Here is a 54367-nt window from a genome sequence, read left to right on the forward strand (position 1 = left end):
GATTGATCCCGAAAGCATGGGTAATTGCTTTATCAATACTCACATACGCTGAATATCCAAAAAGGTTTTTACCGTTACCATTTTTAATAGAGGTCAAATCTGCTGACTGAAGAAGCGGAACTCCAGCTCCTACTGAAACAGACCAATCGTTGAATCTTTTGGACTGATTGGTGAATGGGGAAACATTTGCAGACCCTGAAGAAAATGTATTAGGATATTTTCCGCCTGAATCTGCCGTTGAGTCTTGTGCATAACTGGCCATAGGAATGGCTAAAGCAAATGCAACAATTGCTAAACTTAATTTCATCGTGTATTATTATTTGATTTCTTCTGGAAAAAGAATTTTTTAATTATTTAATCGGGCATCCGTTATTTTCAACAGGTCCTGGCACAGTTACACACTTATCATAAAGGTCAATAACTCCGTCTAGGTCCATATCCAAAGCAACTCCGGCACCATCTACTCTTGCTCCTGCAGGAGTGTCAAGCTGTCTGTCCCAATCGTCACATACTCCATCATTATCGGCATCTCCTTTTTCACAAACAACAAGATCAGTAGAGGCATTTTCAAGAACGCTCGTTCTGTAATAAGCTTCCTGAAGTGGATCATGCCATGCCAGGTGAGATAATTGCTTTCCTAATTTGAAAGAGACTCCTAAACTTACTGTCCAGGCATTATCAGATCTTCTAGGGTTTAGCATGTTATATTTTGAACCTGGAGTAGAAGGATCATAGTCATTAGGACCTGCCCATCCTCCACCATCGAACTCATCATCACCACTGATGATGTACATGGTTCTTGCTTCAACGTCAATAAGTTTCGAAACATTATATTTGATTCCCAGTCCTCCCTGATAGAAGATAGAGTTGATATCAATATCCTGTTTGATAAATAAAGGAGTTCTTCTTGGAGTAGTGCTCCATCTGAATTCATCATTGTCATGTAAAGACGTTCTGAATCCCTGAACCCCAATTCCCATATATCCATGGAATGCCCATCTGTAAGGGGAGTGGTTATCTACTCTTCTGAATAGATTTGAAAAGTTAATGTCTCCTAATAAAGAGATATTGTCAAACTGTGTTGTTGCTGTTGCTACACCGGATTTTACACCTGCAGCACCAGGAAGCTGTGCTGTCTGTTTCGTTTCTCCTCTCATATACATTACGCTTAAGGCAAATGTATGTGTGATTTGTTTGTCTACGCTTACATAGGCATTGTAACCCCAATTGGTTTTATCCTTACGGATAGATTTTAAATCGGAATGTACCATAAATGCAGCCCCTCCTCCAACAGAAATAGACCAGTCTCTGAAGCGTCTGGCTTTATTGTCAAAAGGTTGTACATTAGCGGATCCTGAGGAGAATGTATTAGGGTACTCTGTGGAAGAGTTTACTGTAGTGCTGCTGTTCTGAGCGAAAGCTGCAATTGGCAGTGATGTAGCCAATAATAATAAACCTAATTTCATACTATATGTTTTATGTTTTAATAAAATCCTTTAATAATACTCTGGAAAAATCCCTTTCAAAAAGATGTTTTTTATGAGGGATTTCTAATCTTTCTGATTTAAAATTCAATTCATTATATTTAATGATATCAATGTCTATGATCCTGTCAGTATAACCTCCGGATATCTTTGAATCATTAATTCTTCCCATTCTAACTTCTATATTCTTAATACAATCAAGCAGTTGAATTGGTGAAAGATGTGTGAATATTATTGCTGCAATATTACAAAAAATATTGGAACTGGCAAATTCTACGGGATCAGACATTAAATATTCGCTGGTTTGTGAAATGTGATTTCCGGCAGCTTCTATTTCTTTTAGTGCAAGCTCTACATTTTTTTTTTGCTCTCCCAGGTTACTTCCTAGTAACAAAATGACCTTATGTTGCGACATATTGGAAAATTGATTGATTTATGAGAAGTTTCTTCAAAAATGTTTTGGCAAATATAGTAGCAATTATCATACTTTGCGCTGTATTTTTCATCTTTTTCATCATGATGCTTGTATTCAGTGCAATGGGGAATGACAAGTCGGTAGCGGTGAAAAAGAACTCGGTTCTTACGATTAATTTAAAGACAAATATCATTGACAGTCCTACTGAAGAAGAGATGGGGTTGTTCGGCATCGGTGCCCAAAATAAAAGTGTTCTTTTATATGATGCACTGGAAGCTATTAATAAAGCAAAGACTGATGATAATATTAAAGGGATCAGCATTGAAGCCGATGATTTATATGCAGGACTTACCCAGATTGATGATCTCAGAAATGCCATTGAAGATTTTAAGAAAAGCGGAAAGTTTGTATATGCTTATGGAAACGGAGTATCACAGTCCGCTTACTATCTGGGATCTGTGGCAGATAAGTACTATCTGCATCCGGCGGGGGGGATTGAATTGAAAGGTCTTTCTACGGAGGTTACATTCTTCAAAGATTTTGCTGATAAATATGGAATCGGGATTGAGGTGATCCGCCACGGTAAATTCAAATCTGCTGTAGAACCTTTTTTAAGAAATGATATTTCTCCTGAAAATAAAGAGCAGCTAAGTACTCTTCTCAATGACCTTTGGAAAAATACTTCAGGTAAAATGGCTGCTTCCAGAAAAATTGATACCGCTCAGTTCAGAACCATTACAGACAGTTTATACGGAATGATTCCTGAACAAAGCTTAAAATACAGGCTTGCAGATAAACTGATCCAGAAATCAGAATACGAAGATCTCCTTAAAGCAAAGCTAAACGTAAAAGATAAAGAGAAACTGAATAAGATTTCTCTGACGAGCTATATCAATTCTTATTCGGATGAAGATAAATCCGGTGAAAAGGTAGCGGTATTGTATGCTTCAGGATCTATCAATAATGGGGACGAATATAGTGATATCCACTCAGAAAAATATGTGAAGTATATTAAAAAACTTCAGGATGATGATAAAGTGAAAGCGGTTGTTTTCAGGATCAATTCTCCAGGAGGAAGTGCGAATGCTTCTGATGAGATCTTATTTGAATTACAGCAGTTGAAGAAGAAAAAACCTCTCATAGTTTCTTTCGGGGATTATGCAGCGTCTGGAGGATATTATGTAGCGATGGCAGCAGATAAAATCTATTCTGAGGCCAATACACTTACAGGTTCCATCGGAGTTTTCGGTGTGATGCCTTATTATAAAGATATTGCGGCTAAAAACGGAATCCGTGGAGATATCGTTTCTACCAATGCGAATTCTATGTATTATTCAGGATTAAACGGAGTGACTCCTTACGGTGTTAATATGATGACGAGAAGTGTAGAAGGAACATATAAGAGATTTGTACATTTTGTGACTCAGAACAGAAAGAAAACTTTTGAGCAGATTGATAATGTAGGAGGAGGTAGAGTATGGAGCGGTGTCCGTGCTAAACAAATAGGATTAGTGGATGAACTAGGTACTTTGAATGACGCCGTGAAATTCGCCGCACAGAAGGCAGGACTGAAATCTTATCATGTAGAAGCCTTTCCTAAGAGAATGTCACCGTTTGAGCAAATTTTCAAAGATCTGAACGAAGAAGATGTATCTGCAAGAATTATCAAAAACAAAATAGGGAAATCCAACTATGAGATTTTACAGCAGATCACAGACAAAAAATTACAGTCTGAGGTAAAAATGGAAATGCCATATCAGATTAGAATCAACAACTAACTAAATTTATATTGTATACAAAAATCCCGGACCTGAAATTTCAGATCCGGGATTTTATTTTTTATTAGTGTTACTTACTATCAGCTTTTCTTTGTGGCCATTCCGTAAATCCAGAGAATGATCAAAGCTCCTCCGATTGAAAGAATCCAGCTTCTCGGATTCCAGAATGAAGTGACATCTCCCCAATGCAGAATGTAAACTCCTATAGCTCCTCCTACAAATGCTCCCAGAATTCCCAGGATAATAGTGATTAGCCATCCTCCTCCCTGAGTCCCAGGCATGATCATTTTAGCGATGGCACCTGCAATAAGACCGAATAAGATCCATGTTAGTATTCCCATAGTTGCAAATTTTTTTAGTGTTAATATTTAAAAATGATTTGTTTACTAAGATAAGGGAAAACATGATATAAATCATCTTTTCTTGAAGAATGAGTCTACAAATTCCGTACCATTAAAAAGCTGCAGGTCCTGCATTTTTTCACCTACACCAATATATTTAACCGGGATCTGAAACTGATCAGAAATACCGATTACGACACCTCCTTTTGCTGTTCCGTCAAGTTTCGTTACGGCTAAAGCATTTACTTCTGTTGCGGCGGTAAACTGTTTAGCCTGTTCGAACGCATTCTGTCCTGTAGAACCGTCAAGCACCAGCAGAATTTCATGAGGTGCATCAGGAATTACCTTCTGCATTACTCTTTTGATCTTGGAAAGCTCATTCATCAGGTTGATTTTGTTGTGAAGTCTTCCTGCAGTATCAATGATTACAACGTCTGCGTTTTGTGCTACAGCACTTTGCACCGTATCAAACGCTACAGAAGCAGGATCAGAACCCATTCCTTGTTTTACGATAGGAACGTCCACTCTTTCACTCCAGATTGTAAGCTGGTCAACAGCAGCAGCTCTAAAGGTGTCTGCAGCTCCCAGAACTACTTTCTTACCCTCCGATTTGAACTGGTGTGCAAGTTTACCGATAGTCGTTGTTTTTCCCACTCCGTTTACTCCTACTACCATGATAACATATGGCTTTTTGGAAGTATCGATATTTCCTGTACCTGCATGAGGGTTTTCCAGTAATAGTCCTGAAATTTCCTCGCGGAGGATTTTATCCAGCTCGTTTACGCCTACGTATTTATCTCTGGCAACACGCTCTTCAATTCTTTCAATGATTTTAATAGTGGTAGATGCGCCTACATCGGAAGCAATCAGTACTTCTTCCAGATCATCCAGAACTTCATCATCTACTTTGCTTTTACCGACAACGGCTTTCGTCATTTTTTCAAAGAATCCCTGACTGGATTTTTCCAACCCTTTATCTAAGGTTTCTTTTTCTTCTTTTTTGAAAATATTTTTAAACCAACTCATAGTTTTAGTTTGTTCTTATTTATTTTTAATCACTGCTGTGGCTTCTACCTCTATATGTATGTCATCTCTGAAAAGCCTGTTCACTTCCACGAGACTGCTTACAGGGGGTGTCTGAAGATTGACAAACAAATCCCGTACTTTTCTGAAATCAGGTGTTTTTGTAACGTCTGTGGTATAGATTACCAGTTTGATAATATCTTTTCCTGTACCTCCATATTCTTTCAGGATGTTTTCAATATTTCTGAAAACCTGCTTTGTCTGCTCTTCAATAGTATTTCCCACAAGGTTCCCGTCAGAATCCAGAGGTACCTGCCCGGATAATAAAATCATTTTAGAACCTCCGCAGTCAATACTTACTGACTGTGAGAGTCCTCTTATGCTGAAGACTTTCGGCGAACTTTTATATTCTACAGGATTCATTGTTTTCTGACTGAATGAAAATAAAAAAGTTACTGTGCAGGCCAGAACAAGTATCTTTCTCATACTTTACTGATTAATAATCTGGTGCACAAAGATAACAAAAAAACTACCCAAAATATGAGTAGTTTTTTATATTGTAAATAAAGTACTGACTATTTTTTCAAATAACCATCTACTTCATCAGCATTCATTACTTTTTCTTCGAAAACGTAAGCTCCTGATTTAGAAGACTTAATCATTTTCACCACTTTAGTCATTTTTTTAGACTGACCGCTTTGTAGGGTTGCTACTACTTTCTTTGCCATGGTAAGTTATTATTTATAAATTACTTAATTTCTTTGTGAATGGTAGATCTCTTAAGAACAGGATTGTATTTTTTCAATTCCAATCTTTCTGTAGTGTTCTTTTTATTTTTTGTAGAAATGTATCTGGACATTCCTGGCATACCACTTTCTTTGTGCTCTGTGCATTCAAGGATTACTTGAACTCTATTTCCTTTTTTTGCCATGATTTATTAATTCTTTTTAATCAATCCGTTTCTAGTAGCTCTTTCAATAGCTTCCTCGATTCCAATCTTGTTAATCACTCTCAATCCATGAGCTGATACTTTCAGTGTAACGTGCTTATCTTGCTCCGGAAGGTAAAACTTCTTCTCTAATAAGTTAATTTCAAAACGACGCTTCGTTTTGTTATTAGCGTGAGAAACGTTGTTACCAACCATTGCACGCTTTCCTGTTATTTGGCAAATTCTTGACATATCTCGATGTTCTTATTTGTATAATATTTGAGAGTGCAAAATAACGAAGAATTTTTTAGATAGGCAAATCTTTTGAAAAATATTTATAAATAAGTGGCTGATTAATAATATTGATTTTTTTAAAATAGTAGAATCCTTGGGATACAGCAGATAATCAATGATGATATATTTCATGCGGGCTTTTTTTCCGATAAGTTATTTAATATTTTATCTTTGTTTTTAATTAATCTAAATAAAAATAGAATGAAAAAGATTTATATTTTATGCTGTATGCTACCGCTCAGTCTGATGGCCCAGGATTTTACAGAGGTACAGACCGGCATGAAAAATTTTTATTATTCTGCAGCTGATGTCGCAGATATAGACCATAACGGAACATTGGATATTGTGATTAACGGAGCAATAGATTCTGATGGAGACGGAAATGTAGACAGTACCTATAATGAAGTATATCAGAATAACGGAACGACATTATTGCCATTTGCCGGGTTGGGAGCGGATGTAACCCATCTTGGAGATATTAGGTTCATTGATTATAATAATGACGGTCTGATGGATATTATCTCTACCGGACTTAGTTATATGGATGTTGTTAATTATAAACAATACCGATTCAAAAATACCGGAACAGGATTTATAAAAGAAGAAGAACTGCCTGGTAAAATTTATGGTTCTCTGGATGTTTTTGATTTTAATCATGATGGAAAACCGGATTATGCACTTAATGGAACACAATATGCCCATGGTGGCGGTTTCAGAAACAGTCTTGATTATTATAAAAATACAGGTGCCGGTTTTGTTATGACTGAAAACTGGGTGGATGGAACTCAGAATGGAAGTTTTAAGGTGGTAGACCTTAATAATGACCACTTTCTTGATCTTGTAATTATAGGGTCAGATATCAACGGCAATCCTGTATCAAAGGTATATATGAATCAGGCTGGAACTCTGACTCCTGCCCAGGATCTTCCTCCCATAGCAGCAGGGAAAATAGATTTTGCAGATTTTAATGCAGATGGTTTTCAGGATATAGTCATAATCGGAAGGGATGGAAATGATGAAGGGTATTTGGCTGTTCTGATGAATGACGGCACCGGGGCATTGATTCCTCAGGTAATTCCGGGAAATGACGTTTCAGATATGTCATTAAGTGTAGGGGATTTAAATAATGACGGTTATTACGATTTTATCATTTCAGGAAATGAAAATTACAATGCTGTTGTAAAAACATATCTATATGATGTTTCCAATCACAAGTTTAATGAAGGAGCAGCCTCCGGAATTACTGAACTGGGAGGGCCGGGACTGGTACAGCTTTTTGATTTTAATAATGATCATCATCCGGATATTTTATTAGGTGGATTCGACTGGTCTGTTTCCGACCTGCCTTCGCAAACCAAGTTGTTTAAAAATAATTCTACGGCAGCAAACGCAAAGCCTACAGCGCCCACTCAGCTGAATCTGACCAGAAACGGCAGTAGATTCAATTTTACATGGAGCGGAGCCTCGGATGATAAAACCCCGGTGAATGCATTGCGCTATGAAATTACGGTAGGATCTTTGCCGGGAGCTTATGATATTGCCCGATATGTTGTAACGACACCATCATGGTTTCTGGAACTGGATCCGGCCATTCAGAATGTATACTGGAGTGTGAAATCTATTGATGCATCAAAAGTATATTCTGAGGCTTCCGCGCAAAGCGTCTTGGGAACAACGGAAATAAAATCTGAAAAACAGCCTGTTATCTATCCGAACCCTGCATCAGACAGAGTGTACATCAAAGGAGAAAAAATTTCAGAAGCTGAAATGTATTCAATGGATGGGAAAAAGATAAATATAACTCTGAACAGGGATCAATCTATTGATGTGTCTCATTTACCTAAAGGAATGTATCTATTAAAACTGAAGATAAAAAACGAAATAACCACAAAGAAACTTACGGTTAAGTAATTGAATCAATTCTATCTTCTATCAATGAGAAAAGCCAGACGTCCAGCTGGCTTTTCTTTTTTTGTGGAATAAGACCTGCGAAAAAATTAATGGATTATGCAGGTTGGAATTATTTGTGCAAAGATTTGTGCAGTTCGTGTTTAATTACACTTTCTTTGTTTTCTTTTTGAACCATTCAATCAGATAATAAAACAATAAAAATCCTAGTGCAAATATGGAAAACCTTGAAAGAAGGTCTCCTGCCCGGGTATAAAATGTCATGGTGTCATACAGGTTCACTTTTGCAAACAGAGCGGTTTGATCACCATAGAACGTATCAGCGGTTACTTCTCCTTTAGCATTGATATGTGCAGAAATGCCACTGTTGGCAGCACGGGCAATTTCTCTTCTGGTTTCAATAGCCCTTAATTTAGCATAGGATAAAAGCTGTTTGTGTCCCTCTGTAACACCCCACCAGGAATCATTGGTCATAATACCTAAGAAATTGGCTCCTTTTTTTACATAGTCTGTTACAAACTCTCCATAAATACTCTCATAGCAAATAATAGGAGCCAGTTTTCCTTTGTTATAAGGATTTGAAAAAGCAACTCTGTCCTTATCAGTTCCTAAAGAGGCTACAGTGCCACCCAGGTTCAGCATGGCATCTCCTAACAGTGGTTTTAAAACATTCATATAAGGAAATATTTCAACTCCTGGAACCAGTTTCCCTTTATGGTAAGCCTGTACTTTCTGACCGGGAACCAGTTGAATGGCTGTATTATAACTGCTTACCCAGACACCACTGTTGATCTGATATGCTTCTTTAGGCAAGTCTGCAGGATTATAATAAAAACGGTGTGACGAAATTCCTGTTGCAAAAACAGATCCCGGATGATTGGATAGAAACCCTTTGATGTTGTTCAGCAGTACACTCTTTTCAAAAGCTGTTTCAGAAATAGACCCTCTTCCCGGAAGAGCTGTTTCCGGTGCGATATAATAATCAATTTTACCGGTTGAGTTTTTTTCAGCAAGTGCTAATAAATCCTGTTCTATTGTTAAACTGTCTTTCGAATATTTTTCCGCATAAGGATCCAGGTCAGGCTGCAGCATCAGAACATTGACCTGGCCGGTTGGCTTGTCGTCAAAAGTATTGTATTTAACGACTGAGATAATCATTGGCAGAACAATTAAAGCTCCAACAATAGCTGAGTTTTTAATCAGTTCTTTTCTCTTTCTTCCGGCCTCCCAGGTTCTTACCGTATAAAAAATCAGCACATTAATCAGCAGTATCCAGAAACTGCCACCGGTTGCTCCTAAAGTATCATACCACTGGATCAGCTTTGGATAATCTGCAAATACATTTCCCAGATTCAGCCATGGCCACGTTAATTCCCATCCTAAATGAAATTTTTCAAAACTCATCCAGATGGCAATCAGAAATCCTAATCCCCAATATGTTCCCTGTGCATTTTTGTACCAGTGATAACATTGAAACACCAAAGAATATAAAAGAGAATTTACCAGTACCGGAAATAAAACTGCCATCAGGGAGTGGCTTCCATCAGGGTTCTTTGAACCATACAGCCATCCTGTAGTGACAACATTCCAGATCACGAAACATAAGTAAGATAATCCGAAGACCGCCCAGCTTTTTCTTTTATAATCTGAAAATTTTGAAATTCCGTGCTCCATCATCAAAAGAGGAACAAGCGCAAAAAATATAAAAAACGGGACTCCGTAAGTTGGCCATGAAACCGACAGCAGCATTGCTGAAATAAGAGTAAGCAGAACGTATTTCATTAAATTATTTTAATACACAAATTTAATGTTTTTGAAAAGAATATATTAGCAGTTCAATGTTAAAGAAAATATATAAAATTATTATTATCCCATATACTCTGTTTTTGCTCTATCTGATGTTTTTAGGGATGGGCAGATTTCAGTATGAGGATAATCTTATTACTGTAGAACCTGTTTTCTCAACGATAAAATTTATCCGGGGACCAAATAAGACCATAGATATTATCAAGATTGTTTTGGGCAATATTATCATGTTTATCCCTTTTGGATTTCTGGGCTGGATCATTCCCGGACTGAAAAAACTGAAACCCCTGATTTTTGGTTTTATCTCATGTATTGTTATTGTTGAAGCACTTCAATATTTTACAAGAATGGGTATATTTGAGGTAGACGATATCATCCTGAATACTTTTGGGGTGTATCTGGGATGGGTATTGTTCAGAATGATTGAAAGAAGATTTAACGGTTAAGTTCTTTCGCGCGTTTTTCAGCATTTAGAATTCCCTGTTTCAGAATTTCTTTAAAACTGTTTTCTTCAAATGTTTTTAAGGCAGCTTCCGTAGTTCCGCCCTTAGATGCGACATCTTTAATCAGTTCCTCAAGATTCTTTTCTGAATTATTGATCAGGTGATAAGCGCCCAGCATTGTCTGCTTTACAAAAAGTTTAGAAAGATTTTCTTCGATTCCCATTTCAATACCTGCTTTAATCATTGCATCAATAATGTAATAAAAATAAGCCGGGCCACTTCCTGAAAGTGCTGTTACACCATCAAGGAGCTCTTCCTCTTCCAGGTAAACCGATCTTCCGGTACTGTTCAGCAATCTTTCAATATTGATTAACTGGCTGAAAGAAATTCCGTTGGCTGCAGTATATCCGGTGATTCCCATTCCCAGAAGGGTAGGAGAATTGGGCATTGCTCTTACGACAAGCGGATGATTCAGTAATTTTTGAATTTTTTCAATATTGATTCCGGCCATGATGGATAAAACCATCTGGTTTTCTTTTAAAGTAAATTGGATGTTTTGAGCTACTGTTTGAAAATCCTGAGGTTTTACAGCAATGATGATCAAATCTGCATCAATGTCTTTCACTTCTTCAAAAGTGGAGATTTTAGATTTGGGGAATTCTTCAGCTATTTTGGTGATTTTCTCCTGATTTCTGATAATCAGATGAAGGTGTTCAGGCTTGATCAGTTCATATTTCAAAAATGATTTTGAAAAAGAAAGTCCCATATTTCCGGCTCCAAGAATAGCTATTTTCATTACGGATTGTAAATTTTTTAGCTAAAATAATGATTTTTCAGAGACTGGGTATGAATTTGATTTTGAATTAAGCTTAGCGTTTATCCAACAGGTTATAAAAAAGACTGTATTCATATGAATCAGTCTTTGTATATTTTTAGATTAAATAATATTTACTTCCCGTTCAAGCTCTATCCCGAATTTTTCTTTCACAGAATTAATGATCTCTGTGGAAAAATCAAAAATCTCTTTTCCTGTTGCATTTCCTGTTGCATTGATGATCACCAGAGACTGCAATTTGTGTGAAGCAACATTTCCGATTTGTTTTCCTTTCCATCCACATTGCTCAATCAGCCATCCGGCAGGAACTTTTACCATATTTTCGTTTGGATAACCCTGAATATTTTCAAATTTTTGTTTCAGTGCTTCAAACTGAGCCAGAGGAATGGTTGGGTTTTTGAAAAAACTTCCGGCATTCCCGATTTCTTTAGGATCCGGCAGTTTGCTTTGTCTGATATTGATGACTGCTTGAGAAACATCCTGAATCGTTGGATTTTCAATGCCAAGATTTTCCAGTTCGGATTTGATGGCACCATATTCCGTTTTGATATGGTGATCTTTTGAAGTCAGTTTAAAAGTTACTTCAAGAATAACATACCTGCCTTTTCCTTCCTGCTTGAAAATAGAATCCCTGTAACCAAATCTACACTGTTCAAGATTGAAAGTTTTCAGTTCAAGATCTTCTAAATCCAATACCTCACAGCTGACAAAAATATCTTTAATCTCCGTTCCGTAAGCTCCGATATTCTGCATTGGAGAAGTTCCTACATTTCCGGGAATTAAAGAAAGGTTTTCGAGTCCGCCATAATTTTTCTGTAAACAGCACATCACAAATTCATGCCAGTTTTCACCTGCTTTTGCGGTTACCCATACTTCATTTTCATTAATATACTCTTCAGAGATCCCTTTTAAATTAAGTCTGATAGCAAGGCCATCAAAATTTTTGGTAAGAAGGATATTACTACCTCCCCCCAGAAACAGAAGCTGAAGAGATTGGGTCTTGGCAAAAATGAGAGCCTCTTTTAATTCATCAATAGTATTGATTTCAGTAAAATATCGGGCTTTGGCTTCAACACCGAATGTGTTATAAGGTTTTAATGAAAAATTTTCCTGCATGTTTTATTGGTATTCTTTGGGAAGAATCTTGTCTAATTGTTCTTTAAATTGTTCTAGCTGTTTATAATGTAAAGTATCTGTATAGGCATTCACATAAATATGTGATTTTTTTGGAGTCCGGATCTGGAAGGTTTCATCAATCCCGTCTACGGACTGTTGGCTGGGAGAACTTTTGATATGATCAAGATCTGTAATATTGACTGATGATATCAGTTTTTTCCAGGTTTCGGAATTGATGGCGGATGCCCATTCTTTATGGGTTTTACCGGCTGTCATTCCTTTTTCTGCAAAAACAGAATCTTTTGTGGCCTTGATGATCCTGTAGCTTCCAAGACGGCCTCCGATTTCAGATACGCTGACAAATGTAATCTCGTACGGATTATTATGGGAAACAGATGACTCATGTGTTTTTTTGGAGTCACAGGAAAACAATGCCGACAGCAAAAGAATCGAAAACAGGATTTTCAGATAGAGTTTTTTTGTTGTCGGCATAGAGTATGTTTTTACAGGCTGAATTCTTCTCTGTACTTCTTTAAAGCTTCCTTAAGAATTTCAGCACTTCTTTTTAAATCCTCTTCTTTCAGAACATAGGCAATTCTTACCTGCTTTTTACCTAATTCAGGATTGCTGTAGAATCCTCCTGCAGGCGCAACCATGATGGTTTCGTTATTAAGAGAATATTTTTCAAGCAGCCACTGGGCAAATTTTTCAGTATCATCTACCGGAAGTTCTGCAACACAGTAGAAGGCTCCTTTTGGCTTAGGACAGATCACGCCAGGAATAGCATTTAAAAGATCTACCAGTATATTTCTTCTGTGAGTATATTCTTCTCTTACTGCTCTGATATAAGGACCGTCATTCTGGTGTGCTGCTGTTGCAGCAATCTGTCCCAAAAGAACAGGGCTTAGTCTTGCCTGGGCAAAAAGCATAGCCGCATTACGGATCTTATTGGAACGGGTAACCATACATCCGATTCTTACCCCGCACATAGAGTAACGCTTGGATTCTGAGTCAATGATGATACAGTTTTCAGCAAGTTCAGGGAAATCAAGCATTGAAATCTGCTGTTTCCCGTCATATACATATTCCCTGTATACTTCATCAGAGATGATAACGATGTCATATTTCAAAGCAATTTCTGCAAGTTTCTGTAGTTCCTCACGGGTATAAAGATATCCGGTAGGGTTTCCAGGGTTACAGATAATGATCGCTCTTGTTTTTTCTGTGATTTTTTTCTCGAACTCTTCAACAGGAGGTAAGGCAAAACCTGTGTCAATGGTAGATGGTACAGCGACTACATTCACATCAAATGTACTGGTAAATCCATTGTAGTTGGCATAGTAAGGTTCAGGAATAATCACTTCATCACCTTCGTCACATAAAGTGGAAATCGCAAAGTTAAGAGCTTCAGAACCTCCGTTAGTAACAATGAAGTTATCGGGAGTAAGATCTGAGAAGCCTAATGAATGATAATATTCAGTAAGGGCTTTTCTGTATTCGATATTACCTTCAGAAAGCGCATATTCCAATACTTTTAAATCGATATTCTTTAAAGCATTTAAAGCTGTTTCCGGAGTTTCAATATCAGGCTGTCCGATATTAAGGTGATATACTTTTATTCCTTTCTGTTTTGCTTGTAAAGCAAAGGGAACCAGTTTTCTTACCGGCGATGGCGGCATATGCAGTGCTCTGTTTGAAATATTCGGCATTGTTCAAAAAATTTGTATGACAAAAATAGGATTTAATTTCTCAATAATAAAATTATGAGCCAATAAGAAAGATGTTTAATGAACTTTACATTCTCTTTAAAATTCACCTATTTAAGGGGTTTTAATATTGATTTTTCATGTATTTAAAATAAATGTTATGATTTTGTTAAAAATAATATTTTTGTATTGTTATTTTTCCTTAATTTCGCCATAAATGTGATTAAAATGGTAATAAATTTATTTTCTAGAGTGATACCTGCTATTGCTCTATTTTCTGCCTCTGCAATGATGGCTCAGAATTTTCAAACAATGCCGGTTTCCTCAGGCTATACCGCAGATGTAATTGCAAACGGAGTAGGCTCCTCGTCAGTTTCTACAAATAATGATGTAGATGGAGTTTCTTATGCTTTTGTTTCAAAAGATTTTCAATTAACTTCCACGAGCACACCGCTTTCCTATGGTTTGCCGGTAGATGGAATTATTAATTCTGTCGTTGCGGGAACTCCGGGGCTTAGCTATGTCTTAGGAAACTACAGTGGAAATAACTCTTTAAGGCTGGCCGCTGCAAATGACAGTGGAACTCTTACTTTTACAACACCTAAACCTGCTTTTACTCTGTATATGCTTTCCACCAGCGGAAGTGGAACCTCTGCAGTAAATGTAACGGTTAATTTTTCTGATGGAAGCACACAGGCATTTTCCAATATAAGCCTTAATGACTGGTATGGAGGTGCCAATTTTGCCATACAGGGAATCGGAAGAATTAAAATAACAACAGACGGCCTGGAACCCAACACCACGGATCCGAGACTTTATCAGACAGCATTAACAATAGATGCTGCCAATCAGACAAAGTTCGTACAAAGTGTAACGGTAACCAAAGCAAGCGGTTCAGGAATACCGAACATTTTTGCTTTTTCAGCAGATGTTTATTCGGATTGTGCGCCTCCTGTATTACAGGCGGTTTCCGGAATAACTGCCAATTCCGCTTTAGTTTCGTGGACAGGTAATGCTGCCAGTTATGATGTATACCACAGTACTTCAAACACAACACCTGCAAGCTCAGTAACACCTACTTATCCGGGGGTAACAGGAACAAGTACAACAATAGGAGGGCTTAATTCCAATACTACCTATTATTATTGGGTAAGATCCAACTGTAACACTGCAACAGGTCAAAGTGTATGGTCTTTTGCAGGAACATTTAAGACAGCCTGCTCTACTTTCACTGTTCCTTATACAGAAAACTTTGATACCACAAGTACAGGTTCCAGCTCAAATACCAATGCTCCAAGCTGCTGGGCATATCTGGAAAGTGCATCATTTGCAGGGTATGGCTACGTAACTACGTCAAATAGTTATTCGGCACCCAATGCCTATTATATGACTAATTCAACGGCTACCACGGGCAGTCAGATGTTGGTTGCGCCTCCAACAGTGAACCTTTCAGACGGCACCAAACGTGTAAGATTCTATGCAAGAGGAGGAGGAAGTAATTATACATTATTGGTAGGTACATTATCGAATCCTGCAGACCCTGCGTCTTTTACACAAATTGGTTCTCCTATTGCTTTAACAACTACCCATACACAATATACAGTGAATATTCCTGCAGGATCGGATCTGCAATTGGCATTTAAGCATGGTTTAGGGGGTACATCCCGTTCTATCTATATCGATAACATTACTGTTCAGAATATTCCTTCTTGCTTTGAGCCCACTGCAATTACATCGTCAAATGCAAGTGTGAATTCAGCAACGATTGGATGGACAGCACCTTCTTCAGTTCCTGCAAGCGGGTACGAAGTATATTACAGTACAAGCAATACTGCACCTGATGCTTCTACTGTTTTAACAGCTTCAAACTCTGCAACTTCTACCACTACTTCTGCACCGTTAAGCGGACTGCAGCCTGCTACAACATATTATGCATGGGTGAGATCTAACTGCAGTGCAACTGATAAGAGTATCTGGAGTGCTACTTCCACATCATTTACAACCCTATGTGTTCCGGTAACTACACTGCCTTGGAGCGAAAATTTTGATGCAATGACAACTATTGGTTCTGCGATCATTCCGAATTGCTGGAAACAAACTCCGGGAGGAAGTTCATCTTCATATAATTTTACGTCAGCAAATGCTTCCCAGCAGACCTACAATGATCCTAAATCTGCACCAAACTATTTGACAATTTATTATCCATATAGCAATGCTGCATATTTATGGACACCTACATTTACATTAACTGCAGGAACATCATATGATTTCTCATTCTACTGGGTAGGAGATGGATATGCAGGCTGGCAAAATGAAGTATTGGTCAACAATGCACAAACGGCGACCGGAGCAACCAGTTTAACAACATTTATCACACCTGATCAAACAGCCGCCGGAGGAGGTAATAGTACCAATTATACTAAAGTTACCGTTACATATATTCCTTCATCTACTGGTGATTATTCATTTGGAATTAAAGCTTTCAATACAACAACGGATCCATATTATATGGGATTTGATGATTTTTCGCTTACACAGTCTAACTTAAGTACTGCTGAAACATCTGTGAAGAAAAAAGAGGTCAATGTGTACCCTAATCCTTTCAAAGATGTCCTTCACGTTGCGGACATCAAGAACGTTAAATCTGTAACTGTTACAGATGTAGCAGGAAGAGTGGTGAAAACTATTGATAATCCAACTACAGAACTTCAGTTAGGAGAACTGAATGCCGGTTTATATTTAGTGACAATGAACTTTAAAGATGGTTCAAGATCAACAGTAAAAGCCATTAAAAAATAAAATTTTTTGAGTTAATAATTTCTGTAGGCAGTTGCATTCGTGTGGCTGCCTTTTTTGTGATGAATTTAAATAATAACTGGAAAAAAAAATATCAAAAATTGTTGATAAAATTATTATACATTTGTGCCGAAAACTATAACGTACATGAATACATTTAAACTACTTTTTTTACTGCCCTTATTGTGTTCCGGATTTTCACAGGCACAGAGAATTGATAAAGAAATAATAAGCTTCCAGCTTTTGAAAGAACCGGTATTTCCTACAGAACTTTCCAATAGAAATTATACGATTACGGTAAAATCACCCTATAATATCACGAAAGATGATGTTGTAAGATTATCAAAAGAAGATTACCAGAGAAAGGTGGACAATTACCAGACGAATGTTGAAAATGCCAAGTACGAGCATCAGGAAAGATTAAAAGACTATGATGCTGAGGTAAAGAAACTGCAGGAAAAGTACAAACTGGAATCTGCAGAATACAATAAATTATCTGCGGTTGAAAAAATTGCAGCAACCAACGGAGCTCCTGTGCTGAGATTACCTTCAAGACCTATTCTTAATATTCCTCCAATGCCTGTTTATCAGCAGCCTGATCTTAGAGATGCCCTGATTGTGGATAATAAGATTCTGGCATCCCAAATAGATGTATCAGGATTTTCAAAAGGGGGAAACTATCTTGATATTGTTATTGAAATGGAGAGAACCAACTTTCAGGACAATCAGGGAAAAACTTTTGCCAATCAGCCTACGAGAATAATAGCAAAACAAGGTGGAGCTGTAAAACTTGATAAGACCTATTTCTCGGATTTTACTGAAGTAGCAAGTGTTCCAACGAATGAAATCAACCTGAATGCACAGGAAAAAAGATATCTGCAGAGAATGATGGACCGCACAAGGAACATTATCAATGAAAATTTCGGTTACCAGACGATCAATTCTACGGTGACATTGTCCACTGTAAAGAATAAAGGAGAATATGATGATCTGGAGAAAGCCTATATCTATGTAACAACCAATCTGAAAAAACTTCAGGCAAAATCGGATTATGCACCGAATAAAGTCGCCATGGAAAATATGCAGAAAGGAATTGATCTTTGGAAAGCAGTCCTTACAAAAGTGAATTACAATGATAAAAAGGCTGTTTACAACCAGAAAATAGGAGAATATCTTTATTTTAACCTGATCAGATTAAACATTGCTTTAGGCAATTATCAGGAAGCCGAGAAATATTTAAATGAACTGCAGGAACATCTTGTAGATATCAAACTATCCTACGATGCTAATCTTGAGCTGAAAAGATTAGAAGAAAAAATTTATAATAACTAAAGAAAAACAATATGATTAAACAGATTATTGCTTCGGCATTAATTACTGCTTCTGTGTGCGCTTATGCGCAGACAAAAGTGACTGAAGGAACAAAATTTACTGTGGATGCCAATCTTGAAACTGATGATAAACTGGTATTGGCAGATGATTACAATTCTTATATGTTCAGTGCCATCAATATTGACGGCCTGATGAGAAATGTTTTCCCTCATAAGAAATTACTGATGAGAAAACTGGATCAGAACGGAAGTCTTGTGGACACCTATGTAAAAGATTACGCGAATAAAACAAACGGCGTGCTTCACAATTATCTGGGATCACAGCAGATCGATGATGATAAATTTATAGCATTTACGGAAGAGTATTTCGGTAAAGAAAACAGGAAGGAAGTTTTTCAGCATGTTTTCAGTAAAAAAGAAGGTACTTTTACCACAAAAAGCATTGCAAAATACAGCATTGAATCTACCAATAAATCAGGAACAACGTATGTTCTTTTCTCAGAAAACGGAAAATATGCTGCGATCTTCAATGACAGATATGCCAACAAAAAGACCGATAATGTGAATGATGTGCTGGTCCTGGATCTGAGAACCCTTTCTCCGGTCTGGAACAAAGAAATCACATTAAGCAATGATTATGTTGAAAAGTCTTTGACACTGACGAACTCAGCGAAAATTGTCGTATTGCGTAAGGCTGCAGGATGGAAAGAATCTTATAAGCTGGAACTTGTTTCTAACACAGAGGACAAGGATCTTCCGTTTGATGACAAATATATTCCTGAGAAATTATATGCATTCAGTAAAAATGACAGCGATTATCTGGTAACCTTTGGAAGAAAAAATGCAGCAGTTACCATTGGTGCAAGTACTTTCGGCACAGTAATGTTTTATGATACGAAGTCAGGAAAAGCAGTGATCAGCAATACTAATTTAGCAGGGAGCAAAGATATGAGCGATGTAAAGGTCATCAAAACAATTGTAAAGGGTGATGAGACTTTAATGGCTGTTCAGCAGGAAACGGTGACAAGACCTATGCCTACGGCAATGAATCGCTTCCCTGATCCTGTGTATTCATTGGATGCCGGAATGCTGATCAAGTTCAATAAAGAAGGAGAAGTAAAGCAATTCGTTGCTGCACGAGCTTCTACAGGAAAAAGAATTCATATCGTTGAAGCTGGAGAAAAGCTTTATATTTCAGCTTTCTATCCTAAAGGAGCCTTTGGAAACACAGGATTTTCTATGAAAGTTTTTGATTTTGCGAATCTGAAACCTCTGGAAGTAAGCCTTGATTATAAAGGAAGAAATTTCTTCCAAAATTATGGTTTTGCAGACGGAAATATGATTCAGTATGTTCCGAATGTGAATAAAATGATGTTCCTTCAAAAGAGCAGCAAAGATGTTCAGATGTTCAGTGTATATAATTTTATAAAATAATCGTATTTTAGAAAAAAATACAATATGCAGATTCAGTCAGTTTCCATAGAAGATTATATCTCAAAAATTCCTGAGGAAAGACAGGAAGCTTTCAAAAAACTTTATGATACGGTGAATGACAATCTCCCGAACGGTTTTGAAGAAGCTACCAATTATGGCATGGTTGGATGGGTCGTTCCTTTGGCAACATTTCCTGCGGGATATCACTGTGCTCCCGGTACACCGCTGCCATTCATCAATCTGGCTTCCCAGAAGAATTTTATAGCCCTTTATCACATGGGGCTGTATTCAAGACCTGAACTTCTGGACTGGTTCGTAGCAGAATACCCTAAACATTCCAAAAAGAAACTGGACATGGGAAAATCCTGTATCCGTTTTAAAAAAGTGGACGATATTCCTTTTGAACTGATCGCTGAACTCAGTAAGAAAATGACTCCTGATGACTGGATCAGAATTTATGAATCGCAGTATAAGAGATAAAAAAAGCTCCGAAATCAGATAGATTTCGGAGCTTTTTTATGCTGGGAAATGGAGGCTGGAAGTAATATTTGTGTTAGAATTATTGATTGCCATTTGATGGTAATTTTTTGAGTTTTTTAAAAATTATTGATATTTATATTTATATACAATTTTATATTAATCCTGCTATCTAACGTAGTGAAATGAAGAATCTAAACTTTACATGGGATTCTTCCTTCGTCAGAATGACAATGGTGTAAAATTGTATATAGTCGTCAAATTAATAAAGTGATTTTCATCTATCCATTGGCTTCCATAAACCTCCTTCTTCCAGCTAAAAATGAATATCCCAGATTCCTGCTTTTCTTTCAAGTTCAATTAAAGCCGCTGCATTATCGGCAAGAGCCTGATAATAGTCTTTTCTCACATTGTTATAGGTTCTTTGGGCATTTAACACCTCAAGGATAGAACTTTCTCCTCTTTTATAGCTGTAAATAATGCCTTCCAGAATAGTTTTGGCCTCTGTAAGCATTCCGTTGTGGAATTGTCTTACCTGTTTCTGAGTTGCTGTGTACTGCTGATATGCCTGTATTACCTCAGCTTTGATCATCTGTTCAATCTGTTTGTATTCAACTTCGGCCTGAGAATGGGCTATTTCTGCGATTTTTAATCCTGCATTTCTTCTGTTGGAAAATTTCAGGGGAATGCTGATTCCCATTTTTACAGCATTTACAGTAGGGGAAGGGGCAATCTCGTTGACCGCTTCAGTGTGTCGTTCAGCTCCGGCGCTGATGCCTAAATCAATAACACGATTGGCTTTTTCAAGGCTGATCTGGCTTTTGGTAACCTCCGTATTTTGCCTGGCGGCCAATAGATCTGCTCTTTCATTCAATGCCTGAAGAACAAGATCATCTATACTGAAATCTCTGTTGAAGGCATTGAAATCCCCGGCAGCTTCTCTGTCTGTTATTTTGCTGTCTCCCAAAAATATGGACAGACCGGTTAGAGCTTGCTGTTCTGCGCTTTCAGCCTGATAGACTTCGTTGAGAAGGGAAGAGGCTTCAAGCTTGCTCTGTTTGGATGTAACTAATGATATGGTTCCCAAACGATACCGTATACTATCGGATTTTGCCAGCTGCAGCATATTTTTATAAGAATCCTGCTGAACTTCAAGTAAAGCTTTGGATTTTAATGCATCAATATATCCTAAACTGGCATCAGCACGAAGATTCCTGAAAAAATCCTGTAATTGTATTTTACTCAGCTCAGACTGGTTTCTGGCCAGATTTACCCTTGCTTTTCTTTTACCGCCAAGCTCTAATGTCCAGCCGATTGATGCTCCATATACGTATCCCATATTCTGATTCACACCGTTATTGGTAGTTTCCATTTCCAGTTGAGGATCAGGAAACATATTGGCGGTCTGAATAGCTGCTTCAGCCATACTGACATTATATTTCTGAGACGCATATCCAAGATTTTTATTTCCGACAAGACTCAGGTATTCCTCAAATTGTAAAAGCTCTTTTTCCTGTGCCTTTATTCCTGTAATGCTAAATAATACTACAGATAATATGATAACATGAACTTTAATTTTCATCTGATTCCAAATTTTGATTTTCCTTGCGGTGCTCAGCCATAAAATAAATAGCCGGCAGCACGAATAGTGTTAAAATAGTAGAGAACATCAGTCCGTAAACAATTACTGTTGCCAAAGGACGCTGTACATCAGAACCGATTCCTGTGGCCAATGATGCCGGGAATAATCCGATTACAGCCACTGTTGCCGTCATGAGTACCGGTCTGAAACGGTCTCCGGCTCCTTTAACGGCTGCCCGTTTCAGATCATATCCCTTTTGGCGGAGATCATTAATGTGAGAAATCATAATCACACCGTTCTGAATGGCAACCCCAAATAATGCAATGAATCCTACTGCTGAAGAAACATTCAGGGACATTCCCCGTAGGTTGAGTGCCAGCATTCCGCCAAATAAAGCTAACGGGACAATGGACATCAGAACCAAAGCCTGTCTGAAATCTCCAAATGCGCCATATAATAACAGAAACATAATGGCTAACGCCAATGGAACAATAAATGCAAGTCTTGAATAAGCCCTGTTTTGATTTTCAAACTGTCCGCCCCATTTGATCTGGTATTTCTCATGATCGTATCGGATATCTTTTTCAATTTTATCCTGGGCTTTTTTCAGGAACGAAGAAAGATCAGTACCTCTTAAATTAAGCTTTACCGTAAGATGTCTTTTGTTCATTTCTCTTGTAATAGTGCTTTCACCGGTGCTTAATTTCACTTCTGCTACCTGTGATAGTGGGATTTTCGCCCCGGAAGCTGAAGTCAGCATAAGGTTTCCGATTTTGTCCGGAGTATCGCGGCTGTCTTCGGTATAACGGCAGGAAATATCATACACTTTATTGCCGATAAAGATTTGGGAAATAGCTTTTCCTCCTAACGCCACTTCAATAAGGTCAGCAACATCCGCTACATTTAATCCATACTGAGCGATCTTATCTCTATTAGCAATGATCTGCAGCTGAGGTAACGGTGGTTCCTGATCGATAGCAAGATCTGCTGATCCCGGAATTTTATTTAAAGTAGACAACACATTTTCTGCAATACGTCTGGTTTCTTTAAAGTCTTCTCCATATACTTTTACAACCAGCTCACTGTGAGCTCCGGAGATTTTATCCATTACTCCGTCAATCATAGGTTGCGAAAAACCTACCGTGAATCCAGGCATGTCTTTATAATCTGCCGCAAGTTCTTTGATGAGATCTGATTTTGTTTTCCCGGAAGGCCATTCGCTGTAAGGCTTTATTCCAACAGATACTTCAAAGTGAGAAGCGGTCCATGGATCTGTACCATCATCATTACGCCCTGCCTGCACCATCATATAAGTTATTTCGGAATGCTTTAGAGTACGGGCACGAAGAGTATCACTCATTTCTTTTGATTGGGCTAAGGATATTCCCGGAGGCAGTTGTACCTGCAGCCATATAGAACCTTCGTCCAGCTCCGGAAGGAAATCTTTTCCTACGGTGTAAGACAGAATTCCGGAGGATATCAATACAATGATGATCGGAACAACAACTCTTTTGGGAGTCTGCATTATTTTTTCTATTCTTTTTCCATAGGCTGCAGCGAGTTTTTCCAGCCATCTATTGTGATAGATCTTTTGTGGTTTGTGGTAGATAACATACGCCAGTCCCGGGATCAGAAGTAATGCCACAGCGAGTGCGCCCAATAGGGCATATCCTACAGTAAAAGCCATGGGGGTAAACAGTTTTTTCTCTACTCTCTCAAAAGCGAATAACGGCAGATAAGCAGTAATGATAATGATTGTTGAAAAGAAAATGGGCTTGGCTACTTCAATCACCCTTTGGGTAATTGTTTTTTCTTCCAGTGCTTCTTCAGGATTCTCCTCCCTTTTCTTCAGAATGGTTTCCAGCATTACAATAGCTCCATCCACAATGATTCCGAAATCAATTGCTCCGAGTGAAAGAAGATTGGCCGGAATGTTGGTAAAATGCATTAATATGAAGGCAAACAGTAAAGAGAGCGGAATAGTGATAGCCACCAGCAATGCACCTCTCCAGCTTCCGAGAAATACGATCAGTACTATGATAACCAATACAATTCCTTCAGTAAGGGTATGAGAAACAGTCGTAAGGGTTGTTTTTACGAGGTCCGTTCTATCCAGAAAAGCATGAATTTGTACCCCTGGGGGAAGCGTTTCATTATTGAGTTCTTCAATGGCTTCATGAACTGCATCCAGTACCTGGGAGGGATTTTGTCCTCTTAATAAAAGCACGATCCCTTCCACACTTTCAGAATAATTACGTTTTCTGTCGGTGTAACCCAGAATTCCCTTTCTTTCCAGATTTCCGTATTTTAATGTTCCTACATCATTCAGAAATACCGGAACTCCGTTTTGGGTTTTTACTACAATTTTTCCGAGATCGTTTAGATCTTTTACCAAACCAATTCCCCGGATAACATAGGCAATGTTTCCGCGGGGAAGCATACTTCCTCCGGCACTGACATTGTTTTTGGATATTGTTTCGGTAACTTCAGACAAAGACAGGCCATATTGCTCAAGTTTATGAGGATCCAGCTCAATCTGAAACTGGGTGGTAATTCCTCCGAAATTGGTGACATCGGCAATTCCCGAAACCTGTTTGATACGGGGAATGATGACAAATTTTTGTAAATCTGTCAGTTCCCGAAGACTATGGTTGTTGCTTTCAATGATATACCGGTATACTTCGCCGATGGGAGAGGTAAGGGGGTCTAACCCGGGTTGTGCACCATAAGGAAGCTCTACATCCGTCAGTCTTTCCTGAATACGCTGTCGGGCCCAATAATCATCTGTACCATCATCGAAGACCATGGTAATGATGGAAAGTCCGAAGGTACTTTTGCTTCTCATCACATGCATTCCCGGAAGTCCATTCAGTGATCTTTCCAAAGGAATGGTGATCTGCTGTTCCACTTCTTCAGCGGCCAGACCCGGAACCTGTGTTACCACCTGGGAAGTTACGTCTGCAATATCGGGGTAGGCTTCTATGGATAGTCTGGTCCAAGAGTAATATCCAAAGAATCCCAGTAAAAGAAAGAGAGCGAGAATAAGCCATCTCTTCTGTATGGAGAGTGTAAGTAATTTCTTCATAGTTTTTCATTTACATTATTTAGCATCCAGCAAATAAATTCCTCCTTCGGTCATAATGGTTTCTCCGGGTTTTATACCAGATGTTATTCTTACTGTTTTCTGGTCGGTTTCTCCTGTTGTTACAGTACGTTTGGTAAACTGATTTTTGCCGGTTTTTATCCATACATACTGAAAGTTATCCTGCTGCATCAGGGCAGTTACGGGAATCATGACTGTTTTTTCGGGTGTTGTTGAAAAGTTAACAGTGGCATACATGCCCGGTTTTAATTTTCTGTCCGGATTGTCACATTCAATAAGGACTTTGATGCTGCGGGTATCTTCATCTACGATTTCATTGATGTGGTATACTTTTCCGGTAATATTTTTGTCGGGATAGGCACTTACTTTTACAGAAACCCGATCTCCTGTATTGACAAACCTGATATCTTTTTCTTTTACATCTCCGGAAATCCAGACTTTGGATAATTCTGCAATAATTATTACAGGATCGGCATCTCCTTTCAGATATTGCCCGTTTACAATTTTGTTGGAAATAATTTCTCCGTTGATGGGAGCTCTTACAACCATTGGACTTCCTATACTTCCGCCTTTACTGTTATAGACTTTCAGTGCGGAAGAGGCATTGGAGAGGGATGTTTTTTTATTTTTAAAATCGGTTTCCGCTTCATCCAGTTCTTTCTGAATACCCACTCCATGTTTGACAAGATCCTGCTGACGTCTGTAATTTTTTTCGGCAAGCTGTACGTCATTCAGAGCATCCGTATAGTCCTTTTGAACTGAAAAATAATCAGAAGAAAGGATTTCAAAAAGTGCACTTCCGGCAGAAACACGTTGCCCAAGCTGGATAAATGACTGGGTAATTCTTCCGGAAAAAGGACTGGCAATTTCCGCATAATGATTCGGGATTGCCTGAATTGTTCCTGCTGAAACAACGCCGTCACTGTGCTCCTGTTCGATAACGGGTTGTGTTTTGATTTTTTTGAAAACAGGATTGTTTTCCGGAACGGTCACCCGATCATTTTTTATACGGAGATCATGATCCTGTAAGGTTTCACTTTTTGGGTTTTTACAAGAGGTAACAAATGTCAAAAGTAGCATTGTTAAGACTGTTTTTCTCATATAAGTTATTTATAACCATTGTTTTATTTAATTTATTTTACAGATCTTCGGTTATGACTTTTATTGCTAAAGCCATTGTCCGAATTTTCTGATGAACCATTGTTTAACAAGCTGCGTTAATACACAGTATCCTGTAAGAATTCCTATTAAATAAGGAAAATAGTTCAGGGGCAGTGGCTGCATTTTCAGGTATCCTGCCATGGGACTGAAAGGAATAAGAATTCCGATCAGCATAATTAAACTCGTTAAAGCAACTACTGGTGTGGCCGCCCAGCTTTGGACAAATGGGATCTTTTTTGTTCTGATGATATGAACAATTAAGGTTTGGGATAATAAACCTTCCACAAACCAACCTGTCTGAAACAAACTTTGATGTTCCGGGGTATTGGCTTTGAAAATGAAAAACATTATCGCAAAGGTCACATAGTCAAAAATGGAACTTAAAGGACCGATATAAAGCATGAACTTTTTAATGCTTCCAGCCTCCCATTTTTTCGGTTTCTCCAGAAAATCTTTATCCATTGTATCCCATGGAATGGAGGATTGTGATACATCATACAGTAAATTTTGGGTTAAAATCTGTAATGGAAGCATGGGCAGAAAAGGCAACAGTGCACTGGCTCCGATCATACTGAACATATTTCCGAAATTGCTGCTGGCCGTCATTTTTATATACTTGACAATATTCCCGAAAGTTCTTCTTCCGTAGATTACTCCACTTCTGAGGACCATAAGGTCTTTTTCCAGGAGGATGATGTCTGCGCTTTCTTTGGCAATGTCTGCGCCTGTGTCCACAGAGATTCCTACATCTGCTTCTTTTATAGCTGCTGCATCATTGATTCCGTCACCCATAAAACCAACGGTGTGACCTTTCGATCTTAATATTTTTACAATACGTTGTTTCTGTAGCGGGCTTACTTTGGCAAAAACAGAATAAAGATCCATATCCTTTCGAAGTTCATCATCACTGATGCTGTCCAGCTCATCACCGAGCATAATGGTGTTGATAGGAATTCCTACATCATGACATATTTTTTTAGCCACAATATCGTTGTCTCCTGTCACCACTTTTACTTCAACTCCCAGTTTGTGCAAAGCCTTGATACTTGGTTCAGCAGAAGGCTTTGCCGGATCGAGAAATCCCATGAATCCTGTAAGGGTAAGGTGATTTTCGTCTGCTACGGAATAATTCAGTGGATGGTCGCCATCAAATTCCCGGATAGCAATCAATAAAACCCGCAGTCCTTCGGCATTCAGTTTTTCAGACATTCTGATAATCTGCTGCTTCATGTGAAGATCCAGTGGAACAGTGTTGTCATTCTCAATATGCAGACTGTGATCTTCTCCGGGATCCAGAGCATATTGACATAGTGGGAGCATTTCTTCCACTGCACCTTTGCAGATCATCAGGTGCCTTCCTTTGGAGGTATTAAGAATTACAGACATTCTTCTTCTTTCAAAATCAAAGGGAATTTCATCTACTTTCTGGTAAAGTTCATCTGCTTTCATCAGGTTATGGACTTCAGCATGATCCAGCACAGCCTGATCCAAAAGATTTTTGAGGCCTGTCTGATGAAAACTGTTGAGGTAGCCCCACTTCAATACTTCATCATCTTCGATACCACGAACGTTAAGGTGGGTTTCCAATACAATTTTGTCCAGGGTAAGTGTTCCTGTTTTATCTGTACAGAGAATGTCCATCGCTCCGATATTCTGGATGGCATTTAGCCTTTTAACAATGACTTTCTTTTTGCTCATGTTGACGGCTCCTTTGGCAAGATTGGCGGTAACAATCATAGGGAGCATTTCGGGAGTTAATCCTACAGCAACGGCAATGGCAAACAGTAAAGCCTGCATCCAGTCTCCTTTTACCCATCCGTTGATGATAAAAATAACGGGAGTCATAACCAGCATAAACCGGATCAGCAGATAGCTTACTTTGTTGACACCAATATCAAACGCCGTTTCGGGTCTTTTGGAGACCAGGCTTCGGCTGATGCTTCCGAAATAAGTGAAAATACCTGTATTGGCAACTACCACTGTTGCTGAGCCGCTTACTACATTAGTTCCCATAAAGCATATGTTTTGAAGACTAAGAGGACTGCGCTCTTTAGCATCTTTGACAGGGAGTGCATTTTTTTCCACAGGAAGTGCTTCTCCTGTCAGAATGGATTCGCTGATGAAAAGATCTTTGCTTTTAAGGATTCTGCAGTCTGCAGGAACCATATCACCGGCGGATAAAATAACGATATCACCGGGGACAATTTCAGTAATTTCTATTTCTTCACTTTCATGAAATTTTCTTTTGGTAAGGCAGCTTGTTTTTACCATTTTCTTTAATGCTTCTGCGGCTTTGTTGCTTCGGAATTCCTGAATAAATCTCAGAATTGTACTGAACAGAAGCATGACTGAAATAATGATACTGGTGCTGAAATCTTTCTCGCCCTCAGGAGCAAGAATGGCATCAATGAATAAAGAAATTACCGCTATGCAGGCCAGAATATAATTAAACGGATTAAAAAAAGAATGAGCAAACTGCTTCAGCCATGAAGGGGCTTTCTGTGTGGCAATTTCATTCCTGCCATAAATTTTCAGACGATCTTTTACGGTATTATCGCTGAGCCCCTCTTCCGAGGTTTCCAGCATGGCGTAAATCATTTTTTCGTTCTCAGCAGCAGCTTCTTTTAATTTGACAAGAGCTGCTGAATTGAGATTTTTGTTTGAAGATTTTTTTAACATTGCTTCAATGGTTGTTTTTAAATGTTATAAATCGTTTTCGGTGCCTATAATTTCCCAGCTCACTTTGATGACTTTATCTTCGATAGTAAGTCTGCTGGCTGTTTTTTCCATGAAACTGTCCTGTGGTGTTGAAGCGTGAACTTCCGCTGTAATGATGGCATTTTCAGGCAGGCCGTTGTCATCGCTGGTCAACGATTTCAGTAATACTTTATCATTCCCACTCAGTGACTGCATCAGCTGTACCCGGATATGATTTTCCACTTCACTTTTGCACTTGATGCTGAGAAGGTATTCAGTATAATGGCTTCTGTTATTGATATTGTTTCCCAGCTTTACTCCCAAAGGACGGAGAATGACATGGGTGAGAATTATAAATCCGCTGGTAATGGATGCTTCCAAAGGAAATCCCATAGCGCTGAGTGCCCCTACGGATGCCGAACACCATATTGTAGCGGCTGTATTGAGTCCCCTTACGGTAAGACCGTCTTTCATGATGACACCCCCGCCCAAAAAACCAATGCCACTTACAATATAAGAGGCTATTCTGCCGGTTGCATCCCCACCGATTCTTATGGAGAGAAGAACAAATGCTGCGGAGCCCAGACATACAAGAGTGTTGGTACGAAGACCTGCGCTTTTCTGGCGCCACTGTCTTTCAAAACCAATGCTGGCACCAAGGGCAAATGCGGTAAGGAGACGAAGGGTAAATTCTAATGTATTCATGACTTTTCTGTTTATGGCATGCCGCCGTTATACAGAAAAAGTATCGGCAGAATGCTTAGTTATGGTATTGTAAAGGGTCGGTGTCCATAGGGTTTTTCTTTGCTGCAAAGGTATTCCACCTTTTAGAGACAGATGGTTAGAAAAGCTTTAGAATATGATTAGAAAATCATTAGGAAAATATCTTTCCGTTCCGGAAACATTCATCCGGAAAGTAAAAAATAATAATACCGTTAAGTCTTATTAATATATGAAAACTGCACCCATTGTAAAAGATAAAAAATCAATACATTTGAGGCGGGTTATTTTATATAATGAATTTCATGATTCGTGCTATAAAACCCTTTTTAATTCCGGAAATTTCTTCCCATAATCTTTTGAATTGTATATAGTAGACATGAAAAAATCAAACATAGCAATACCGGCTACGCTTTTAGCGATTATCTGTGTGCAGGGAGGTGCTTCCATCGCAAAACAGCTTTTTCCTGCTATCGGAGCTATTGGAACGGTTACTTTAAGGATTGTACTTTCAGCTGTTTTGCTTACTTTGATCAACCGTCCGAAATTTTCAACGTTCAACCGGCAAAAATGGAAATACTGTGCTATGTATGGAGTCGGATTGGCAGCAATGAATCTCATTTTCTACATGGCTATTCAAAGAATTCCTCTGGGACTGGCGGTTACGGTGGAATTTGCAGGACCTTTGTTTCTGGCATTGGCCCTGTCCCGCAAATTGCTGGATGTCGTGTGGGCGTTACTGGCTTGTGCAGGAATTTTGCTGATTGTTCCCTGGAAGAATGATCACGTAGATCTGATAGGACTTGGGCTTGCCTTTCTGGCAGGGATGTTCTGGGCTGTTTATATCGTTATGGGAGGCAAGGTTTCTAAAATAATGGATGGAAAAGATGCGGTAACTACAGGAATGATATTTGCAAGTTTGGTAATTATTCCTTTCACAATATGGGATGGAGCTGTTTTCAGTCTTACTCCGGCTATTTTTGTAAAAGGACTAGGGGTGGCTATTCTTTCGAGTGCTTTGCCGTTTTCACTGGAAATTATGGCTTTGAAAAGACTTCCTGCCAAAACGTTCAGCATACTGATGAGTCTGGAGCCTGCATTTGCAGCACTTTCAGGTTTGATTTTCCTTGCTGAAAAATTATCTTTTTTACAATGGATTTCTATTGCCTGTGTGATTGCGGCCAGTATAGGAACAACCATTTTCAGCAGAGTTTCCAATCATTAAGAGTACTTTTATATTATGATAAGGATACATTGGAAAATACAGTTTATTCTGCTGTTGATTTCACTTTTTTTTGTTGGATTGGGTATAAAAAGTATAGTAGAAGAAAAAAGCTCTGGAACGTTTTTGTTAAGGCCTTTTTTTCAGATGATTCCTTTTGTAATCAGCAGTATGGTCTTTACGATCAATATTTGCTGGCAATACAAAAAAAGAAAATAAAAAGCTGTCTTTTAGATAATATCAAATATGACAGTGAAAGCGGTTTCATTTTGATCTGATGCCACAGTGATTTTTGCATGGTGAAGGGTAATAATTTTTTCAGTAAGAAAAAGTCCTATTCCATGCCCTTTTTCCTGTCTGGAAGTTTCGCTTCTGTAAAATGGTTCGAAAATATGCTGTAAATCTTCATCATTAATGTTGTTCCCTGTATTGATAAAACTTATTTTAAGAATTTTGGAATTGGATTTTACATCAATTAAACAGGTGTGTTTGGGCGAATATTTACAGGCATTGTCAATGAGATTGTTAAAAGCAACCTGAAGAAGATATTCATTTCCCTGGACAATAAGCTGGTGTTCTTCTACTGAATCTTCTATATTGAGCGAAACTTTATATTCTGAATTTTCTTTTGTGATTTTGGTGTAAGATTCCAGAAGAACTTCATCAAGACGGACTTCCGTAAAACTGATCTCATTGGGGTCATAGCTTGCTTTAGCCAGATCCATCAGACTGTTGGAAAGTTTTACCATATTGCGGGCATCTTCCAGGGCGTATCGGATTGTTTCCTGGTATTCTTCTTTGGTTTTTTCCTTTTCGGAAGCCAGTTCCAGTTCGGTAATAATAGCGGATAAAGGCGTTCTCAGTTCGTGTGAAATATTGGATACAAAATGCTTCTGTGAGTCAAAAGAATTTTCAAGGCGTTCCAGCATTCCATTGAAATTTTGAGCCAGTTCATTCAATTCGTCTTTTTCTTTCGTTGTTTTCAGCCGCAATTGCAGTTTTCCGGCGGTAATCTTTTTAATCTGTGTAACCATTTCACTGAGCGGACTCAATGTTTTTTTGGAAAGGAATATCCCTGCCAGGTAAATCAATATTAAAATACTGAAGAATAAAATAATGCTGATGGTAAAAAGATGAGTAAGGTAATCGTAACCGTATTTGTCATAAGCTGCAGCTGTTACCGCATACGTTTTTCCCTCATAATGGTACACCATTCCAATGACCTGCAGATCATTGAGAAAGAAATTGATTTTCTTCTTTTGAAATATCTGTGAAAGCATTTCGGGAGTTTCCTTGACATAATCTACTTTGGCATCATCATGATAAATCAGTTGTTTATCGGAATTATAAATAGCAACCTGAACTTCATTCAGGGTTCTGGTATTATTTTTATAAAGCTTGTGCATTTCCTGCTCGGGGAGTGAGCTTCGGAAAAACAGATCAGCCTTGGCAATCGCTTCGTTCTGAAGTTCGCTGAAAAAAGATTTCTCCCTGGCTTCCTTGGATGAATAATAGATCGAGATACTGTAAATACTTAAAAGCATTGCAGTGATTAGGGTAAAAAGCAATGTAAGCCGGGTTCTTATTTTCATCCTGATAATTTTTAATTCATCTCAATGATCACTCTGCAGACCTGATCAGTAGTCTTTTTTCAGAATAAATCCCATGCCTGCTTTGGTGTGGATAAGTTTCGTGTCAAAGTCTTTATCTATTTTCTTTCGGAGATAATTAATATAAACATCAATAAAATTGGTGCCTGTATCAAAATGAGTCTCCCATACTTTTTCAGCAATTTCACTTCGGGAAAGTACCTTTTCTGAGTTTTCCAGCATGAATTTTAAGAGATTAAATTCTTTTGGGGTCAGTTTTATCGGAGTATGATCACGGCTTACGGTTTTCTGTTCCAGATTCATTTCAATGCCTTCATATTTAAGAATAAAAACTTTTTGCTGCCGCTGTTGTGAAAAACGTTTCAGAAGTACTTTGATTCTGGCCACCAGCTCCCGCATTTCAAAAGGTTTTGTGAGATAGTCATCCGCTCCGGCATCAAATCCCTCAAGCTTATCATCGGTGGTTCCTAATGCGGTTAGCATAATGATCGGAAGGTTGGGTTTTAGTACTTTGATTTCGTTACAAAATTCAAGTCCGTTTTTTTTAGGAAGAACAATATCTGTCACAACAATATCAAACTGAGTCTGTAAAGCCAGTTTCAAACCTGTGGCACCGTCATAAGCTACAGTAACCTCAAATTCAGCTTCCTGGAATCCTTTTGCAATCAATTTCGAAAGCCTGTCATCGTCCTCAACTAATAAAATATGTGGCATGAAATTTTGAAAATATTTGGTTAATATGAAGTGTAGGTCAATATACCAGCAAATGTAATGAATTCTATTTTGTAATTTTGGCCCTGAAAGTATAATCAGATGTCAGAATTTGCAGTGTTTTTCAGAAGAAAAAAAGAAATCATTGTTACCGGGCTTTTGTCCTGCTTAGCAATATTGATGGTTCAATGTAGTTATAGTAATGCCAATTCCGGCAAGATACGGCTCGAAAATGGGGATCTTCTTTTTGTAACAGCGAAAGAATCAGGACTTTCCGGAGCGATCAATAATGTGACTCAAAAAGAAAAGATTGCTTCGTTTGATCATATGGGAATTCTTGAAAAGGAAGATAACCGTTTTTTTGTCCTGCACGCATCTCCTAAAGGCGGTTCTCAGAAACAGATCTTACAAGATTTTATAAAAGATCAGAGAGAAGATGGACAGGAGGTAATTGTTTACCGTTTAAAACCAGAATACAGGAAATCTGTTCCTGACGCTATACAAAAAGCTCATTCCATGCTTGGGAAACCTTATAATTTCAATTATATTCTGGATGAGAATTCATATTACTGTTCAGATTTTGTAGAAAGAGCTTTTCGGGAAAATCATATTTTTAAATTGGAATCTATGACATTTATTGATCCCAAAACAGGAAAAACGAATTCATTCTGGGAAGAATTTTATCGTAAGAGAAATCTGAATATCCCTGAAGGAGAGCTGGGTTGCAATCCCAATGGCCTTGCAGGTTCGGATAAACTGGAAAGGATAGGAAAACTTTAACATACCGGAAGAAGCTGAAGAGGCTTCTTTTTTTTATGTTAAATTTTTAAAAATATTAGTCTACTAATTTGGTAGACTAATATTTTTTTATATTTTTGTCACAGATTTAAATGCAAAGCGCAATATGATCTGAAAATGTCTAACCCAAAAATGTTTAGCGATGATTACACCTAATCCCGGCCTTCAGGTTTTACAAAATAAAGTGAACCTGCCTAAAAAAGAATTGTTACTGGAAATAGAGTTGAATGGCAAAATGAAATTTGAACATTTAATGAACACCATCTACAATCAACTGGGCATCTGTCATAGAGTGTTATCTGCTAATGTAGAGTACGTGAACGGGTATAGTTTTGGATCAGTACAGTTATATATAAATGTCAATTCAGATGATTATCAGCAGCTTGAAATCTATCTGAATAAAAATAAACTTATCAATACGACAGTAGAATATACCTGCAGAACATATTTTTAAGTGAGATTCATATAGTTTTAATTACTCAAAGTGTCCGGTATTGTACCGGGCACTTTTTATTTTGTATTAAAACCCATGATGACAAAATTCTCTTTTTTGGAGAGATGGCGAAAAATTCAAAGAATTTTTGATGGAGTGGTTAAAAAAGGCGGGTGGTAAAACAAAAAAAGCGTTCAGAACCTTCTGAACGCTTTTTAGTAGAATTATTGACTTATTCCTTTAATTAATACCCGAGATTAATAATTAAAAAAGGTTTTCTTATTGATAACCCTTCGACAGGCTCAGGGTGACAGCTCGAATATTAACCGAAATTTTTAAGCGTTGTCAGGCTGAGCCTGTCGAAGCTATTATTAAAAGGATTAGGTCAGTAAATAATTTAAATTCTTTCGATATCAGCACCGATTGCTCTTAATCTTCCATCAATATTCTCATATCCTCTGTCGATCTGTTCGATATTGTGGATTATAGATTTTCCTTCTGCAGAAAGTGCTGCAATAAGAAGTGCGTTTCCTGCTCTGATATCCGGGGAAACCATCGTTGTTCCTCTTAACGGAGCTTCCTGGTTCAATCCGATTACCGTAGCTCTGTGTGGATCGCATAAAATGATCTGAGCTCCCATATCAATCAATTTATCCACAAAGAATAACCTGGATTCAAACATTTTCTGATGCACCAGAATACTTCCTTTGGCCTGAGTGGCAACGACTAAAATAATAGATAATAAATCCGGTGTAAATCCTGGCCATGGCGCATCTGAAATGGTAAGAATAGAACCGTCAATGAATTTCTGGATTTTATAATGTTCCTGAGCCGGAATATAAATATCATCATTGCTCTGCTCAAGCTGGATTCCTAATTTTCTGAATGTATTCGGGATCACACCAAGCTGGTTCCAGTTTACATTTTTGATGGTAATTTCAGATTTTGTCATCGCTGCAAGACCAATCCATGATCCGATTTCTACCATGTCCGGAAGCATAGTGTGTTCTGTTCCTCTCAGGTAATCTACTCCTTCAATGGTAAGAAGGTTAGAACCGATTCCCGAGATATTGGCTCCCATTCTGTTCAGCATTTTGCATAACTGCTGAAGATAGGGCTCACAGGCAGCATTGTAGATTCTTGTTTTGCCTTTTGCCAATGCTGCAGCCATTACAATATTAGCCGTACCGGTTACAGAAGCTTCTTCCAGCAGGATGAATTTTCCTCTCAGTTCTTTCGCTTTTAAGGAATAAAAATATTCTTCTTCATCATAATTGAATTCAGCGCCTAATTCAACAAGTCCCTGAAAGTGAGTGTCCAGCCTTCTTCTCCCGATTTTGTCACCTCCCGGAGTTGGCATATAAGCTTCTCCATAACGGGCCAGCATGGGACCCATCAGCATAATAGATCCGCGTAATTTTGCTCCGTCCTTTTTGAATTCGTTGGATTTTATATAATCGAAATTTACCTGATCTGCCTTGAAAGTATAATCTCCCTGTCCGTTTTTCGTAATTTTTACCCCAAAATCTCCAAGAATTTCAATCAGTCTGTTCACATCATGAATGTCCGGAATATTTTTGATTCTTACTTCTTCGTCCGTCAGGAGAACCGCACATAAAATTTGTAGGGCCTCATTCTTGGCCCCTTGTGGAGTTATTTCACCCTGCAGTCTTTTTCCTCCTCTTATTTGAAATGTTCCACTCATTATTTTCTGTTTTTATGATTGTTGTTATGCCTTCTCTTGTTGGGCTGGTTTTTATTATTGTTGTTATTGCTGCTGTTCTTGTTGTTTCTGTTGTTATTATTGGTATAATAAATCTTACTTTTTTCAAGAGAATCAATTCCGGTAAGATCCAACCTGTTTTCAGACAGTTCTTTCAGATGTCTGAAAATCACATCATCTGTGACATGTTCTTTATTATAGACATTGTAAGACTTCTTCATATTATTGGCAATGACTTCAATAAGAGCTTCTTTTTCATCTCCGGGTTCCAGTTCAATTGCTTTTTCTATTAATTGAAGAATACTTTTTCCGTAAAATTTAAAATCACCCTGAAGTTTAGGGTATTCCATCTTTTTAGGTTTTTCCGCCAATTGCTCTCTTGTAGGGAATGGATACGGAGATTCTACATCCAGATCATAATCTGCAAGAATAAAAAGATGATCCCAAAGTTTATGTTTATAATTTTCTTCGTCACGAAGTTGTGGGTTTCTCTGACCCATAAAATCGATGATTGCCATAGCCATCTCATTCCTTTCCTCTTTGGTAGGAAGTTCTTTGCAGCGCTCAACCAACTGTTGTATTATTCTGCCATATTCCGGCATATGAAGCTGAGTTTTTTGGGTATTGTATTCCATAGTATGCAAATATATGGATTAAAAGAAAAATTGCTTCGAGAATCTGAAAAATTTATGATTTTTTAATGAAAAATTTAAAAGCTTATATTCTTGATTTATTAGTAATAATTAAAATATTTCCCATTCATTTGAATTTGTTTTTAATAAAATTGTATCTTGGTTAATAGATTGATAATTATTTATTACGATGAGAAAAACATATTTTTTCCTTTCCCTACTGGCTTTAGCAGTAGCTTATTCATGCCAGAACAGTGATGAATTGATTATGGAGCCTGCCCAACAGCAGGAAGTTCATAATAAAACAGTGAATGTGACACACCACGACGGCCGTCCTTTCAGTACAGGAAAAAGTCAGGAATCCACGCAGGGTAAATTTGTTGCCGGCCCGGGAGGAGGTGTACTAATGCAGGGTTTTTACTGGGATGTTCCTGATGGTGGTAACTGGTGGAATACGGTTAAAGATAAACTGACCTCATGGTCTGATGCAGGAATTGGTGCAGTGTGGCTTCCCCCGGCATCGAAAGCACAGAACGGGGCATATTCTATGGGGTATGATCCAACCGACTATTATGATTTTGGAAATTTTAATCAGAATGGCAGTGTAGAAACACGTTTTGGTTCAAGAACAGAGCTGGAAGCACTGATTACAAAAGCTCATGCAGAAAATATGCAGGTATATGCAGATATTGTCATCAATCATAACAGTGGTGGACAGTCGGAAGCTAACCCTTTTACCGGAACCAATACGTGGACAGATTTCTCGGGGGTGGCTTCCGGAAAATTTCAGAGAAACTATAATGATTTTTATAAAAATGCCTATGGTAATAATGATGAGGGAGCTTTTGGCGGTTTCCCGGATCTGTGTCATGCCAATCCACATGTTCAGGACTGGCTTTGGGGAAGAGATGATTCTGTAGCAAAATATTATAAAAATGTGATGAAATTTGATGGCTGGAGATTTGATTACGTAAAAGGATTTGGCCCTTGGGTGGTCAATACCTGGAACGCAAAAGTGGGAGGGTTTTCTGTGGGTGAGCTATGGGATTCCAATGTAAATACGCTGGAGTGGTGGGCCAATAATGCCAACAGTTCCGTATTTGATTTCGCTGCTTATTATAAAATGGATGAAGCTTTTGATAATGGAAATTTGAATGTTCTGAATGATGATATGATGTGGAAAAGAAACCCATACAAAGCCGTTACTTTTGTGGCCAATCATGATACAGATATTATTTACAATAAGATGCCCGCATACGCTTATATTTTAACCCATGAAGGGTATCCTACTATTTTTTACAGGGATTATGAAGAATGGCTGAATAAAGAAAGACTGAACAATCTGATATGGATTCATAATAATAAAGCTACCGGAACCACTTCTATTCTCTATACGGATAATGATGAATATATTGCGAGACGAAACGGCTATAATGGCAACCCGGGACTTGTTGTTTATATCAACACTTCATCAAGCTGGCAGGAGAGATGGGTGGAAACCAATTGGAGCAGTCAGCAGATTAAAGATTTCACCGGGCATTCAGGCTGGTATCCGACAACACAGGGAGATAAATGGGTGAAAATCCAGTGTCCCCCGAATTCATATTCTGTATGGTCGCTTAATTTATAAGTAATGAGTATTTAATTATCCATCAGGCTTGTCATTCCGTAGGAGCTTCTATGGTGTATTGTTTTTACGCTAACTTGTCGGAGGCTCTTACGGACTGATATTTTTTATCTATGATAAAGCTATACCTGAATAAACTTCCTTCTCTGGTGCTGATCCGGCAGGTAACATTTCTGATTGGCAAGTTTCATTCTGTTTCTGGAAACAATATCATAGGCTTTGTCACTAAGGAATCCTGGTATGATTTTGCCTATAAAGGAGAGTGAATAGATTCCTCCTAAAAGTTTGGCAATCTGTAATATTGCTTTTGATTTAATCAGGTAATACTTTCCAGGTTTCCATAAATATATCGTATTGAAAACTTTTGTTTCCAGCCCTCTTTCTGACAGAAATTTCTGTCCGAAACCGGACTGAAGTGAAGCAAACATGAATTGGTCTTTCCTGTCCCGCTCCAGAATCCACTGTACCCAGAAATTGCAGACTCCACAATCTCCGTCAAAAAATACAATATATTTATCGTCCCAGTTTTCCACGACTTTATTTATTAAACATGATTCCTCTTTCTGTGTCTTCTTTTATCATTTTGAAGTATTGAACAAGATCTGCACGTTGTTCATCCGAAAGTTTGGCTGCCTGATGACCTAAATAATAAGACTCAAGCGGCATTTCTTTTTTTTCAACCATCTCAATACATTCTTCCAGTTTATGAAGTTGCCTTTGAGGTTCATATACTGCAAAGGTAGAAAAATTAAGACTTTTTCTGCCTTCATCAATGTGATTTTTTACCCACCAAGATGCAGGAGAAATATTGGCATACCATGGATATGTTGTTTCATTGGAATGACAGTCGTAACATGAAGTCCTGATGGTGCGGGCAATTTTCTCAGGAGTTTTTTTTACCTTCAGAAAATCCATTCCCGGGGTAAGCGGTGGATTTGTTTTATCAATAGGAAAAAACTGAATAATGATAAAGATAACGAGAATGACAACAATTATTTTTTTCATAAGGATTCATGTTTGGTACCTATAAAGATAGTTAATTTATTTTTACTTTGACAAAGCTGGAAGTTTGCAGTTCCAGATTGTATTATTGAAATTTTCTTTTTTCTGTTCATTTAACTTCCTGCTTCCTGATACCCTGTTCCCCCTCATCTCTTACATTGAGTTATTCTAAATAGAGAACAGCTGGCTGGACGAATTTAAAAAATTATTAACTTAATACCACATTTATGTCTCGGCTTTTGTACTGTTTGGAAATTTCTATAAATAGTTTTTAACTATCATTGAAATAAAAATTAATAGATTGTATTTATTGAATAAACGTTGTAGGTTTGTCATATTCTACAACAAGGAATTTAAACTGTATTAATCAATATAAAAATAAAATAAACGACAATGGAAAAAGATTTGAATGACATCAGTAAATGTCCGTTTCATAACGGAACAATGAAGAAGAATAATGTAGCGGGCGGTGGAACCCAGAATTCAGACTGGTGGCCGGATCAGCTCAGGGTAGATCTTCTGCGCCAGCATTCTTCCCTTTCTGATCCTATGGACAAGGATTTTGATTATGCCAAGGCATTTGAAAGCCTTGACCTGGAGGCGGTAAAAAAAGATCTTCATGCATTAATGACAGATTCACAGGATTGGTGGCCGGCGGATTTCGGGCATTATGGCCCTTTGTTTATCCGTATGGCCTGGCACAGTGCCGGAACGTATCGTGTAGGTGACGGAAGAGGTGGAGCAGGAGCAGGGCAGCAGCGTTTTGCCCCGTTAAACAGTTGGCCGGATAATGTAAGTCTTGATAAAGCAAGAAGATTATTATGGCCAATCAAGCAGAAATATGGCAGGAATATCTCATGGGCAGACCTTTTGATTCTTACCGGAAATATTGCTTTGGAATCAATGGGCTTTAAAACATTCGGATTTGCCGGAGGACGTGCCGATGTATGGGAACCGGATGCCGATGTATACTGGGGATCAGAAAAAACATGGCTGGGAGGAGACCTGCGTTATGCTCATGGCTCAGAAGGAGTGGTGGAAGGACATTCAGCGGTTCTTCCTACTGATGACAATGCAGATGGAGATATTCATTCTAGAAATCTTGAAAATCCATTGGCTGCCGTACAGATGGGGCTTATTTATGTAAACCCGGAAGGTCCGGACGGAAACCCGGATCCGATTGCAGCCGCTAAAGATATCCGTGATACTTTCGGGCGTATGGCGATGAATGATGAAGAAACCGTTGCTTTGATTGCCGGCGGACATACTTTTGGTAAAACACACGGAGCGGGTCCTGCAGATCATGTAGGAAAAGAGCCTGAAGCAGCCGGAATTGAACAGCAGGGGCTTGGATGGGCAAGTACTTATAAATCAGGAAGCGGAAGAGATGCTATTTCCAGCGGTTTGGAAGTAACCTGGACTGAAACTCCAACTCAATGGAGTAATTATTTCTTTAAAAATCTTTTTGAAAATGAATGGGAACTGACAAAGAGCCCTGCCGGAGCTCACCAATGGGTAGCTAAAGATGGAGCAGATATTATTCCTGATGCATTTGATTCTTCCAAAAAGCATAAGCCAACAATGCTTACGACAGATCTTTCTTTAAGATTTGATCCTGTTTATGAAAAAATTTCAAGACATTTTTATGAAAATCCTGAGGCGTTTGCTGATGCATTTGCAAGAGCTTGGTTTAAGCTGACGCACAGAGATATGGGACCACGTGCCCGCTATTTGGGGCCGGATGTACCACAGGAAGAGCTTATCTGGCAGGATCCTATTCCTAAAGTGGATCATGAATTGGTTGACGGAAACGATGTGGAAGCATTAAAATCAAAAATTTTGAATTCCGGATTAAGTATTTCTGAACTGGTATCTACAGCCTGGGCTTCTGCCTCTACTTTCAGAGGAAGCGACAAACGTGGCGGTGCCAACGGAGCCAGAATCAGACTGGAGCCTCAGAGAAACTGGGAAGTAAATAATCCTTCACAGTTGAATAAAGTATTAAGTGTACTGGAAGGCATTCAAAAAGAGTTCAACGATTCTCAGAACGGGGGTAGAAAAATATCACTAGCAGACTTAATTGTATTAGCAGGTAACGCTGCAGTTGAAGTGGCCGCAAGAAACGCAGGTCAGGATGTAAAAGTTCCTTTTACACCTGGAAGAATGGATGCTTCGCAGGAGCAGACGGATGTAGAATCAATGGGATATCTGGAGCCTGCCGCTGACGGATTCCGTAATTATCTGAAAAGAAAATACACGGTATCTACAGAATCTTTACTCATTGATAAAGCACAGTTGTTAACGCTTACTGCCCCGGAACTGACTGTCCTGATCGGAGGAATGCGTGCTTTGGATACGAATTTTGACGGGTCAAAACATGGAGTATTTACCAGCCGTCCGGGCGTTCTTACTAATGATTTCTTCGTAAACCTTTTGGACATGGGAACGCAATGGAAAGCAATGTCAGATGATAAAGAACTGTATATGGGAAGTGACCGCTCAACCGGTCAGCCAAAATGGACCGCGACCCGTGCAGATCTTGTCTTTGGATCCAATTCTGAATTGAGAGCCGTTGCCGAGGTGTACGGAAGCGCCGATGCACAAAGTAAATTTGTAAAAGATTTTGTAGCTGCATGGACGAAGGTGATGAATCTGGATAGGTTTGATATATAGAAAATAATTTTTTAGAGAGTAAAATCGGCTGCCCGAAGGGCAGCCGATTTTAATTTATGAGTATGAGTTAAGTTTTATTGATTTTACAAAATATTCTGGTAAAACAATTAAATAATTAGTGCAAATATCAAAAACAATCAAAATATTTGACTGAAAAATATTACAGAAAATGAATTCGATTGAGAATAAATTAAATCTATTAAGGGTTAGAAATGAGATATTTAAGTGGTGTAAAAAAAATCATAACTAAAAAATTGTAGTTGATCAGAAACTATTTTACTTTCGTAATTATAATCAGATATAAAAAGACTTATCAAGAAATATCCTTGGATCAGGTTGATGAATATTCTGAAGTGGCTGATATTCTCAATATAAAGTTGAAAAAATTAGGATCATTAATCAGATGCTACGAATTCAATAGTATTGAAGCAGTTTTTTTGAAGTTTTTCTATATAGAAAAATAACACGACAAGCTTTGTCGTTCTACAGGCATATCTTTGTTTTGTTAAAGAAAGTTAATGAATTTTCTTTGAGATAAAGATTAAAAAGTCCTAATTTTGAACGCGTTAAAAACATAACTATGAAACAATAATTTTACTCTATAATTTGGGTATTTCTATATACACAATAAATACAATCAACATTTAGTTAACATTAATAACACAAGTATGAAAAAATTCTACATGTGTGCATTGTCTCTATGCACTATTACGGGCATATTTGCTCAAGAGGTACTCTGGCAGAAAGATATAAAATCCAATTTTCAAGATTTTTTAAGCCAAGTCACCACAACAATTGATCAACAATATTTGATCACAGGGAGCTCAATTCAAAGCAACAAATTACAACAAGGAAACAAGCAAAACAATGGCTATGATTTTCACTTAGTAAAACTCAATCAACAAGGAGAAGAAGTTTGGGAAAGATACTTCTCAGGACAAAACCATGATTATTTATCAGCCACTGTTACCACACAGGATGGCGGATTTCTTTTAGCTGGCACCAGTTATTCATCCAAAGGGTTGGATAAGAAAGAGGATTCCAAAGGAGGATCTGATATCTGGCTCATTAGAATCAATGAGTTTGGAGATGAATTATGGCAGAAAACCTTAGGCAGCTCTTCTGATGAAGAAGCCAGAGCGGTTATCCAGACTACCGATTTGGGATTCTTTGTCGCGGGTAACATACAAAACGCTGCAAAAGGTTACGGCTCTAAGGATGTCTTGATTACAAAACTGGACAAAGACGGAAAAGAACTCTCACAGCTTATTTTAGGTGGAAAAGGTTTAGATGAAGTAGAGAAGATGATTCCAACGAGAGATGGAGGAGCTTTACTAGGAATATATTCAAGAAGTTCAGCTGTACAAAGTCCTCAAAATACATCCGACACCCGACATCTAACAACGGTACAAAAACAAAGCGACAACTTTGGCGAAGGCGATTACTGGATTGTAAAGCTGGATAAAAACGGAAAAGTTGAATGGGAAAAGAATTTCGGAGGAAAAGGTGATGATCATTTGAGAACTCTTGCATTGACCTCAACCGGATTCATTATCGGTGGAGAATCCAGATCAGAAAGGTCAGGGAATAAAACGGTAGGATTAGAAGAGGGAACGGACCTATGGTTAATTTCTTTAAATGAAAGAGGCGATGAACAGTGGCAGAAATCTTATAATTTCAAAAACCGTGATATTCTGATGGGAATGAATGTTCTTCATTCAGCAGATGATCAATCTTCCAAAGGAATTTTATTAGGCGGTTATACCCAAGCAGAAGGAAGAATAGAAAATGATGATGAAACCTTCTGGATGCTGTATCTGAATCAGGATGGAAATGAGCAGTGGAGAAAACATGTGAAAGGTGAATCCAGAAAGAAGGAAGAGAGGCTTTCAGATTTAAAGCTGAACAGAGACGGTTCAATTGTTTTGGCAGGAACCAGTGCAGAAGAACTCGGAAAAGAGAACTGGAAGATTGTAAAGCTGGGAGATAAACAGGTTGATCAGTTGGTTGAAAAATACGATATCAAAATTTATCCAAATCCAGTATCTGATTATGCTTACGTAGAAGTTGGATTTAACTTTAAGGATGCAGAAATTCTGTTGTATGATATGAGTGGGAGACAATTACAAAATCTTACAACGAAAAACAAAGTTACCAAGATCAATACCCAGGCGCTCGTTCAGGGAGCTTATCTGGTGACGATAAAAACGGATAACAATAAAACGGCGAACGCTAAATTGATTAAGAAATAAAAATACATAATGAGAAAAATTAGTACAATACTGGGTTTGGCTGCTCTTATTTTCAGCCAATATGCAAAAGCCCAGCAAGAAATTAACTTTGGAGATTTTTCTAAGCCGGTGCCATCGGTTTCTTCTTTGGCGACCTATTCCAATACACCTGTTTCCAATGCTACAGGATTACCAGATATCTCTTTGCCTTTATTAGGGTTACCCACGCATAATAAGGCAATCAGCCTTAATCTTTCATTATCTTACAATCCCCTGAATATAGCAGCTGTGGAGCCAGCGAGTGAAGTAGGGACAGGATGGTCACTTTTTGCAGGAGGAGTAATTTCCAGAAGTATTGTCAATGAACTCGATGAAAAATTTGATGATACCAGTAACGGAAATTATATAAAGAATCATTTTAATGACGTATACTATTATAATTTACCGGGTATTTCAGGAAAATTCAGAGTTATAAGGAATATAGCGGCCAATACTTTTGAACTCATCAACCTTTCTTCAAACAGGATCAAGATCGAATATACAAGAGATAGTAATACTGCTACTCTGATTTTTAATTCTTTTACCATTACTGATACCAAAGGGATTAAATATATCTTTAATGATTACAGCAGAAGTAACCAGCAACAGGATCTGTATGGGATTTCAGGTAAAATATATAAATCTGCATTTTTCTTATCTCAGATAAAAGATGCCAATAATGTTGAACTGGCTACCTTTACGTATCAAAAGGACATAAAGAATAAGCCTAACAGTTCAACTTTGCTTTACCAAACCTGCAAGCTGAAAACCATTACTTCGGCTGATATTGGAAAAATTGAGATCAATTATACTTATGATGCCAGTTTAGAGCAAACATTAAATGACCCTTACAGTATCAATAATATTGTTCTAAAAACCAAATATGATGCAATGGTTTCGGGGTATTCATTTGAGTATTCTACTTACCCATTCGTTTATTTTAATGGATCGACATCAGAAAATATATATAAAAGGACATTAACAAAACTTAAAAAGCTCAATAAAAATAATGTCACCTCAGAAACGACAGAGTTTACGTATGCAAACCCTGATCCTAATTTACCTGATGTCAAAACAGGATATAATGGAACATTTCTTTGTCCTGATCCCGATCTGACTAATAATCCTCACAGGGCAGCTTTAGGTTCTTTAAAAAAAATAATAAATCCGACAGGGGGAGTAACAGAATATAATTTTGAGCCTAATGAGAGCTATGTTGATAAAAGTAATGCAGATTACCTGGCTCCCATCTTAAACGGAGAAAACTTTGTAGATCCTGAAGTCCAATATCCTGAAATATTCAAAGAAATTAATTTTAATACGAATCAAACCAACAATTATAGCTTTACAGTTTCCGGTACAGCGGGTAAAGCAAAAAAGATATATATACTTTATCATCTGGGAGAAAAATTCCCTCCTCCAATCTATTGGGATGATTCTCCAACTTATGTAGCATGGAACATAACCAATCCCGGCACTAATTATTATGATGGCGGTTATTGCAGTGCTCTCGGCTATACTGAAGATTACTATGTAAGAACATTTAATTTAATGCCCGGAACATATACCATTCAATTTACCGGTTCAGGAGGTAAGGGGCAAGTACAGTTATATGAACTAAAACATAAGCCTCAGCCTTTTACCAATAAGAGTTTTAGCAACACTTTGCGGATTGGAAACATCAAATATTACAAAAGTACCTCTGAAACGACTCCTGTGAAGATCACAAATTTTACATATGATAGTTTTACAGATAGCAGCAGTTCCAGCGGCTATACCTTTTATCCTGAAGTAGAAGGTCATGAGGAGGGACAAAGCTATGTTTTATATCGAAATGTAAAAATTTCCAATGCTGATGACGGAAACGGATATATAAAGTATTATTATAAGACTCCTAATGAATATCCTGCCGAGCCTTATACCGTTAATGGGGTTACAGCGTCTTACCAGCCGTATTATGGTATGGTGAAGGGTGGTGTTTTAGAAAAAGAAGAGGTCTATAATGCTCAGAACAGCCTTCTTACCAAAGAACAGTTTGATTACACTTTTGAAGATATTCCCGGTGCTCATGATTATCAGCTTTTCGGAAACGGGGCAAGTGTTTATAGCAAAGCAGCGTGGCTCAAAAAATCATCCGTTACCTCTAACAGTTATTTTGACAATGGACAAAATATGGAAGCTAAGGCTGAAACTTATTTTAATGTGTTCAATTTTGAAGTGGCTTCTACCAAAAAAATATTGGACGGAAATATCATAGAACAATTTTATACTTATCCTGAATCCGGCTATGCTTCCCTTTTCAATGCCAATATGCTGGGTATTCCTGTAAAGGTTGAGGAAAAGAGTGATGGGAAAACCGTTTCCAAAGCCGAAACAAAATATGATAATGTGGCAAGTACGCTCCCTAATTCCGTATTGGCTTACAATATCAATGATAATACAACAAAAACAGTAAAAAAAATAGATTTGTATGATACCAAAGGAAATATCCTTCAATCTACCTCTGAGGCCGGCATTCCTACTACCTATATTTACGGATATGATAATACCTTAGTTATAGCGACAATAGAAGGGGCAACATATGCTCAGGTTTCATCATTCGTGCAACCAATCATTGATGCTTCCAATGCAGATGCTCAGAGCCCCTCTAGTGAAGCCGCACTCATTACTGCTTTGGAAAACTTCAGGAAAAACCCGGCATTACAGAATACACAGATTGTCACCTATACCTATGATCCTCTCATTGGTGTGACAACAGTTACTTCACCGGAAGGAATACGATCTGTCTATAAATATAACGCAGATAACCAACTGGAGAAAATAACAGACATCAACGGGGCGACATTGAAAGAATATCAATATCACTATAAAAACTAAGCACAATGAAGAAAATAATAATATTACTCAATTTGCTTGTGACTGGTTTTACCTATGCGCAAACAAACTTTACCACAACAGAAAATTATATTTATGAAAAAAGTTGTTTAACCGAAGACTGTTCCAAAAAAACAGAATCCGTGCAATATTTTGACGGGCTCGGACGAGCTAAGCAAACCATCGCTATAAAAGCAACACCCGCCGGAAAAGACATCACTGTTCCTGTAGAATATGACGCCTACGGAAGACAGATAAAAAGCTATCTTCCTGTTCCGCAGTCAGGGACACAAAACGGGGCTTTATATGCCAATCCTCTTTCTAATGCATCTTCCCTATATGGCAGTGAGAAAATCTATGCTGAAAAAGTACTGGAACCTTCTCCCCTGGGAAGGGCATTGCAGCAAAAACAAATCGGTAATGACTGGAACGGGCATCCCGTACAGTTTTCATATGCGGCCAATACCGCAGCAGAGGCTGTGAAAAAATATACCGTGGTAACAAGCTGGACTGAAGGACGAACCAACAGTGAACTGAGCCTTTCAGGAACCTATCCTGAAAACACCTTATACAAATCTACGGTTACGGATGAAGATGGTAATATAACCATCCAATACAAAAATAAGAAAGGACAGACCGTCCTAACAAGAAAAAAAGACGGAACCCAGAATGCCGATACGTACTATGTATATAACGAATATGGGAGGCTGGCTTATACTCTCCCTCCATTAGCCTCTGCTTCTGCATTAACCTTAGAGATGGTAGATAATCTTTGTTACCAGTACCGGTACGATGGATGGAACAGGTTGGTAGAAAAGAAAATTCCGGGAAAAGGCTGGGAATTTATGATCTATGACAAACAGGACAGGCTTGTAGGAGCCCGGGATGCAGTATTAAGTGCAAAAGGACAATGGCTGTACACTAAGTATGATCAATTTGGTAGGGTTGCTATTACGGGAATATGTACCGGAGGTGAAAGATACCAGGAACAGGATATTGTCAATGGTTATGGTTCTAACAATGTCAATAGAATAAATACACCCTTTTTTGAAAGACAGGGAATGAATGTCTATTATAACAATCCTGATACGACTTATCCCAATGCAAGTAAATGGGTTGCTTTATTGTCTTTAAACTATTACGATTCTTATCCTTCCTACAGCTTCAATCCGGTTTTCCCTTCTGCTATTATGGGAAAAGCGCCGCTTTCCGATAATTCTACAGCCAATGCAGTAAGTACAAAAAGTCTTCCTGTTATGAATTTTGTAAAGAATATTGAGGATGATAACTGGACAAAAAATTATGTTTACTATGATTCTAAAGGAAGGGTTATTGGTACTCATTCTATCAATCACTTAGGAGGTTACACTAAAACGGAATCTGAGCTTGATTTCATAGGTGCTCCTCAAAAAAGCAGTGTGTATCATATAAGAAAAGATGGAGAGCCGGGAATAACGATTAAACAACGTTATACATATGATGATCAAAACCGATTACTGCAGCATTATCATCAGATAGATGATAAACCTGAACAATTATTATCGGAAAATACCTATAACGAACTTTCCCAGCTGACCAACAAAAAAGTTGGAAACAATCTTCAAAGCATTGATTATACCTACAATATTCGTGGCTGGCTAAGTGGCATCAACAAAAACCAGATGACTTCGGCAGATTTAGGTGGTAAATTATTTTCCTACCAGATCAAGTACAATCAAAAAGACGGGGTTGATAATCCTGATCCTGTACAGTTTGCCGGGAAGAATGTAATCCCGAAATATAGCGGAAACATTACAGAAGTAGACTGGAGAGCGGTAGAAACAGTAGGGGTAAATCCTTCACTGACTCCAAAAAGATACGGCTATGCCTATGATTCTTTAAACAGGATTACGGCAGGGTATTATCAGAATCCCAATAATCCTTACAGTAAAGAGAATACGGAATCTTTGCAGTATGATTTGAACGGAAATATTACCAGCCTTTACAGAACTTCAGTATTTAATACAGGAAACAATACGGCTACTGTCATTGACAATCTTACTTATTCATACAAAGGAAATCAGGCTATCAGGATCAAGGATAATAGCAATAATAATACTGGTTATGAGGGTACAGCAGGCTATCCTATTGAACACGATGCGAACGGGAACATGAAAAACATGCAGGATAAGCAGATCTCGGACATCAAATACAATCATTTGAATCTTCCCCAGGAAATGAGTTTAGATTTTGGCACTTCCGGTACCGTTATAAATACCAGATACAGGGCAGACGGTGCAAAGCTGGAAAAAACTGCTGTAAACAGTGTTGCAGGTTATAATACTGTGACCACCACTACAGAAAAAACAGAGTATCTGGATGGGTTTCAGTATTATAAAAAAGAGATCATTACTTCAGGAGGAGATCCTGGAGGAGGAGGAATTGAAATGATGACAGCAAGGGCAATGGAACCTCAGGCTTACTCCCTGGAAAATAAAACGGTTAATCCTGCTACAGCCAAAACTCCGGATTTACAGTTTTTCCCAACTGCGGAAGGATTTTATGATTATCAGAAAGATCAGTATATTTACCAATACAAAGATAACTTAGGAAATGTAAGGATTTCTTATGGAAGAAACAGCACAGGCGCTCTTGAAATTGTGGATAATAATGATTACTATCCTCTAGGAATGAATCACTTAAAATCTGGAACAGCATTCTTTGGCCAGGGAAGCTATAAAAAGCATAAGTATAATGGTAAAGAACTTCAGGAAACCGGTATGTACAGTTATGGCTGGAGAGATTATATGCCAGATGTGGGAAGATGGAATGGGATAGATCAGCTGGCGGAAGCCTACTCTTCTACAAGCACGTATGCGTATGTTGCCAATAACCCTATCTCTAATACGGATCCGGACGGAAGATGGATCAATGAAGATGGAAGCATCCGTCCTTCCACAACATTTGATTATATGCCGGGTTCATACAAACCTATGTATTCATTCAGCACGTCTACTGGGATGAGCTATAACAGTGCAGGTGGTGGCGGAGGTGGCTACACGCCATTCGGGAAGACCCAAGCATATGCAGATCTGATGGACGCATGGAGAAATGGAGCAGAATTTTCGCTTAAAGTTAACAACGGCTATATGAGCTGGTGGACAGGAGGAGTTGAAGGAAATGCCAATACAGCTCAGGAAATGATAGCGCATATGATGAAGCTTGTTGGAGATGGAAATAGTCTTTTTAATACTATTGATTTTTCTCAAACAACATCCAATACTACCTGGTGGGTAAATACTGCGATAGGTGCAGCTTCTACAGCAAATGTGCCAAGAACAGGTGTTTTTAAATATAATGACTTATGGCATCAAACCAAAACAAGAGGAACCTCATTCAGATGGCAAAATAGATGGGGTAACTCTGGCGCTAAATATTGGAGAGGACAACAGGTAAAAGGATTTCAGGGAGCAAGAAGTTTAGGAACGAAGCTGACAGCCGTTGGCGGTGCTTTACTGGTTGCTGATGTTGCAATGTCAGGTGAATTAAAAACATCACATTTGATAAATGGAGCAATGTTAACTATATCAATGTCAGGAGTAGGCTCTATTGTTGCCGGAGCATGGTTTGTAGCTGATATGGGAACAATGGGAGTAAATTATCTCATTAATGGTGAAGCTAAAGGTTTGGGAGATATGATTGACGAAGCAACTGGAGGTCCTTTAGTAGAAATGTATGATGGACTTTATTAAATTAAATTTATGATCAAAAGTAAAATACACCGTAATTGGTATTTGTGGTTCTTTTTTCTGGTATTCTGCGAATTTGGAATACTATTCGGCTTAATAAAAGCAATTATAAAAAAGACAAATAATATTCATGAAAATAATGAATCATTTATTCCGATAATAATTCTGGTTATAATCATTTTAGCATTACTATTGGTAATTAAAGATTTTAAGTATGTAATTATAGATAAACAAAGAAACTCATTGAAATATTATTCTATATTAAGGCCTTTGGGAAATACTTTAAAATTAGATGATTTTGATAACAAAATCAAAACATCAGAAACAAGTGTAAGAGGAGAATATGAAGTTGTTTATCTCGTCAAGAAAGGATATACAGCTTTTAAAATTAGTGGTCTCTTCTATGATAATCTTAAAGAATTAGATTCTTCCATAAAATTGAAAAGAATTTATAGTTATAAATTTAATTTGAAATTGTATTTACAATTATTATTTACTGGAAAAATAAGAATAGAAGAAGAATAGGGTAATGTTCCAAATATGTTGGTAATAAATTAGAGTATTGCAAACCAATACTCTAATTTATTTAAATACAACGGGAAAGAGCTTCAGGAAAACGACATGTACAGCTGTGGCTGGAGAGCTTATATGCCGGATCTTGGAAGATGGAACGGGATAGACCAGCTGGCGGAAGCCTACTCTTCTACAAGCACTTATGCGTATGTTGCCAATAATCCTATCTCTAATACGGATCCGGACGGAAGATGGATCAATGAAGATGGAAGTATACGTCCTTCTACAACATTTGATTATATGCCGGGTTCATACAAACCAATGTATTCATTCAGCATGTCTACTGGGATGAGCTATAACAGTGCAGGCGGCGGCGGAGGAAGTATCACTGGCGACCCCACTCCTAAAAGCAATAAAGGTCCCGGAGTTATAGAAAGATTTATAAGTTGGCTGTTTGGGGGGAAGAAAGGTGCAGGAATTAGTACTTTTGCACCTGGTGCTACCATTAGAAGAATTCCTATTGTAGAAGTTGGTGAACCAATACGAATTGGAGAATTTTTCTCAACCGTAAGCGCTGCCTCAGTAGCAGTTGGAGCTGCAACTTTAGGAGCTGTGTTAACACCTGTCATGATGAAAGATCCAGAATATAACTGGACAAGGGATTTACCTTTAACTGTACCTGTTACAACAACGGCTGATGAATCAGAGCCAGAATTTGAATATTTTTATAGGGCAATGTCATATAGTGAGTACAGTAAAGCAGGTGGATATTTAACACAACGATTAAATGATTCAAGAATAGAGATGGGAGAAGGACCATACGTAACACGAAGGTTAGAATATGCACAAAAAGCAAGTTTCAGTTTTGGATATTCTGATCAATATGATATTATTGTTCAATATACTGTCCCAAGCGGTACTTATGAAATGTTTAAAAATATTTCTCTTCCTGCCAGAGGAACAACAATGAGACAAAGTGAGCAATTAGGACTACCCATTAAAAAGAGGGAAGATGGCGATTATAACTTTTCCTTTTATGGTCGGAACACAGCAATTTTTAATTCAATCATTATAGGATTACCACAAATTATTTCAATAAAAAAATAAAACATGCAAAATTTTAATTTATTTATTTCAGCAATTGATAATGATGATGATGATCAAATTGAAGATTATAAAAAAATATTATTAAATAATCCTAATAATTTTTTTACTGAATTATCATATTTCGTTGTTGATAATTCAAAAGAATATGATAGGCTACAATATATTGTAGATTTATATAACATATTTGATAGTTCTCAGAAAGAGTTAGATATTGTGAAAAAAGTTGGAAACCTTATATTGTCATTGTATTTAAAAATAATTGATGATCTTATTAAAAATAAGGAAGAATATTCTATATACAGTTATATAGACTTTCTATACACTAATAATTCTTTTTTAAAAAAACACGAACAACTTTTCTTTGAAAAAAGTTTTAATGTTCTAAGCTCAAACTTAAATAAAGAAGAATCAAGTTGGTTTATTATTTCCTGCTACAGATTAGTTGATTTATATTTTCAATTTGATAAGGATAACTTTTATATTGAAAAATATTTAGACGTTGGTGATAACGAATTAATAAAAAAATATATACGGCTTAAGATCCACTAGCTAAATATTTTAATTTTTGATACATTAAAAAATTATTATTAAAGTTTTTAATTAAAAAGATAAGTATGATAACCACTGAAGAAGTTTTTAGTCTGATTAAACAAGAAAGAAAATTTTTGGGAGATATTAAAAAATATAAAATTAAGATTAGTAATAGTAATAATTTTGAAAGAGAAAATCTGATTGGAGTATATAAAATTAGACAATATACTGCTACTCGAACAGGAAATAATAAGTTGTCTGATGAAATGGGTACTCTGATCTTAAACCTGGAAAATTATACTGGAAATAAATTAAGATTAGTGAGTTTATTAGGAAAAAAATACTATGGAATATATTATATGAGTGAAAATTTTGATAAAGTTATTGGATATTTAGATAGAGAAATTGATGATAACGAATTTAATTTAATGAAATAATAATCGTTACTCCAAGCTGATTTTTGTACAGCTTATCTCCAAATTAATTAAAACCACTGTTTTTCAGTGGTTTTATAATCTGAAAACTATAAAGTAGTGGCAAATATGAACAAGAAATGTTCATTCCTACAATAGTAATAGGAGGAACACCAATAGTCGTAAAATAAATGGAAACAAGCAATTTTCAAAAAATATTAAATTTATTTAAAAAGCGAAGTGATAATTATTTATGTGCAACCATATATAATTATTTAAATTCCATAGATAAACTTGAATATATTCTTATTGATAAAAATAAGGCAAATTCTATATATACAGTAAGAAATGAAATCAATAATACTGTAAATGAAAGTCTAAAAATTCAAGGTTATGATGAGTTATTAGATAGTCTTAATCAATTTAATAGTAAAAAAGTAATTATTAGCAACTTTGATTATAACAAAAAGGATTTCACCATATTTATCAATGACAAAGAGACCCAAATATTAGGAATATTATGGCGGGATATCAATGAATAAAAATAATATCCTTTGTTAATGAAGAGCTAATTAATTGAGTCTTTAAGTATAATATGTTATTCTATATTTGGACAACAAAATAAATTGTTAGTAGAGAAATGAAAGAACTAATTTATTCTAAAATAAAAGAATATGATCCTCAATTAGATGATTTTGAAATCTCATATTCAAATCATCCTTTATTGTTGGATGATATGATTATGTCCTATAAAGGAAGAAATAAATTAGCTAAAAGCGAAAATATAAAAGAATTAACATCTGAGATCTTAAATAATCTTCTTTTAATCAAAAACGAATCTGTTGAATATGTAAAATTTGTTGTTGTAAGATATAATATTACGAGTAGGCTGTTTGTTTTCGCAGAAGACTATTCAAAAGTTTTTTTTGATTTTATATTTCCAACACAAAACAATTCAGAATTCAATTAGAAATTAAAAACTACATATTCAGGAACAAGTGAAGACTTCCCCTTTTTCAAACTGTTGATAAATATAAAATATCTTCTAATAGATTAAATATTCTTAGCATATAACCAAGGGCTAAGTCCATTCAAAGATTTATGTGGATGATTACTATTATA

General features: G+C 37.5%; 45 protein-coding genes and 1 pseudogene. 21 read left to right on the forward strand and 25 right to left on the reverse strand.

What is annotated here, in order from left to right; all coding sequences use genetic code 11:
• From CRS_RS10220 to folK, 3 genes and pseudogenes are all read right to left on the reverse strand, one after another.
• Nucleotides 1–307: pseudogene (locus CRS_RS10220) on the reverse strand (OmpA family protein); the annotation flags it as partial.
• A gap of 43 nt (nt 308–350) precedes the next feature.
• The gene (locus CRS_RS10225) at nt 351–1466 is read right to left on the reverse strand and encodes an OmpA family protein (protein WP_142723931.1); all 1116 of its coding nucleotides are present in this window, start codon (nt 1464–1466) and stop codon (nt 351–353) included.
• A gap of 10 nt (nt 1467–1476) precedes the next feature.
• Nucleotides 1477–1899, reverse strand: coding sequence for a 2-amino-4-hydroxy-6-hydroxymethyldihydropteridine diphosphokinase (gene folK, locus CRS_RS10230; protein WP_142723932.1), 423 nt, complete (start codon nt 1897–1899; stop codon nt 1477–1479).
• Between the two features lie 20 nt (nt 1900–1919).
• Here folK and sppA point away from each other — a divergent pair, with 20 nt between their 5' ends.
• Nucleotides 1920–3677 carry a signal peptide peptidase SppA gene (gene sppA / locus CRS_RS10235; protein WP_142723934.1) on the forward strand — a complete coding sequence of 586 codons (1758 nt, stop codon included), beginning with the start codon at nt 1920–1922 and terminating at the stop codon, nt 3675–3677.
• A gap of 80 nt (nt 3678–3757) precedes the next feature.
• Here sppA and CRS_RS10240 read toward each other — a convergent pair whose 3' ends face one another.
• The 6 genes from CRS_RS10240 to rpmB all read right to left on the reverse strand — a co-directional run bounded on the left by CRS_RS10240 (nt 3758) and on the right by rpmB (nt 6221).
• Nucleotides 3758–4018 (reverse strand): GlsB/YeaQ/YmgE family stress response membrane protein, encoded by a 261-nt coding sequence (locus tag CRS_RS10240; RefSeq protein ID WP_047425902.1) that lies wholly within the window; start codon nt 4016–4018, stop codon nt 3758–3760.
• 72 nt (nt 4019–4090) lie between these two features.
• Nucleotides 4091–5044 carry a signal recognition particle-docking protein FtsY gene (gene ftsY / locus CRS_RS10245; protein ID WP_002976753.1) on the reverse strand — a complete coding sequence of 318 codons (954 nt, stop codon included), beginning with the start codon at nt 5042–5044 and terminating at the stop codon, nt 4091–4093.
• 15 nt (nt 5045–5059) lie between these two features.
• Nucleotides 5060–5527, reverse strand: a complete 468-nt coding sequence (locus tag CRS_RS10250; protein WP_142723935.1) for a RidA family protein — start codon at nt 5525–5527, stop codon at nt 5060–5062.
• 89 nt (nt 5528–5616) lie between these two features.
• Nucleotides 5617–5769 (reverse strand): DUF4295 domain-containing protein, encoded by a 153-nt coding sequence (locus CRS_RS10255; RefSeq protein WP_073175385.1) that lies wholly within the window; start codon nt 5767–5769, stop codon nt 5617–5619.
• A 20-nt stretch (nt 5770–5789) separates the two neighbouring features.
• The gene (rpmG, locus tag CRS_RS10260) at nt 5790–5972 is read right to left on the reverse strand and encodes a 50S ribosomal protein L33 (protein ID WP_002976756.1); all 183 of its coding nucleotides are present in this window, start codon (nt 5970–5972) and stop codon (nt 5790–5792) included.
• 6 nt (nt 5973–5978) lie between these two features.
• Complete coding sequence (gene rpmB / locus CRS_RS10265; RefSeq protein WP_002976757.1) at nt 5979–6221, reverse strand: 50S ribosomal protein L28; 243 nt, start codon at nt 6219–6221, stop codon at nt 5979–5981.
• 243 nt (nt 6222–6464) lie between these two features.
• On the opposite strand from rpmB, the gene CRS_RS10270 reads away from it, so the two are divergent.
• Nucleotides 6465–8174 carry a T9SS type A sorting domain-containing protein gene (locus CRS_RS10270; RefSeq protein WP_228451226.1) on the forward strand — a complete coding sequence of 570 codons (1710 nt, stop codon included), beginning with the start codon at nt 6465–6467 and terminating at the stop codon, nt 8172–8174.
• 144 nt (nt 8175–8318) lie between these two features.
• Here CRS_RS10270 and lnt read toward each other — a convergent pair whose 3' ends face one another.
• Complete coding sequence (gene lnt, locus CRS_RS10275; protein ID WP_142723936.1) at nt 8319–9953, reverse strand: apolipoprotein N-acyltransferase; 1635 nt, start codon at nt 9951–9953, stop codon at nt 8319–8321.
• Between the two features lie 56 nt (nt 9954–10009).
• Here lnt and CRS_RS10280 point away from each other — a divergent pair, with 56 nt between their 5' ends.
• Nucleotides 10010–10423, forward strand: coding sequence for a VanZ family protein (locus CRS_RS10280; RefSeq protein WP_142723938.1), 414 nt, complete (start codon nt 10010–10012; stop codon nt 10421–10423).
• Here the strand turns inward: CRS_RS10280 and proC are convergent.
• The 4 genes from proC to CRS_RS10300 all read right to left on the reverse strand — a co-directional run bounded on the left by proC (nt 10413) and on the right by CRS_RS10300 (nt 14080).
• Nucleotides 10413–11216 (reverse strand): pyrroline-5-carboxylate reductase, encoded by an 804-nt coding sequence (proC, locus tag CRS_RS10285; RefSeq protein WP_142723940.1) that lies wholly within the window; start codon nt 11214–11216, stop codon nt 10413–10415. The genes CRS_RS10280 and proC overlap by 11 nt on opposite strands.
• A gap of 141 nt (nt 11217–11357) precedes the next feature.
• Nucleotides 11358–12371, reverse strand: a complete 1014-nt coding sequence (gene murB / locus CRS_RS10290) for a UDP-N-acetylmuramate dehydrogenase (RefSeq protein ID WP_142723942.1) — start codon at nt 12369–12371, stop codon at nt 11358–11360.
• 3 nt (nt 12372–12374) lie between these two features.
• The gene (locus CRS_RS10295) at nt 12375–12863 is read right to left on the reverse strand and encodes a hypothetical protein (protein ID WP_142723943.1); all 489 of its coding nucleotides are present in this window, start codon (nt 12861–12863) and stop codon (nt 12375–12377) included.
• 11 nt (nt 12864–12874) lie between these two features.
• Nucleotides 12875–14080: a pyridoxal phosphate-dependent aminotransferase gene (locus CRS_RS10300; RefSeq protein WP_142723945.1), complete on the reverse strand. Its 1206-nt coding sequence runs from the start codon at nt 14078–14080 to the stop codon at nt 12875–12877.
• Between the two features lie 225 nt (nt 14081–14305).
• Here CRS_RS10300 and CRS_RS10305 point away from each other — a divergent pair, with 225 nt between their 5' ends.
• The 4 genes from CRS_RS10305 to CRS_RS10320 all read left to right on the forward strand — a co-directional run bounded on the left by CRS_RS10305 (nt 14306) and on the right by CRS_RS10320 (nt 20118).
• Complete coding sequence (locus CRS_RS10305; protein WP_142723946.1) at nt 14306–16876, forward strand: fibronectin type III domain-containing protein; 2571 nt, start codon at nt 14306–14308, stop codon at nt 16874–16876.
• A 144-nt stretch (nt 16877–17020) separates the two neighbouring features.
• The gene (locus CRS_RS10310) at nt 17021–18205 is read left to right on the forward strand and encodes a hypothetical protein (protein WP_142723948.1); all 1185 of its coding nucleotides are present in this window, start codon (nt 17021–17023) and stop codon (nt 18203–18205) included.
• Nucleotides 18206–18216: 11 nt separating this feature from the next.
• Entirely contained in the window at nt 18217–19638 is a 1422-nt protein-coding gene (locus CRS_RS10315; RefSeq protein ID WP_142723950.1) for a hypothetical protein, read from the forward strand.
• Between the two features lie 24 nt (nt 19639–19662).
• A complete protein-coding gene (locus CRS_RS10320) occupies nt 19663–20118 on the forward strand; it encodes a DUF1801 domain-containing protein (protein WP_142723952.1) in 456 nt (151 codons plus the stop codon).
• 313 nt (nt 20119–20431) lie between these two features.
• Here CRS_RS10320 and CRS_RS10325 read toward each other — a convergent pair whose 3' ends face one another.
• The 5 genes from CRS_RS10325 to CRS_RS10345 all read right to left on the reverse strand — a co-directional run bounded on the left by CRS_RS10325 (nt 20432) and on the right by CRS_RS10345 (nt 29363).
• Nucleotides 20432–21697 (reverse strand): TolC family protein, encoded by a 1266-nt coding sequence (locus tag CRS_RS10325; RefSeq protein WP_142723954.1) that lies wholly within the window; start codon nt 21695–21697, stop codon nt 20432–20434.
• Complete coding sequence (locus tag CRS_RS10330; RefSeq protein ID WP_142723955.1) at nt 21687–24782, reverse strand: efflux RND transporter permease subunit; 3096 nt, start codon at nt 24780–24782, stop codon at nt 21687–21689. Before CRS_RS10330 ends, CRS_RS10325 begins: the two co-directional genes overlap by 11 nt.
• Nucleotides 24783–24797: 15 nt before the next feature.
• Nucleotides 24798–25901 carry an efflux RND transporter periplasmic adaptor subunit gene (locus CRS_RS10335; RefSeq protein WP_142723956.1) on the reverse strand — a complete coding sequence of 368 codons (1104 nt, stop codon included), beginning with the start codon at nt 25899–25901 and terminating at the stop codon, nt 24798–24800.
• A gap of 66 nt (nt 25902–25967) precedes the next feature.
• Nucleotides 25968–28640: a magnesium-translocating P-type ATPase gene (mgtA, locus tag CRS_RS10340; RefSeq protein ID WP_142723957.1), complete on the reverse strand. Its 2673-nt coding sequence runs from the start codon at nt 28638–28640 to the stop codon at nt 25968–25970.
• A 24-nt stretch (nt 28641–28664) separates the two neighbouring features.
• On the reverse strand, nt 28665–29363 hold the full coding sequence (locus tag CRS_RS10345; RefSeq protein ID WP_142723959.1) for an MgtC/SapB family protein: 699 nt from the start codon (nt 29361–29363) through the stop codon (nt 28665–28667).
• 394 nt (nt 29364–29757) lie between these two features.
• Between CRS_RS10345 and CRS_RS10350 the strand changes: the two genes are divergently transcribed.
• A complete protein-coding gene (locus CRS_RS10350) occupies nt 29758–30603 on the forward strand; it encodes a DMT family transporter (protein ID WP_142723960.1) in 846 nt (281 codons plus the stop codon).
• Between the two features lie 227 nt (nt 30604–30830).
• On the opposite strand, the gene CRS_RS10355 is transcribed toward CRS_RS10350, so the two are convergent.
• Both CRS_RS10355 and CRS_RS10360 read right to left on the reverse strand, forming a co-directional pair.
• Entirely contained in the window at nt 30831–32192 is a 1362-nt protein-coding gene (locus CRS_RS10355) for an ATP-binding protein (protein ID WP_142723962.1), read from the reverse strand.
• 45 nt (nt 32193–32237) lie between these two features.
• A complete protein-coding gene (locus CRS_RS10360) occupies nt 32238–32924 on the reverse strand; it encodes a response regulator transcription factor (protein ID WP_142723964.1) in 687 nt (228 codons plus the stop codon).
• Between the two features lie 99 nt (nt 32925–33023).
• Between CRS_RS10360 and CRS_RS10365 the strand changes: the two genes are divergently transcribed.
• Together CRS_RS10365 and CRS_RS10370 are read left to right on the forward strand one after the other, a co-directional pair.
• Nucleotides 33024–33701, forward strand: coding sequence for a YiiX/YebB-like N1pC/P60 family cysteine hydrolase (locus tag CRS_RS10365; RefSeq protein WP_228451227.1), 678 nt, complete (start codon nt 33024–33026; stop codon nt 33699–33701).
• 160 nt (nt 33702–33861) lie between these two features.
• Nucleotides 33862–34173 (forward strand): NIL domain-containing protein, encoded by a 312-nt coding sequence (locus tag CRS_RS10370; protein ID WP_142723966.1) that lies wholly within the window; start codon nt 33862–33864, stop codon nt 34171–34173.
• 376 nt (nt 34174–34549) lie between these two features.
• Here CRS_RS10370 and murA read toward each other — a convergent pair whose 3' ends face one another.
• Both murA and CRS_RS10380 read right to left on the reverse strand, forming a co-directional pair.
• Nucleotides 34550–35857, reverse strand: coding sequence for a UDP-N-acetylglucosamine 1-carboxyvinyltransferase (murA, locus tag CRS_RS10375; protein ID WP_142723967.1), 1308 nt, complete (start codon nt 35855–35857; stop codon nt 34550–34552).
• Entirely contained in the window at nt 35857–36510 is a 654-nt protein-coding gene (locus CRS_RS10380; protein WP_142723969.1) for a DUF4290 domain-containing protein, read from the reverse strand. The genes murA and CRS_RS10380 overlap by 1 nt, the downstream gene beginning before the upstream one ends.
• 187 nt (nt 36511–36697) lie before the next feature.
• On the opposite strand from CRS_RS10380, the gene CRS_RS10385 reads away from it, so the two are divergent.
• A complete protein-coding gene (locus tag CRS_RS10385; protein WP_142723971.1) occupies nt 36698–38137 on the forward strand; it encodes an alpha-amylase in 1440 nt (479 codons plus the stop codon).
• 119 nt (nt 38138–38256) lie between these two features.
• Here CRS_RS10385 and CRS_RS10390 read toward each other — a convergent pair whose 3' ends face one another.
• On the reverse strand, nt 38257–38667 hold the full coding sequence (locus CRS_RS10390; RefSeq protein ID WP_142723972.1) for a thiol-disulfide oxidoreductase DCC family protein: 411 nt from the start codon (nt 38665–38667) through the stop codon (nt 38257–38259).
• Nucleotides 38668–38671: 4 nt separating this feature from the next.
• Nucleotides 38672–39139 carry a heme-binding domain-containing protein gene (locus CRS_RS10395; protein ID WP_142723974.1) on the reverse strand — a complete coding sequence of 156 codons (468 nt, stop codon included), beginning with the start codon at nt 39137–39139 and terminating at the stop codon, nt 38672–38674.
• Between the two features lie 390 nt (nt 39140–39529).
• Here CRS_RS10395 and katG point away from each other — a divergent pair, with 390 nt between their 5' ends.
• The 10 genes from katG to CRS_RS10445 all read left to right on the forward strand — a co-directional run bounded on the left by katG (nt 39530) and on the right by CRS_RS10445 (nt 54215).
• Entirely contained in the window at nt 39530–41809 is a 2280-nt protein-coding gene (katG, locus tag CRS_RS10400) for a catalase/peroxidase HPI (RefSeq protein ID WP_142723975.1), read from the forward strand.
• 668 nt (nt 41810–42477) lie between these two features.
• Nucleotides 42478–44061, forward strand: a complete 1584-nt coding sequence (locus tag CRS_RS10405; protein WP_142723976.1) for a T9SS type A sorting domain-containing protein — start codon at nt 42478–42480, stop codon at nt 44059–44061.
• Between the two features lie 9 nt (nt 44062–44070).
• Nucleotides 44071–46956: a hypothetical protein gene (locus CRS_RS10410; RefSeq protein ID WP_142723977.1), complete on the forward strand. Its 2886-nt coding sequence runs from the start codon at nt 44071–44073 to the stop codon at nt 46954–46956.
• 5 nt (nt 46957–46961) lie between these two features.
• Nucleotides 46962–50684 (forward strand): DUF6443 domain-containing protein, encoded by a 3723-nt coding sequence (locus CRS_RS10415; RefSeq protein WP_142723978.1) that lies wholly within the window; start codon nt 46962–46964, stop codon nt 50682–50684.
• Between the two features lie 9 nt (nt 50685–50693).
• Complete coding sequence (locus CRS_RS10420; RefSeq protein WP_142723980.1) at nt 50694–51206, forward strand: hypothetical protein; 513 nt, start codon at nt 50694–50696, stop codon at nt 51204–51206.
• Nucleotides 51207–51242: 36 nt separating this feature from the next.
• On the forward strand, nt 51243–52301 hold the full coding sequence (locus CRS_RS10425) for an RHS repeat-associated core domain-containing protein (RefSeq protein ID WP_142723981.1): 1059 nt from the start codon (nt 51243–51245) through the stop codon (nt 52299–52301).
• A gap of 3 nt (nt 52302–52304) precedes the next feature.
• Entirely contained in the window at nt 52305–52850 is a 546-nt protein-coding gene (locus tag CRS_RS10430) for a hypothetical protein (RefSeq protein WP_142723983.1), read from the forward strand.
• Between the two features lie 65 nt (nt 52851–52915).
• Nucleotides 52916–53269: an enoyl-CoA hydratase gene (locus CRS_RS10435; RefSeq protein ID WP_142723984.1), complete on the forward strand. Its 354-nt coding sequence runs from the start codon at nt 52916–52918 to the stop codon at nt 53267–53269.
• A gap of 167 nt (nt 53270–53436) precedes the next feature.
• Nucleotides 53437–53787, forward strand: coding sequence for a hypothetical protein (locus CRS_RS10440; protein ID WP_142723985.1), 351 nt, complete (start codon nt 53437–53439; stop codon nt 53785–53787).
• Between the two features lie 98 nt (nt 53788–53885).
• Nucleotides 53886–54215, forward strand: coding sequence for a hypothetical protein (locus tag CRS_RS10445; RefSeq protein WP_142723987.1), 330 nt, complete (start codon nt 53886–53888; stop codon nt 54213–54215).
• Nucleotides 54216–54367: the final 152 nt, after the last annotated feature.

The sequence above is a fragment of the Chryseobacterium sp. ON_d1 genome, assembly GCF_006829085.1.
Lineage (GTDB): Bacteria > Bacteroidota > Bacteroidia > Flavobacteriales > Weeksellaceae > Chryseobacterium.

Excerpts from the sequence above, each read along its gene's own strand:
- CRS_RS10225 (WP_142723931.1), bottom strand. The coding sequence starts at position 1,466 with ATGAAATTAGGTTTATTATTATTGGCTACATCACTGCCAATTGCAGCT.
- folK (WP_142723932.1), bottom strand. The coding sequence starts at position 1,899 with ATGTCGCAACATAAGGTCATTTTGTTACTAGGAAGTAACCTGGGAGAG.
- sppA (WP_142723934.1), top strand. The coding sequence starts at position 1,920 with ATGAGAAGTTTCTTCAAAAATGTTTTGGCAAATATAGTAGCAATTATC.
- CRS_RS10240 (WP_047425902.1), bottom strand. The coding sequence starts at position 4,018 with ATGGGAATACTAACATGGATCTTATTCGGTCTTATTGCAGGTGCCATC.
- ftsY (WP_002976753.1), bottom strand. The coding sequence starts at position 5,044 with ATGAGTTGGTTTAAAAATATTTTCAAAAAAGAAGAAAAAGAAACCTTA.
- CRS_RS10250 (WP_142723935.1), bottom strand. The coding sequence starts at position 5,527 with ATGAGAAAGATACTTGTTCTGGCCTGCACAGTAACTTTTTTATTTTCA.
- CRS_RS10255 (WP_073175385.1), bottom strand. The coding sequence starts at position 5,769 with ATGGCAAAGAAAGTAGTAGCAACCCTACAAAGCGGTCAGTCTAAAAAA.
- rpmG (WP_002976756.1), bottom strand. The coding sequence starts at position 5,972 with ATGGCAAAAAAAGGAAATAGAGTTCAAGTAATCCTTGAATGCACAGAG.
- rpmB (WP_002976757.1), bottom strand. The coding sequence starts at position 6,221 with ATGTCAAGAATTTGCCAAATAACAGGAAAGCGTGCAATGGTTGGTAAC.
- CRS_RS10270 (WP_228451226.1), top strand. The coding sequence starts at position 6,465 with ATGAAAAAGATTTATATTTTATGCTGTATGCTACCGCTCAGTCTGATG.
- lnt (WP_142723936.1), bottom strand. The coding sequence starts at position 9,953 with ATGAAATACGTTCTGCTTACTCTTATTTCAGCAATGCTGCTGTCGGTT.
- CRS_RS10280 (WP_142723938.1), top strand. The coding sequence starts at position 10,010 with ATGTTAAAGAAAATATATAAAATTATTATTATCCCATATACTCTGTTT.
- proC (WP_142723940.1), bottom strand. The coding sequence starts at position 11,216 with ATGAAAATAGCTATTCTTGGAGCCGGAAATATGGGACTTTCTTTTTCA.
- murB (WP_142723942.1), bottom strand. The coding sequence starts at position 12,371 with ATGCAGGAAAATTTTTCATTAAAACCTTATAACACATTCGGTGTTGAA.
- CRS_RS10295 (WP_142723943.1), bottom strand. The coding sequence starts at position 12,863 with ATGCCGACAACAAAAAAACTCTATCTGAAAATCCTGTTTTCGATTCTT.
- CRS_RS10300 (WP_142723945.1), bottom strand. The coding sequence starts at position 14,080 with ATGCCGAATATTTCAAACAGAGCACTGCATATGCCGCCATCGCCGGTA.
- CRS_RS10305 (WP_142723946.1), top strand. The coding sequence starts at position 14,306 with ATGGTAATAAATTTATTTTCTAGAGTGATACCTGCTATTGCTCTATTT.
- CRS_RS10310 (WP_142723948.1), top strand. The coding sequence starts at position 17,021 with ATGAATACATTTAAACTACTTTTTTTACTGCCCTTATTGTGTTCCGGA.
- CRS_RS10315 (WP_142723950.1), top strand. The coding sequence starts at position 18,217 with ATGATTAAACAGATTATTGCTTCGGCATTAATTACTGCTTCTGTGTGC.
- CRS_RS10320 (WP_142723952.1), top strand. The coding sequence starts at position 19,663 with ATGCAGATTCAGTCAGTTTCCATAGAAGATTATATCTCAAAAATTCCT.
- CRS_RS10325 (WP_142723954.1), bottom strand. The coding sequence starts at position 21,697 with ATGAAAATTAAAGTTCATGTTATCATATTATCTGTAGTATTATTTAGC.
- CRS_RS10330 (WP_142723955.1), bottom strand. The coding sequence starts at position 24,782 with ATGAAGAAATTACTTACACTCTCCATACAGAAGAGATGGCTTATTCTC.
- CRS_RS10335 (WP_142723956.1), bottom strand. The coding sequence starts at position 25,901 with ATGAGAAAAACAGTCTTAACAATGCTACTTTTGACATTTGTTACCTCT.
- mgtA (WP_142723957.1), bottom strand. The coding sequence starts at position 28,640 with ATGTTAAAAAAATCTTCAAACAAAAATCTCAATTCAGCAGCTCTTGTC.
- CRS_RS10345 (WP_142723959.1), bottom strand. The coding sequence starts at position 29,363 with ATGAATACATTAGAATTTACCCTTCGTCTCCTTACCGCATTTGCCCTT.
- CRS_RS10350 (WP_142723960.1), top strand. The coding sequence starts at position 29,758 with ATGAAAAAATCAAACATAGCAATACCGGCTACGCTTTTAGCGATTATC.
- CRS_RS10355 (WP_142723962.1), bottom strand. The coding sequence starts at position 32,192 with ATGAAAATAAGAACCCGGCTTACATTGCTTTTTACCCTAATCACTGCA.
- CRS_RS10360 (WP_142723964.1), bottom strand. The coding sequence starts at position 32,924 with ATGCCACATATTTTATTAGTTGAGGACGATGACAGGCTTTCGAAATTG.
- CRS_RS10365 (WP_228451227.1), top strand. The coding sequence starts at position 33,024 with ATGTCAGAATTTGCAGTGTTTTTCAGAAGAAAAAAAGAAATCATTGTT.
- CRS_RS10370 (WP_142723966.1), top strand. The coding sequence starts at position 33,862 with ATGATTACACCTAATCCCGGCCTTCAGGTTTTACAAAATAAAGTGAAC.
- murA (WP_142723967.1), bottom strand. The coding sequence starts at position 35,857 with ATGAGTGGAACATTTCAAATAAGAGGAGGAAAAAGACTGCAGGGTGAA.
- CRS_RS10380 (WP_142723969.1), bottom strand. The coding sequence starts at position 36,510 with ATGGAATACAATACCCAAAAAACTCAGCTTCATATGCCGGAATATGGC.
- CRS_RS10385 (WP_142723971.1), top strand. The coding sequence starts at position 36,698 with ATGAGAAAAACATATTTTTTCCTTTCCCTACTGGCTTTAGCAGTAGCT.
- CRS_RS10395 (WP_142723974.1), bottom strand. The coding sequence starts at position 39,139 with ATGAAAAAAATAATTGTTGTCATTCTCGTTATCTTTATCATTATTCAG.
- katG (WP_142723975.1), top strand. The coding sequence starts at position 39,530 with ATGGAAAAAGATTTGAATGACATCAGTAAATGTCCGTTTCATAACGGA.
- CRS_RS10405 (WP_142723976.1), top strand. The coding sequence starts at position 42,478 with ATGAAAAAATTCTACATGTGTGCATTGTCTCTATGCACTATTACGGGC.
- CRS_RS10410 (WP_142723977.1), top strand. The coding sequence starts at position 44,071 with ATGAGAAAAATTAGTACAATACTGGGTTTGGCTGCTCTTATTTTCAGC.
- CRS_RS10415 (WP_142723978.1), top strand. The coding sequence starts at position 46,962 with ATGAAGAAAATAATAATATTACTCAATTTGCTTGTGACTGGTTTTACC.
- CRS_RS10420 (WP_142723980.1), top strand. The coding sequence starts at position 50,694 with ATGATCAAAAGTAAAATACACCGTAATTGGTATTTGTGGTTCTTTTTT.
- CRS_RS10430 (WP_142723983.1), top strand. The coding sequence starts at position 52,305 with ATGCAAAATTTTAATTTATTTATTTCAGCAATTGATAATGATGATGAT.
- CRS_RS10435 (WP_142723984.1), top strand. The coding sequence starts at position 52,916 with ATGATAACCACTGAAGAAGTTTTTAGTCTGATTAAACAAGAAAGAAAA.
- CRS_RS10440 (WP_142723985.1), top strand. The coding sequence starts at position 53,437 with ATGGAAACAAGCAATTTTCAAAAAATATTAAATTTATTTAAAAAGCGA.
- CRS_RS10445 (WP_142723987.1), top strand. The coding sequence starts at position 53,886 with ATGAAAGAACTAATTTATTCTAAAATAAAAGAATATGATCCTCAATTA.